General features: G+C 64.6%; 53 protein-coding genes (2 of these 53 only partly in view). 15 read left to right on the forward strand and 38 right to left on the reverse strand.

All coding sequences use genetic code 11. The features are described from left to right. The 19 genes from LRS53_RS16210 to rpsB form a co-directional block, all read right to left on the reverse strand. Positions 1-1,623, reverse strand: partial view of a CTP synthase gene (locus tag LRS53_RS16210; RefSeq protein ID WP_160923743.1) — the 5' portion only. 6 nt of this gene lie to the left of the window's left edge; the window shows 1,623 of its 1,629 coding nt (coding positions 1-1,623); its start codon is at positions 1,621-1,623; the stop codon falls past the left edge of the window. Positions 1,624-1,765: 142 nt separating this feature from the next. After that, positions 1,766-3,082: a tRNA lysidine(34) synthetase TilS gene (gene tilS / locus LRS53_RS16215; RefSeq protein ID WP_231356589.1), complete on the reverse strand. Its 1,317-nt coding sequence runs from the start codon at positions 3,080-3,082 to the stop codon at positions 1,766-1,768. Between the two features lie 10 nt (positions 3,083-3,092). Continuing rightward, entirely contained in the window at positions 3,093-4,043 is a 951-nt protein-coding gene (locus LRS53_RS16220) for an acetyl-CoA carboxylase carboxyltransferase subunit alpha (RefSeq protein ID WP_231356590.1), read from the reverse strand. 140 nt (positions 4,044-4,183) lie between these two features. Next, on the reverse strand, positions 4,184-7,705 hold the full coding sequence (gene dnaE, locus LRS53_RS16225) for a DNA polymerase III subunit alpha (RefSeq protein ID WP_017639043.1): 3,522 nt from the start codon (positions 7,703-7,705) through the stop codon (positions 4,184-4,186). A 76-nt stretch (positions 7,706-7,781) separates the two neighbouring features. Next, the gene (rnhB, locus tag LRS53_RS16230) at positions 7,782-8,417 is read right to left on the reverse strand and encodes a ribonuclease HII (protein ID WP_231356591.1); all 636 of its coding nucleotides are present in this window, start codon (positions 8,415-8,417) and stop codon (positions 7,782-7,784) included. Then, entirely contained in the window at positions 8,417-9,544 is a 1,128-nt protein-coding gene (gene lpxB, locus LRS53_RS16235; protein ID WP_231356810.1) for a lipid-A-disaccharide synthase, read from the reverse strand. Before lpxB ends, rnhB begins: the two co-directional genes overlap by 1 nt. 16 nt (positions 9,545-9,560) lie before the next feature. Continuing rightward, positions 9,561-10,337 carry an acyl-ACP--UDP-N-acetylglucosamine O-acyltransferase gene (lpxA, locus tag LRS53_RS16240; RefSeq protein WP_231356592.1) on the reverse strand — a complete coding sequence of 259 codons (777 nt, stop codon included), beginning with the start codon at positions 10,335-10,337 and terminating at the stop codon, positions 9,561-9,563. Continuing rightward, the gene (gene fabZ, locus LRS53_RS16245; RefSeq protein WP_007159483.1) at positions 10,334-10,774 is read right to left on the reverse strand and encodes a 3-hydroxyacyl-ACP dehydratase FabZ; all 441 of its coding nucleotides are present in this window, start codon (positions 10,772-10,774) and stop codon (positions 10,334-10,336) included. The genes lpxA and fabZ overlap by 4 nt, the downstream gene beginning before the upstream one ends. A gap of 45 nt (positions 10,775-10,819) precedes the next feature. Continuing rightward, on the reverse strand, positions 10,820-11,893 hold the full coding sequence (gene lpxD / locus LRS53_RS16250) for a UDP-3-O-(3-hydroxymyristoyl)glucosamine N-acyltransferase (protein ID WP_442968518.1): 1,074 nt from the start codon (positions 11,891-11,893) through the stop codon (positions 10,820-10,822). Next, positions 11,893-12,396, reverse strand: a complete 504-nt coding sequence (locus tag LRS53_RS16255) for an OmpH family outer membrane protein (protein WP_017639048.1) — start codon at positions 12,394-12,396, stop codon at positions 11,893-11,895. The genes lpxD and LRS53_RS16255 overlap by 1 nt, the downstream gene beginning before the upstream one ends. Positions 12,397-12,435: 39 nt before the next feature. Then, complete coding sequence (gene bamA, locus LRS53_RS16260) at positions 12,436-14,826, reverse strand: outer membrane protein assembly factor BamA (RefSeq protein ID WP_231356594.1); 2,391 nt, start codon at positions 14,824-14,826, stop codon at positions 12,436-12,438. Positions 14,827-14,899: 73 nt separating this feature from the next. Continuing rightward, on the reverse strand, positions 14,900-16,252 hold the full coding sequence (rseP, locus tag LRS53_RS16265; protein ID WP_231356595.1) for an RIP metalloprotease RseP: 1,353 nt from the start codon (positions 16,250-16,252) through the stop codon (positions 14,900-14,902). A gap of 66 nt (positions 16,253-16,318) precedes the next feature. Further along, positions 16,319-17,500 carry a 1-deoxy-D-xylulose-5-phosphate reductoisomerase gene (gene ispC, locus LRS53_RS16270; RefSeq protein ID WP_231356596.1) on the reverse strand — a complete coding sequence of 394 codons (1,182 nt, stop codon included), beginning with the start codon at positions 17,498-17,500 and terminating at the stop codon, positions 16,319-16,321. Continuing rightward, positions 17,497-18,312, reverse strand: a complete 816-nt coding sequence (locus LRS53_RS16275; RefSeq protein ID WP_231356597.1) for a phosphatidate cytidylyltransferase — start codon at positions 18,310-18,312, stop codon at positions 17,497-17,499. The genes ispC and LRS53_RS16275 overlap by 4 nt, the downstream gene beginning before the upstream one ends. Further along, the gene (gene uppS / locus LRS53_RS16280; protein WP_017639053.1) at positions 18,312-19,061 is read right to left on the reverse strand and encodes a polyprenyl diphosphate synthase; all 750 of its coding nucleotides are present in this window, start codon (positions 19,059-19,061) and stop codon (positions 18,312-18,314) included. Before uppS ends, LRS53_RS16275 begins: the two co-directional genes overlap by 1 nt. An 18-nt stretch (positions 19,062-19,079) precedes the next feature. Continuing rightward, positions 19,080-19,637, reverse strand: coding sequence for a ribosome recycling factor (gene frr, locus LRS53_RS16285; protein WP_007159491.1), 558 nt, complete (start codon positions 19,635-19,637; stop codon positions 19,080-19,082). After that, positions 19,634-20,377 carry a UMP kinase gene (gene pyrH / locus LRS53_RS16290; RefSeq protein WP_017639054.1) on the reverse strand — a complete coding sequence of 248 codons (744 nt, stop codon included), beginning with the start codon at positions 20,375-20,377 and terminating at the stop codon, positions 19,634-19,636. The genes frr and pyrH overlap by 4 nt, the downstream gene beginning before the upstream one ends. A gap of 192 nt (positions 20,378-20,569) precedes the next feature. After that, positions 20,570-21,439 (reverse strand): translation elongation factor Ts, encoded by an 870-nt coding sequence (tsf, locus tag LRS53_RS16295; RefSeq protein WP_017639055.1) that lies wholly within the window; start codon positions 21,437-21,439, stop codon positions 20,570-20,572. A gap of 131 nt (positions 21,440-21,570) precedes the next feature. Then, complete coding sequence (gene rpsB, locus LRS53_RS16300) at positions 21,571-22,308, reverse strand: 30S ribosomal protein S2 (protein WP_017639056.1); 738 nt, start codon at positions 22,306-22,308, stop codon at positions 21,571-21,573. Between the two features lie 286 nt (positions 22,309-22,594). Between rpsB and map the strand changes: the two genes are divergently transcribed. From map to dapC, 3 genes are read left to right on the forward strand one after another with little or no spacing between them, the layout of a single operon-like run. Continuing rightward, positions 22,595-23,377, forward strand: a complete 783-nt coding sequence (gene map, locus LRS53_RS16305) for a type I methionyl aminopeptidase (RefSeq protein ID WP_017639057.1) — start codon at positions 22,595-22,597, stop codon at positions 23,375-23,377. Positions 23,378-23,387: 10 nt separating this feature from the next. Next, entirely contained in the window at positions 23,388-26,087 is a 2,700-nt protein-coding gene (locus LRS53_RS16310) for a [protein-PII] uridylyltransferase (RefSeq protein ID WP_231356598.1), read from the forward strand. Positions 26,088-26,126: 39 nt separating this feature from the next. After that, positions 26,127-27,320: a succinyldiaminopimelate transaminase gene (gene dapC / locus LRS53_RS16315; protein WP_231356599.1), complete on the forward strand. Its 1,194-nt coding sequence runs from the start codon at positions 26,127-26,129 to the stop codon at positions 27,318-27,320. Here the strand turns inward: dapC and LRS53_RS16320 are convergent. Further along, positions 27,317-28,951 carry a Na+/H+ antiporter gene (locus LRS53_RS16320; RefSeq protein WP_231356600.1) on the reverse strand — a complete coding sequence of 545 codons (1,635 nt, stop codon included), beginning with the start codon at positions 28,949-28,951 and terminating at the stop codon, positions 27,317-27,319. The genes dapC and LRS53_RS16320 overlap by 4 nt on opposite strands. Before the next feature lie 211 nt (positions 28,952-29,162). Between LRS53_RS16320 and LRS53_RS16325 the strand changes: the two genes are divergently transcribed. Further along, positions 29,163-29,477 (forward strand): hypothetical protein, encoded by a 315-nt coding sequence (locus tag LRS53_RS16325; RefSeq protein WP_007159499.1) that lies wholly within the window; start codon positions 29,163-29,165, stop codon positions 29,475-29,477. Positions 29,478-29,528: 51 nt separating this feature from the next. On the opposite strand, the gene cysN is transcribed toward LRS53_RS16325, so the two are convergent. From cysN to LRS53_RS16340, 3 genes are all read right to left on the reverse strand, one after another. Beyond that, positions 29,529-31,427: a sulfate adenylyltransferase subunit CysN gene (cysN, locus tag LRS53_RS16330; RefSeq protein ID WP_231356601.1), complete on the reverse strand. Its 1,899-nt coding sequence runs from the start codon at positions 31,425-31,427 to the stop codon at positions 29,529-29,531. Position 31,428: 1 nt separating this feature from the next. Further along, complete coding sequence (gene cysD / locus LRS53_RS16335; protein ID WP_007159501.1) at positions 31,429-32,346, reverse strand: sulfate adenylyltransferase subunit CysD; 918 nt, start codon at positions 32,344-32,346, stop codon at positions 31,429-31,431. A gap of 165 nt (positions 32,347-32,511) precedes the next feature. Continuing rightward, positions 32,512-33,267 (reverse strand): Nif3-like dinuclear metal center hexameric protein, encoded by a 756-nt coding sequence (locus tag LRS53_RS16340; RefSeq protein ID WP_231356602.1) that lies wholly within the window; start codon positions 33,265-33,267, stop codon positions 32,512-32,514. 117 nt (positions 33,268-33,384) lie between these two features. Between LRS53_RS16340 and LRS53_RS16345 the strand changes: the two genes are divergently transcribed. Beyond that, entirely contained in the window at positions 33,385-34,503 is a 1,119-nt protein-coding gene (locus LRS53_RS16345; protein ID WP_231356603.1) for a S1C family serine protease, read from the forward strand. Between the two features lie 13 nt (positions 34,504-34,516). On the opposite strand, the gene hisC is transcribed toward LRS53_RS16345, so the two are convergent. From hisC to LRS53_RS16395, 10 genes are all read right to left on the reverse strand, one after another. Further along, complete coding sequence (hisC, locus tag LRS53_RS16350) at positions 34,517-35,572, reverse strand: histidinol-phosphate transaminase (protein WP_231356604.1); 1,056 nt, start codon at positions 35,570-35,572, stop codon at positions 34,517-34,519. Beyond that, a complete protein-coding gene (gene hisD / locus LRS53_RS16355) occupies positions 35,569-36,888 on the reverse strand; it encodes a histidinol dehydrogenase (RefSeq protein ID WP_231356605.1) in 1,320 nt (439 codons plus the stop codon). Before hisD ends, hisC begins: the two co-directional genes overlap by 4 nt. 146 nt (positions 36,889-37,034) lie before the next feature. Next, on the reverse strand, positions 37,035-37,667 hold the full coding sequence (gene hisG / locus LRS53_RS16360) for an ATP phosphoribosyltransferase (protein ID WP_231356606.1): 633 nt from the start codon (positions 37,665-37,667) through the stop codon (positions 37,035-37,037). 9 nt (positions 37,668-37,676) lie between these two features. Then, positions 37,677-38,942: a UDP-N-acetylglucosamine 1-carboxyvinyltransferase gene (murA, locus tag LRS53_RS16365; RefSeq protein WP_017640061.1), complete on the reverse strand. Its 1,266-nt coding sequence runs from the start codon at positions 38,940-38,942 to the stop codon at positions 37,677-37,679. Positions 38,943-38,964: 22 nt separating this feature from the next. After that, positions 38,965-39,204, reverse strand: a complete 240-nt coding sequence (locus LRS53_RS16370) for a BolA family protein (protein WP_007159508.1) — start codon at positions 39,202-39,204, stop codon at positions 38,965-38,967. Positions 39,205-39,277: 73 nt separating this feature from the next. Next, positions 39,278-39,592, reverse strand: a complete 315-nt coding sequence (locus LRS53_RS16375) for an STAS domain-containing protein (protein WP_231356607.1) — start codon at positions 39,590-39,592, stop codon at positions 39,278-39,280. Then, positions 39,589-40,239, reverse strand: coding sequence for an MlaC/ttg2D family ABC transporter substrate-binding protein (locus tag LRS53_RS16380; RefSeq protein WP_093250992.1), 651 nt, complete (start codon positions 40,237-40,239; stop codon positions 39,589-39,591). The genes LRS53_RS16375 and LRS53_RS16380 overlap by 4 nt, the downstream gene beginning before the upstream one ends. A gap of 14 nt (positions 40,240-40,253) precedes the next feature. Further along, positions 40,254-40,730: an outer membrane lipid asymmetry maintenance protein MlaD gene (gene mlaD / locus LRS53_RS16385; RefSeq protein WP_007159511.1), complete on the reverse strand. Its 477-nt coding sequence runs from the start codon at positions 40,728-40,730 to the stop codon at positions 40,254-40,256. Beyond that, positions 40,730-41,524: a lipid asymmetry maintenance ABC transporter permease subunit MlaE gene (mlaE, locus tag LRS53_RS16390; RefSeq protein ID WP_017640058.1), complete on the reverse strand. Its 795-nt coding sequence runs from the start codon at positions 41,522-41,524 to the stop codon at positions 40,730-40,732. The genes mlaD and mlaE overlap by 1 nt, the downstream gene beginning before the upstream one ends. Beyond that, entirely contained in the window at positions 41,524-42,333 is an 810-nt protein-coding gene (locus LRS53_RS16395; RefSeq protein ID WP_017640057.1) for an ATP-binding cassette domain-containing protein, read from the reverse strand. Before LRS53_RS16395 ends, mlaE begins: the two co-directional genes overlap by 1 nt. 204 nt (positions 42,334-42,537) lie before the next feature. Here LRS53_RS16395 and LRS53_RS16400 point away from each other — a divergent pair, with 204 nt between their 5' ends. The 9 genes from LRS53_RS16400 to LRS53_RS16440 all read left to right on the forward strand — a co-directional run bounded on the left by LRS53_RS16400 (position 42,538) and on the right by LRS53_RS16440 (position 49,064). Further along, positions 42,538-43,512 (forward strand): KpsF/GutQ family sugar-phosphate isomerase, encoded by a 975-nt coding sequence (locus tag LRS53_RS16400; RefSeq protein WP_231356608.1) that lies wholly within the window; start codon positions 42,538-42,540, stop codon positions 43,510-43,512. Positions 43,513-43,593: 81 nt separating this feature from the next. Further along, on the forward strand, positions 43,594-44,166 hold the full coding sequence (gene lptC, locus LRS53_RS16405; RefSeq protein ID WP_007159515.1) for an LPS export ABC transporter periplasmic protein LptC: 573 nt from the start codon (positions 43,594-43,596) through the stop codon (positions 44,164-44,166). Beyond that, on the forward strand, positions 44,153-44,695 hold the full coding sequence (lptA, locus tag LRS53_RS16410; RefSeq protein WP_017640055.1) for a lipopolysaccharide transport periplasmic protein LptA: 543 nt from the start codon (positions 44,153-44,155) through the stop codon (positions 44,693-44,695). Before lptC ends, lptA begins: the two co-directional genes overlap by 14 nt. Next, complete coding sequence (lptB, locus tag LRS53_RS16415) at positions 44,692-45,420, forward strand: LPS export ABC transporter ATP-binding protein (protein ID WP_017640054.1); 729 nt, start codon at positions 44,692-44,694, stop codon at positions 45,418-45,420. Before lptA ends, lptB begins: the two co-directional genes overlap by 4 nt. Positions 45,421-45,522: 102 nt before the next feature. Further along, positions 45,523-47,022 (forward strand): RNA polymerase factor sigma-54, encoded by a 1,500-nt coding sequence (locus LRS53_RS16420; protein WP_231356609.1) that lies wholly within the window; start codon positions 45,523-45,525, stop codon positions 47,020-47,022. 91 nt (positions 47,023-47,113) lie between these two features. Continuing rightward, entirely contained in the window at positions 47,114-47,422 is a 309-nt protein-coding gene (gene hpf / locus LRS53_RS16425; protein WP_017640052.1) for a ribosome hibernation-promoting factor, HPF/YfiA family, read from the forward strand. A gap of 17 nt (positions 47,423-47,439) precedes the next feature. Then, a complete protein-coding gene (gene ptsN / locus LRS53_RS16430) occupies positions 47,440-47,904 on the forward strand; it encodes a PTS IIA-like nitrogen regulatory protein PtsN (RefSeq protein ID WP_017640051.1) in 465 nt (154 codons plus the stop codon). A gap of 1 nt (position 47,905) precedes the next feature. Beyond that, entirely contained in the window at positions 47,906-48,760 is an 855-nt protein-coding gene (rapZ, locus tag LRS53_RS16435) for an RNase adapter RapZ (RefSeq protein ID WP_017640050.1), read from the forward strand. 31 nt (positions 48,761-48,791) lie between these two features. Next, entirely contained in the window at positions 48,792-49,064 is a 273-nt protein-coding gene (locus LRS53_RS16440) for an HPr family phosphocarrier protein (RefSeq protein WP_017640049.1), read from the forward strand. A 71-nt stretch (positions 49,065-49,135) separates the two neighbouring features. On the opposite strand, the gene LRS53_RS16445 is transcribed toward LRS53_RS16440, so the two are convergent. Further along, positions 49,136-49,750 (reverse strand): superoxide dismutase, encoded by a 615-nt coding sequence (locus LRS53_RS16445; RefSeq protein ID WP_017642374.1) that lies wholly within the window; start codon positions 49,748-49,750, stop codon positions 49,136-49,138. Between the two features lie 223 nt (positions 49,751-49,973). Then, the gene (gene pmbA, locus LRS53_RS16450) at positions 49,974-51,323 is read right to left on the reverse strand and encodes a metalloprotease PmbA (protein ID WP_231356610.1); all 1,350 of its coding nucleotides are present in this window, start codon (positions 51,321-51,323) and stop codon (positions 49,974-49,976) included. Between the two features lie 92 nt (positions 51,324-51,415). Between pmbA and yjgA the strand changes: the two genes are divergently transcribed. Then, positions 51,416-51,940 (forward strand): ribosome biogenesis factor YjgA, encoded by a 525-nt coding sequence (gene yjgA / locus LRS53_RS16455; RefSeq protein ID WP_017642376.1) that lies wholly within the window; start codon positions 51,416-51,418, stop codon positions 51,938-51,940. 35 nt (positions 51,941-51,975) lie between these two features. On the opposite strand, the gene tldD is transcribed toward yjgA, so the two are convergent. The 3 genes from tldD to LRS53_RS16470 all read right to left on the reverse strand — a co-directional run. Beyond that, positions 51,976-53,421, reverse strand: coding sequence for a metalloprotease TldD (gene tldD, locus LRS53_RS16460; protein ID WP_231356611.1), 1,446 nt, complete (start codon positions 53,419-53,421; stop codon positions 51,976-51,978). 111 nt (positions 53,422-53,532) lie between these two features. Next, on the reverse strand, positions 53,533-54,372 hold the full coding sequence (locus LRS53_RS16465) for a carbon-nitrogen hydrolase family protein (RefSeq protein ID WP_231356612.1): 840 nt from the start codon (positions 54,370-54,372) through the stop codon (positions 53,533-53,535). Positions 54,373-54,430: 58 nt separating this feature from the next. Continuing rightward, positions 54,431-57,671, reverse strand: the 3' portion of a protein-coding gene (locus tag LRS53_RS16470) for a YhdP family protein (protein ID WP_231356613.1). Its footprint extends 596 nt past the window's final position; 3,241 of the gene's 3,837 nt are visible here — the last part of the coding sequence; its start codon lies off the right edge, out of view; its stop codon occupies positions 54,431-54,433.

The following is a 57,671-nucleotide window of genomic DNA, read 5'->3' on the forward strand; positions in this document are numbered from 1 at the left end:
CTTCTTGGCGTAGCGCAGGGCGGCGTTGACGAAGCCGCTGAACAGCGGATGGCCGTCACGCGGGGTGGAGGTGAACTCCGGGTGGAACTGGCAGGCGACGAACCAGGGATGGTCCGGGGCCTCTACCACTTCCACCAGGGCGCCATCGCCCGAACGACCGGAGATCTTCAGGCCGGCGGCTTGGATCTGCGGCAGCAGGTTGTTGTTGACCTCGTAGCGATGACGATGGCGCTCGACGATGACGTCCTGGCCATAGCAGTCATGCACCTGGGTGCCGCTGATCAGCTGGCACTCCTGGGCGCCCAGGCGCATGGTGCCGCCCAGGTCGGAGCCTTCGGTACGGATCTCGGTGGCGCCGGTGGAATCCTGCCATTCGGTGATCAGGCCGACCACCGGGTGGCCGCTGGCCTTGTCGAATTCGGTGGAGTTGGCGTCTTTCCAGCCCAGCACGTTACGGGCGAATTCGATGACCGCCACCTGCATGCCCAGGCAGATGCCCAGGTAGGGGATCTTGTTCTCGCGGGCGTACTGCACGGTGGCGATCTTGCCTTCCACGCCACGCAGGCCGAAGCCGCCGGGCACCAGAATGGCGTCCACGCCCTTGAGCAGATGGGTGCCCTGCTGCTCGATGTGCTCGGAGTCGATGTAGCGCAGGTTGACCTTGGTGCGGCTCTGGATGCCGGCGTGGGTCATGGCCTCGATCAGCGACTTGTATGCGTCGAGCAGTTCCATGTACTTGCCGACCATGGCGATGGTGACTTCCTGCTCGGGATTGAGCTTGGCGTCCACCACGCGATCCCACTCGGACAGATCGGCCGGCTTGCACTCCAGGCCGAAGCGCTCGACGACGAACTCGTCCAGGCCCTGGGCGTGCAGCACCGAAGGAATGCGGTAGATGGTGTCGACGTCTTCCAGGGAGATGACCGCACGCTCTTCGACGTTGGTGAAGAGGGCGATCTTGCGGCGGGAGGAGCTGTCGACGGTGTGGTCGGAGCGGCAGATCAGCACATCGGGCTGCAGGCCGATGGAGCGCAGTTCCTTGACCGAGTGCTGGGTCGGCTTGGTCTTGGTCTCGCCGGCGGTGGCGATGTAGGGCACCAGGGTCAGGTGCATCAGCATGGCGCGGCGCGCCCCGATCTCCACCCGCAGCTGGCGGATGGCCTCGAGGAAGGGCTGCGACTCGATGTCGCCGACGGTACCGCCGATCTCCACCAGGGCCACGTCGGCATCGCCGGCGCCCTTGATGATGCGCCGCTTGATCTCGTCGGTGATGTGCGGAATCACCTGCACGGTGGCGCCCAGGTAGTCGCCGCGGCGCTCCTTGCGCAGCACGTCCATGTAGATGCGACCGGTGGTGAAGTTGTTGTTCTGGGTCACCGTGGTGCGGATGAATCGCTCGTAGTGACCCAGATCCAGGTCGGTCTCGGCGCCGTCATGGGTGACGAACACCTCGCCGTGCTGGAAGGGGCTCATGGTGCCTGGATCCACGTTGATGTAGGGATCCAGCTTGAGCATGGTGACCTTCAGCCCTCTCGCTTCCAGAATGGCGCCCAGGGAAGCCGAGGCGATGCCTTTCCCCAAAGAAGAAACAACACCGCCCGTGACGAAAATAAAGCGCGTCATGAAAATTCCTAGAATCTGCGTTGAGGCGGAGAGCCGCCGATGAAAGCGAGAGCGGTCGGCCTGGCGCCGGACCAATGCACACCGTCCACTCGGGGCGAGCGGAAAATGCGATATAAGACGGGAGCGTAGTCTAGCCTAAAGGTCATCCCAGCTCAAACCCGCCCATGCCGTCTGCGGGCTGCCACTCAAGCCGCCCTCCCCCCGGCAGGCCATCCAGGCCGGGCAGGTTGGCCACCGCCAGCAGTTCGTCGCCGCGCCAGAGCAGCGGCAATCGGCCGCGCAGGAACGGCGGCACCCCCTGCTCGTTGAACAGGCGCTTGAGCTCGCGCGAGCCGCGACCTGGTACGACCAACCGCTCGCCCCCCTGGCGATAGCCGATCCGCCAGCCGGATTCGGCGGCCTGTTCGAGGAAGTTCAGGCGGCCATTGCCGGCCAGCTCCAGGCTGGTTTCCTGTCCGGTGATGGCAAGGGATTGCGGCGCGACCTGCCAGGCGTCGGGCACCCACCAGATCCGTCCTGCCCCCCGGCGCACCTGGCCGCCTTCGAGACGCCAGAGGGGATCGCTGGCCGCGCCCGCCTCGCACACTGCCTGCCAACCAGCCCAGTGGGCGCTGTCGGGCTGGCGCGTCAGCGGATCCAGCCAGGCGCGCAAGGCATTGCGTTGGCGCGCCTCGCTCAAGGTTTGCAAAGGCGCCAGGGCCAGACTGGGCAAGGGAATCCAGGCGAACCCGTGATCGACACACCGGGCCCGCTGCAGATCCAGATCGGCCAGCTCGCCGAGCAATTCGTCGGCTTCGGCCAGATGCCGGGCACCGCGCGCCATGACCTGATCGACGCCCCGCCAGCGGTCGCGTAGCCGTGGCAGCACCTCGTGCCGCAGATAGTTGCGATCCAGTCGGGTATCGGCGTTGCTGGGGTCTTCGATCCAGTCCAGCCCTTCGGCTTCGGCATAGGCCAGCAGCGCACCACGCGACTCGTCCAGCAGGGGCCGCCAGAGGCGACCGGCAGCCAGCGACCGGGTTTCGGGCATGCCGGCCAGGCCCTTCACACCCGCGCCCCGTACCAGCCGCTGCAGCAGGGTCTCCAGCTGATCGTCGCGATGCTGCCCCAGCACCAGGCAGCCATCCTGGGGCAGCACCTGGGCAAAGGCCGCATAGCGCGCCTCGCGCGCAGCCCGTTCGAGACTGGCCGCGCCATCGGCATGGACGTGCAGGGTATCGAGGGGGACAACCAACTTCTGGCAGACCTGGGCGCAGTGCTCGACCCAGGCATCCGCCGCGGCTTGCAGGCCATGATGCACATGCACCGCCTGCAGATCGCCCGGCAGGCCATGTTCGCGCAGCCGCGCGAAGAGGTGCAGGAGAACGGTGGAGTCGAGTCCGCCGGAGAAGCCCACCCGCCAGTGACGGGTGAGCGGCTGCCGCACCAGGCGGGCGTGCAGCCGATCCAGCAGACTCATGAGGGCGGAATCAGGCGATGCCGTAGCTCATCAGGCGCTCGTAGCGACGCTCTAGCAGCGCCGTCATATCGTAGCCCTTGAGCTCGTCCAGCTGCTCCAGCAACGCAGTGCGCAGGCTGTTGGCCATGGCCTGGGGATCGCGGTGCGCGCCACCCAGGGGTTCATCGATCACCTGATCGACGATGTTCAGGCTCTTCAGCCGCTCGGCGGTGATGCCCATGGCCTCGGCGGCATCGGGGGCCTTCTCGGCGGTCTTCCACAGGATGGAGGCGCAACCTTCCGGCGAGATCACCGAATAGGTGGAGTGCTGCAGCATGTTGAGCTGGTCGCAGACACCGATGGCCAGGGCGCCACCGGAACCACCCTCGCCGATCACGGTGGCGATGATGGGGGTCTTCAGGCGCGCCATGACGCGCAGGTTCCAGGCGATGGCCTCGCTCTGGCCACGCTCTTCGGCGTCGATGCCCGGGTAGGCACCAGGGGTATCGATGAAGGTCAGGATCGGCATCTTGAAGCGCTCGGCCATTTCCATCAGGCGACAGGCCTTGCGATAGCCCTCCGGACGCGGCATGCCGAAGTTGCGACGGACCTTCTCGCGCACTTCACGACCCTTCTGGTGACCAATGATCATCACCGGACGACCTTCCAGGCGGGCGATGCCCCCGACGATGGCCGGATCGTCGGCGAAGTGACGATCGCCGTGCAGCTCTTCGAAATCGCTGAACAGGTAGTTGATGTAGTCGAGGGTATAGGGACGCAGCGGATGCCGGGCCAGACGGGCCACCTGCCAGCTGGACAGGTCGCTGAAGATGCTCTTGGTGAGCGCCTGACTCTTCTCCTGCAACCGGGCGATCTCGTCACTGATGTTCAGCGCATTGTCGTTACCGACCAGTCGAAGTTCTTCGATCTTGGCCTGGAGATCGGCGATGGGCTGTTCGAAATCGAGATAGTTCGGGTTCATGGGCATCCGTTATTACAATCTAGAGCCAGGGGCCGGGGCGCCTACCTTAAGGGATCGGACGAGGCAGGTCGAGACTCCTGCCACATCACCGGCACCCGCCGCTGGCGAGGGTTGGGACGGAGCGCACGAGGCGCTCGGACTTAACGATAGTTGAGAAAGACGTTCTCCCTGCCGAACTGGTCACGCAGGGTTTGAATCAGGCCATCGGCCGGATCGATCCGGTAGTTCTCGCCAAACTGCAGCAGCGCCCGCGCGGTGGGCCCCTGGTAGTCGATGGTGACCGGGCAGGCGCCGCGATGGCGGCCGCACAATTCGCCCAGCCAGCGCAGCCGATCACCGGCCAGCGCCTCGCTACGCACCGCGATCCTCAGGCTTTCCGCCAGAGCGGTCCGGGCCTCTTCCAGGCCCAGCACCCGCTTGGCACGCAGGCGCAGACCACCGGAGAAATCGTCCTGGCTGACCTCGCCCTCGACGATCACCAGGGCATCGGTCTGCAACAGCGCCTGGGCGGCGTTGAAGGCTTCGGCGAACAGCGAGGCCTCGATGCGCCCGGAGCGATCGTCCAGGGTGACGAAGCCCATCTTGTCGCCACGCTTGTTCTTCATCACCCGCAGGTTGACGATCAGCCCGGCCACGGTCTGGGTCTCGCGCGACGGCTTGAGGTCGACGATGCGCTGGCGCGCCAGCCGCCGCACCTCGCCTTCGTATTCCTCGATGGGGTGACCGGTCAGGTACAGCCCTAGGGTTTCCTTTTCCCCGCGTAGGCGCTCCTTGAGATTGAGCTCCCGGGCGCGACGATGGTTGGCATAGACGTCGGCCTCGGGCTCGGCGAAGACGCCACCGAAGAGATCGACATGGCCGCTGTTGTGGCTGCGCGCGGTCTGCTCGGCCGAGGCGATGGCCTCTTCCATGGCCGCCAGCAGCACGGCGCGATTCTGGTCGATGGTCGCCTGATAGGCTTTGAGTTCGTCGTGGTAATGCGGCCCCAGGCGATCCAGGGCACCGGAGCGGATCAGGGCTTCCAGGGTGCGTTTGTTGATGCGCTTGAGATCCACCCGCGCGCAGAAATCGAACAGGTCCTTGAAGGGGCCTTCGGCACGGGCCTCGACGATGGCCTCCACCGGTCCCTCGCCCACGCCCTTGATGGCGCCCAGGCCATAGACGATGCGCCCGCCTTCGTTCACGGTGAACTTGAACTCGGAGATGTTCACGTCCGGCGTGTCGATGCGCAGCTTCATGTGGCGGCATTCCTCGATGAGGATCACCACCTTGTCGGTGTTGTGCATGTCCGCCGACAGCACCGCGGCCATGAAGGGCGCCGGATAGTGGGTCTTCAGCCAGGCAGTCTGGTAGGAGACCAGACCGTAGGCGGCCGAGTGCGACTTGTTGAAGCCGTAACCGGCGAATTTCTCCACCAGGTCGAAGATATTGCCCGCCAGCTCGCCATCGATGCCGTTGTTGGCGCAACCCTCGATAAAGCCGCCGCGCTGCTTGGCCATCTCCTCGGGCTTCTTCTTGCCCATGGCCCGGCGCAGCATGTCCGCCTGGCCCAGGGTGTAGCCACCCATGACCTGGGCGATCTGCATCACCTGTTCCTGGTAGAGGATGATGCCGTAGGTGGGCGCCAGCACCGGCTGCAGGCCGTCGTACTGGTAGTCCGGGTGCGGATAGGCCAGCTCGGCGCGGCCGTGCTTGCGGTTGATGAAGTCGTCCACCATGCCCGACTGCAGCGGGCCGGGGCGGAACAGCGCCACCAGGGCGATGAGGTCTTCCAGGCAGTCCGGCTTGAGCTTCTTGATCAGCTCCTTCATGCCGCGGGATTCCAGCTGGAAGACGGCGGTGGTCTCGGCCTTCTGCAGCAGGGCGTAGGTCGGCTTGTCGTCCAGCGGGATGAAGTCGATGTTGAGCGGCTCGCGCCCCTCCTCCACTTCCGTGCGGTTGATGGTCTCCAGCGCCCACTTGATGATGGTCAGGGTACGCAGACCGAGGAAGTCGAACTTGACCAGGCCGGCCTGCTCGACGTCGTCCTTGTCGAACTGGGTCACCAGGCCGTTGCCGTCTTCGTCGCAGGCGATGGGCGAGAAGTCGGTCAGCTTGGTCGGCGCGATGACCACGCCCCCGGCGTGCTTGCCGGTGCCGCGGGTGATGCCTTCCAGCTTCAAGGCCATGTCCCAGATTTCCTTGGCGTCCTCGTCGGTCGCCAGGAAGTCGCGCAACACCTCTTCCTGCTCGAAGGCCTTCTGCAGGGTCATGCCCACTTCGAAAGGGATCATCTTCGACAGGCGATCGGCCAAGCCATAGGACTTGCCCTGCACCCGCGCCACGTCGCGCACCACCGCCTTGGCCGCCATGGTGCCGAAGGTGATGATCTGGCTCACCGCCTCGCGGCCGTAGAGGTCGGCCACGTACTCGATCACCCGGTCACGACCGTCCATGCAGAAGTCGACGTCGAAGTCGGGCATGGAGATCCGTTCGGGGTTGAGGAAGCGCTCGAACAGCAGGTCGTAGGCCAGCGGATCGAGGTCGGTGATCTTGAGCACATAGGCCACCAGGGAGCCGGCACCCGAGCCCCGGCCGGGACCGACCGGTACGCCGTTGTTCTTCGCCCACTTGATGAAGTCCATCACGATGAGGAAGTAACCGGGGAAGCCCATCTGGATGATGATGTCGAGCTCGAAGTTGAGCCGGTCGACATACTCCTGGCGCTTCTCTTCGTAGTTCGGCGTGGTCTCGCGCGGCCAGAGCACGGCCAGGCGCTCTTCCAGGCCCTCGAAGGACACGTGGCGCAGGTAGTCATTGATGGTCATCCCGTTTGGAATCGGGAAGTTGGGCAGGAAGTACTTGCCCAGCTGGATCTCGATGTTGCAGCGCTTGGCGATCTCGACGGTGTTTTCCAGCGCCTCGGGCAGGTCGCTGAACAGCTCGGCCATCTCGGCCGCCGACTTCAAGTACTGCTGGTCGCTGTACTTGCGTTCGCGCCGGGGATCGTCCAGCGGTCGGCCTTCACCGATGCAGACGCGGGTCTCGTGGGCCTCGAAGTCCTCGGCCTTGAGAAAGCGCACGTCGTTGGTCGCCACCAGCGCGCCACCGCAGCGATCGGCCAGGGCCACGGCGGCATGCAGATGCTCTTCGTCACCGGCTCTTTCGGTGCGCTGCACCTCCAGATAGAAGCGCTCCTGGAAGACCTGCTGCCATTCCTCGAACAACTGATCGGCCAGGGCCAGATCGCCTTCGAGCAGCGCCAGGCCGATCTCGCCCTCCTTGGAACCGGACAGGGCGATCAGACCTTCATTGGCTTCCTTCACCCAGTCGCGCTGGATGACGATCTGGCCGTCCTGCTGACCTTCCTGGAAACCCCGGGACAGCAGCTCGGTGAGGTTGCGATAGCCCTTGGCGTTCATGACCAGCAGGGTCATGCGGGTCAGGGGCGCGTCGCCTTCACGACCGGCCAGCCAGATATCGGCGCCGGCGATGGGCTTGATCCCGGCGCCCATGGCGGCCTTGTAGAACTTGACCAGCGAACAGAGGTTGCCCTGGTCGGTCACCGCCACGGCCGGCATACCGGCGGCTTCGGCAGCCTTGACCAGCCCCTTCACCCGCACGATCCCGTCGACCAGGGAATATTCCGTGTGGAGACGCAGGTGGACGAAGGATGCGGACATGGCAGAGACCCCTTGATGCATGAGGCGCGAGATTGTACTGGATTGTCGACCCGAGGTCAGAGCGCCGCGACGGCTGTCAGTAGGTCGCGACGAGCTGGGTCGAGGCCTGGGTCTCGAGGGCGTGCCAGGCGTCGCGCACCGGCGCGAAGGAGCGCCGGTGGATGGGCGTGGGGCCCAGGCGTCTGAGCGCGTCCAGGTGCTCGGCGGTGGGATAGCCCTTGTGGCCGGCCAGGCCATAGCCCGGATAGAGAGCGTCCAGTGCCTGCATTTCGCGGTCGCGGGTCACCTTGGCCAGAATGGAGGCCGCGGCGATCGCCGGGACCTGGCTGTCGCCCTTCACCACCGGTGAACTGGGCACCGCCAATTTGGGACAGCGATTGCCGTCGATCAGGGCCAGCCGCGGCTGGACCCGGAGGCCTTCCACCGCCCGCTGCATGGCCAGCATGGTGGCATGCAGGATGTTCAGGCGATCGATCTCGGCGACCTCGGCGCGGGCCACGCACCAGGCCAGGGCCTTTTCCTGGATCTCGTCGAACAGGGCTTCGCGACGTGTCAGCGACAGCTTCTTCGAATCGTTGAGGCCCAGGATGGGCTTGCCCGGATCGAGGATCACTGCGGCCGTGACCACGGCGCCACACAGCGGACCGCGGCCGACTTCGTCGACCCCGGCGACCAGCGCCTCGACCAGATTGAAATCCAGTCCCAGCTGCATCAGCTGCGCTGCCGCAGGAGATCCAGCACGGCCCCGGCTGCCTGGACCGAGGCATCGCGCCTCAGGCTGTGATGGATGGCGGCGAAGCTGTCGGTCTGCTGCTGCGGCCGCTCCAGCAGCGGCAGCAGTTCGGCGACCAGCCGCTCCGGTGTCGCCTCGTGCTGGATCAGCTCGGGTACCAGCTTGCGCCCGGCCAGCAGATTGGGCAGCGAAATGTAGGGACTCTTCACGAGCTGCTTGAGAATCAGATAGGTCAGGGGCGCCACCCGATAGGCCACCACCATGGGTCTCTTGAACAGCAGCGTCTCCAGGGTCGCGGTACCCGAGGCGATCAGCACGCCATCACAGGCGGCTAGCACCTCATGGGAACGGCCATCGGTCAGCAGCAGCGCCAAGGGCGGCCGCCCTTCCAGCAGCTGCTCCACCTGGGCCCGTCGTGCGGCGTTGGCACAGGGCAAGACGAAACGCACACCAGGACGCACGGCCAGCAACTGGGCGGCGGCGTCGAGGAACAGCGCACCGAGGCGCCCTACTTCGCCACCGCGACTGCCCGGCAACAGGGCGATGACCGTACCCTCTTCCGGCAGGCCCAAGGCCTGTCTGGCCGCCAGGCGGTCGCTGTCCAGGGGAATGGTATCGGCCAGCGGATGCCCGACGAAGCGCACGGGCACCTGCTGCTCTTCGTAGAAACGGGCTTCGAAGGGAAACAGGGTCAGCATCAGGTCGCAGCCGTCGCGGATCTTGAGCACCCGCTTCTGGCGCCAGGCCCAGACCGAGGGACTGACGTAGTGCACCGCCGGAATGCCCGCGCGATGCAGCTGGGCTTCGATTTCGAGGACGAAATCCGGAGCATCGATACCGATGAAGACATCGGGACGGGCGTCGAGCAACTGAGCGATCAGCGCCTTGCGCCGACCCAGGAGTTCACGCAGGCGGCCGAGCACCTCGACCAGCCCCATGACCGCCAGGCGTTCCATGGGAAATTCGGACACCAGCCCTTCGGCTTCCATCCGCGGACCGCCCACGCCCATGAAGGAAATATTCGGGTGCTGTTCACGCAGCGCCTGCATCAGGCCGGCGCCGAGCAGATCACCCGACGCCTCCCCTGCCACCAGCGCCACGCGCAGCGGGCGCTGGGCGAACTCAGCGGGTGATGCCACGCGTCGCACTCAGGATGGAATCGCGGAATACCGCCACCTCGGGGAACCGCTGAGCCACCGGCTCCAGTTCACGCAGGGCGTCATCGACGGTCAGCCCCTGGCGGTAGACCACCTTGTAGGCGCGGCGCAATTCCTTGATGGCTTCGGCCGAGAAGCCCCGGCGGCGCATGCCTTCGAAGTTCATGCTGCGGGCTTCGGCCGGATTGCCGAACACCGTGACATAGGCCGGCACATCCTTGCCGATGGCCGTGCCCATGCCGGAAAAGCTGTGGGCACCGATGCGGCAGAACTGATGCACCAGGGTATAGCCCGACAGGATCGCCCAGTCGTCGACATGCACGTGCCCGGCGAGGGCCGTGTTGTTGACCAGGATGCAGTGATTGCCGATCACACTGTCATGGCCGATGTGCACATAGGCCATCAGCAGGTTGTGATCGCCAATGGTGGTCTCTTCCCGATCCTGCACGGTACCGCGATGGATGGTGACCCCTTCGCGAATGGTGTTGTGATCGCCGATCCGCAGCCGGGTCGGTTCGCCCTGGTACTTGAGATCGGGCGTATCCTCGCCGATGGACGAGAACTGGAAGATACGATTGTGACGTCCGATCACGGTCGGACCCTTGAGGATGACGTGAGGCCCGATGACGGTCCCTTCGCCAATCTCGACATCCGGTCCGATGATCGACCAGGGGCCAACCTGGACATCGGCGGCGAGCCGTGCCTTGGGGTCGACGATAGCCCTGGGGTCAATCAACGTCATAGCTTGCGTTCCGCACAGATGATTTCAGCCGAGCAAACCGGCTTGTCGTCCACACTGGCGTGGCATTCGAATTTCCAGATGCCGCGCTTGGTACTGATGAAGCGGGCGTCGAGCATGAGCTGATCGCCCGGCGTCACCGGCTGGCGAAAACGCAGCTTATCCGATCCGACGAAGTAGTACAGGGTGCCATCGGCCGGCGAGGAATTCATCATCTTGAAACCGAGGACGCCGGCGGCCTGCGCCATGGCTTCGACGATCAGCACGCCCGGCATGATCGGGTGCTGGGGGAAGTGGCCGGTAAAGAACGGTTCGTTGATGCTGACGTTCTTGTAGGCACGAATGCGCTTGGCTTCGATATCCAGCTCCAGCACGCGATCCACTAACAGAAAGGGATAGCGATGCGGGAGATATTCACGGATCTCGTTGATGTCCATCATGGTCGGGGAAGGCCTGTTCAGAAAGGGGAAACATCCGATGCAGAATCAAGCATCAGAAGCAGCGTCATCCCGCGAGGTCACGGTAGCAACGATTTTTTCCAGATGTTGCAGACGGCGGGCCATGTCGTCGAGGTGACGAATCCGCGCGGCGCTCTTCTTCCATTCACCGGCCGGCTGCATCGCCGTACCGGAGGAATAGGCGCCGGGCTCGGTAATCGAGCGGGTCACCATGGTCATACCGGTGACGAACACGTGGTCGCACACCTCGATATGACCGACCATACCCACGCCACCGGCGATGGTGCAGTGTTTGCCGATCTTAGTACTGCCAGAGATGCCGACGCAGGCGGCCATGGCGGTGTGCTCACCGACCTGGACGTTGTGCGCGATCATGATCTGGTTGTCGAGCTTGACGCCATTGCTGATGACCGTGTTCGCCAGGGCGCCGCGGTCGATGGTGGTGTTGGCACCGATCTCGACGTCGTCGCCGATCAGCACCCCACCCAGCTGGGCGATCTTCTGCCACTGACCACCCTCGTTGGCGAAGCCGAAGCCCTCGGCACCGATCACGGCACCCGATTGCACCACGGCGCGCTCGCCGATGGTCACGTCGTGGTAGAGCGTGACACGGGGCGCCAGCCAGCTGTCGGCCCCAATGACGCTCCGCGCACCCACCACGCAGTGGGCGCCCAGACTGACGCCCGCGCCGATGCGCGCCTGCGCCTCGATCACCACATAGGGACCGATGGCCGCCGTCGGATCGACCTCGGCATCCGCCGCGACCAGCGCCGTGGGATGGATACCGGCCGCGCTGCGCGGCTTGCGATCGAACAGATGGGAAAGCCGCGCGTAGGCCAGATAGGGGTTCGCCAGGATCAGGGCGTCACCGGCATAGCCGTAGGCGTCCTTTTCCGTCAGCAGCACGGCCCCGGCCTGGGTATCGGCCAGGTAGCGGCGGTACTGCGGATTGGCGAGAAAACTCAACTGCTCAGGACCGGCCTCGGGCAGGGTAGCCAGACCGGTTACCAGGCGCTCGGACGAACCGCGTAACTCCACGGTCAACTGGCGGCTTTCCAGCCACTGCGCCAGTTCGCCCAGCGTAAAGGTGGTATGGCTCATCAACGACCCGCGTTCATGCGCTCGATCACCTGACGGGTGATGTCGTATTGCGGCTTCACGTCCACCACGGCACCACGCTCGAGCACCAGATCGTAATCGCCCTTCTTCAGCACCTCTTCCACGGCCTTGTCCAGGCGCGGCTTGAGCAGCTTGAGCATGTCACGATCCGACGCCGCCTTGGCATCGTTGAGTTCCTTGGACTGGAACTGGAAGTCCCGGGCCTTCTGGCGGAAGTCGTTCTCCAGGCGGGTACGCTCGGCCTGGGCCAGCTTGTCACCGCCCTTGTTGAGCTTGTCCTGGATGTCCTTGGCGGAGCTTTCCAGGCCCTTGAGCTTGTTCAGCTGGGGACCGAACTTCTTCTCGGAATCCACCGCGTACTTCTTGGCGGCATCGGATTCCAGCAGGGCCATCTGGTAGTTCAGCACGGCGATCTTGGTATCGGCGAACACCGGAGCGGCGACGAGAACGGCAGCGAACAGAGCGTAACGGGTGTACTTGTGCACAGTTGACTCCTGCGTAAAGCGCAAAGGTGTAGCCTGGGGTCAGAACGTCTGACCCAGCGAGAACTGGAAGACCTGCGGATCGGAGTTGGTCGGCTTCTTGACCGGAACGCCCAGGCTGAAGCTCAGCGGACCGAGGGCGGTAACCCAGGTCACACCGACACCAACGGAGCTGGCCATGTTGGAGAAGCTGACATCGCCGCAGTTCTTCGTCGAGCCCAGGTAGCACTTGGTGCTGAACACATTACCCACGTCCCAGAACAAGACGGTCCGCAGGGACTTCTGATCCTTCACGAAAGGCAAGGGGAACAGGTATTCCACACCACCGGTGATCAGGACGTTGCCACCAAAGGCCTCGTCGTTTTCCCGATCGCGATAGCCCTGACCTTGGGACCCGTACTTGGTACCAAGAGCAGGATCATCATTGATGTACCGCGGAGGGGTTGTACGCGGACCCAGGCTGCTATCCTCGAAACCCCGTACCGAATTGAAACCACCGGCGTAGTAGTTCTCGTAGAACGGCAGGCCATCGGTGCTGCCATAGCCGTCGCCGTAACCCAGCTCGGTATGGAAGCGCAGCGCGGTAGTGTCGGTCAGCGGGGTGAACAGCTGGCCGCGGTAGTCGAGCTTGTAGAAGCTCAGGTCGCTGCCCGGGATGGTGATCTGGCCGGTCAGGCTCTGGGAGGCACCACGGGTCGGCAGCACGCCGCGGTTCAGCGTCGAGCTGGACCAGCCGATGCTGGCCTTGAAGTTGGTGAAGTTGTCCCCTTCACGCTGGACGAAATCGTAGATCTCGTCGGCGCTGTAGGTACCGGGATTGATCTCGTCCTTCTGCACGCTCAGACCATAGGTCAGGCGCGAGGTCTCGCTGATCGGATAGCCCAGGGTGACACCGGTACCCAGGCTGTTGATCGAGTAGTAGGAGACGTCACTGTCGTACAGTTTGCTGTAGTCGGTGCTGCGATAGAAGATGTTGTAACCCAGACTCACGCCATCCGGCGTGAAGTAGGGATCGGTGAAACTGAAGTTGTAGCGACTCTGGTACTGGGAACGGGTCAGACCGATGCTGACCTGGTTGCCGGTACCGAGGAAGTTGTTCTGGCTGATGGAACCGCCCAGGATCAGACCGGCGCTCTGGGCGAAACCGATGCTGGCGGTGATGGAGCCCGACGGCTGCTCTTCGACGTTGTAGTTGACGTCGACCATGTCGTCGGTGCCAGGCACCTGGGGCGTCTCGACCTTGACTTCCTTGAAGTAGCCCAGGCGCTCGAGACGGGTCTTGGACTGGTCGATGAGGTAGGTGGACGCCCACCCGCCTTCCATCTGGCGCATCTCGCGACGCAGCACCTCGTCCTCGGTCTTGGTGTTGCCGCGGAAGTTGATGCGATTGACGTAGGCACGCTTGCCCGGATCGACCACATAGGTCAGGGACACGCTGTGGTCGTCGTCATGGGGCTCGGGCAGGCCGTTGACGTTGGCGAAGGTATAGCCTTCGTTGCCGAGTCGACGGGTGATCAGATCCGAGGTGCTGGTCATGACCTTGCGCGAGAAGACCTGGCCCGGCTGGACCAGCATCAGTTTGCGCAGCTCTTCCTCCGGCACCTTGAGGTCGCCGGACAGCTTGACTTCACGAACGGTGTACTTCTGCCCTTCGTTGACGTTGACCGTGATGTAAACGTGCTTCTTGTCGGGCGTGATGGACACCTGGGTCGAGGTGATGTCCATGTTGATGTAGCCGCGGTCCAGGTAATAGGAGCGCAGGCGCTCCAGGTCACCCGCCAACTTTTCCCGGGAGTATTTGTCATCGTTACGGAAGAACGACAACCAGTTGCTCGGCTTGAGTTCGAACAGCGAGGTGAGGTCATCCTCAGCGAAGACCGTGTTGCCCACCACATTGACGTGGGAGATGGTCGCGACCTCGCCCTCGTTGACGGTGATCTTCAGCTGCACCCGGTTACGGGGCTGCGGCACCACTTCGGCGTCGATGCTGGCGGAATAACGGCCCTGGGCGACGTACTGGCGCAGCAGTTCGTTGCGCACGCCTTCCAGCGTCGCACGCTGGAAGATCTCGCCCTCGGCGAGACCGGCCTGCTTGAGGCCCTTCATCAGGTCGTCGCTGGAGATCGCCTTGTTGCCTTCCAGGGTGATGCTGGAAATGGAGGGACGCTCGACCAGATTCACGACCAGGACGTTGCCGTCACGGCCCAGCTGGATGTCCTGGAAGAATCCGGTACGGAAGAGCGAGCGGGAGGCTTCGGCCAACTTGTTGTCGTCGACGGACTCGCCGACATTGAGCGGCAGGGCACCGAAGACGCTGCCGGACGATACTCGTTGCAGTCCGTTGACGCGGATATCGGAGATGGTGAAGGACTCGGCGTGTACCTCGCCGATCATCAGCGCGGCTATTACCGCAGGTAGCAGCAGGCGTTTCATGAGTCCCTTTTATTCCAACTGGCAAATAAAGAATCTGCCGCACTGGGCGGCAGATTCGGCAATCAGCAGAGTGTCAGAGGCGACCGAGGTCATTGACCAAGGCCAGCAGCATCACACCCACGACGAGGCTAATACCGATCTGCATGCCCCATGTCTGTACACGCTCGGACAAGGGCCGCCCGCGAATCCACTCGACGAAGTAGAACACCAGGTGACCACCGTCGAGCACAGGGATAGGCAACAGATTCAGAACCCCCAGGCTAATGCTCAGGTACGCCAGAAAATTGAGGAAGTCCCCCAGGCCTGACTGAGCGGAAGCGCCCGCCACTTTAGCAATGGTTATCGGCCCGCTCAAGTTTTTTACCGACAGCTCTCCCAAGAGCATCTTCTTCAGGGAAACCAGCGTCAGCACGCTCATCTGCCAGGTCCGACCGATCCCCTCCCCCACGGCGGCGACGGGTCCATAGCTGATTTCGCGAACCATTTCCGCCGGCCACTTGACCGGTGCCACACCGGCGCCGAGGTAGCCGGCGTCGGTGGAATCGGCCCGCCGCGCGCCTAACCGCAGGGACAGATCCCGCCGCTGACCCTCGCGCTCATAGGTGACCTTGACCTGCTGATCGGGGTGCGCCCGCACCCAGTCCACCGCCTGCTGCCAATCGCTGATCGCCGTATCGTTCAGGGCGATCAGGCGATCCCCCATCTGCAGGCCGGCCGCTTTCGCCGGACCGGCCGGATCCAGCTCGGCGAAGACCGCCGGAATCTGTGGCCGCCAGGGTTTCAGGCCCAGGGCCTGGATCGGATCGGGATCTTCCGCACCGCGCAGCCAGGCGTCGAGCTGGATGACCGTGCGCTGCTCGGCGGTGGTGCCCGGCACCCGGTAACTCAGGCGCAGCGGACCACTTTCACCCAGACGATCAACCAGGCGCAGATTGACTGCCGACCAGCTGTCCACAGCGGCGTCATCCACCGCGGTCAGCTCAGCGCCGACGGGAATGCCTGCGGTGGCAGCCAGCGTATCGGGCGTGATGCCGCCCACGACCGGCCGCGGCTGCTGGGAACCCAGCATGGCCAGCACCCAGAAGAACAGGATGGCGAGCAGGAAGTTGGCGATCGGACCGGCGGCGACGATGGCGATGCGCTGGCGTACCGTCTTTCGGTTGAAGGCGGCATGCTGATCTTCAGGGGCCACCGGCGCTTCGCGCTCGTCCAGCATCTTCACGTAGCCGCCCAGTGGGATCGCGGCCACCACGAATTCGGTGCCGTGGCGATCGTGCCAGCGCAGCAGCGGCTTGCCAAAACCGACGGAAAAGCGCAGGACCTTGACGCCGCACCGGCGTGCCGTCCAGAAATGGCCATACTCGTGAATGGTCACCAGGACGCCCAGGGCGATCAGGGTTCCCAGTATCGTATAAAGGATGGACATTGGCTGCCTCCGCTACCTCAGTGTGCCGATTCTGCGGACTCGCAGGTCAGGTGTCGAGGCGCGGGATCAGCGTCTCGCCAACCACTCCCGAGCCAGCTGCCGAGCGGTATTGTCGGCTGCGAAAACCGCGTCCAGATCGGCGGCCGGACCGGGCTCGACACCCTTGAGCACCGACTCGATCAGTTGCGGGATCTCGGTAAAACCCAGTTGACCCGCGAGAAAGGCCTCGACGGCGACTTCGTTGGCGGCATTGAGCGTCGCTGGCATGCAACCACCCGCCTGAGCGGCTTCCCGGGCCAGACGCAGGCAAGGAAAGCGCGCTTCGTCAGGGCGCTCGAACTCGAGCCGGCCGATTTCGAACAGATCCAGCGCCGTGACTCCGGAGTCGATTCGCTCGGGCCAGGCCAGGGCATGGGCAATAGGGGTGCGCATATCGGGATTGCCCAACTGGGCCAGTACCGAACCGTCCACATAGTCGACCAGCGAATGAATCACGCTCTGGGGATGGATGACCACCTCGACCTGCTCAGGTGTCGCCTCGAACAGCCAGCACGCCTCGATCAACTCCAGCCCCTTGTTCATCAGGGTCGCGGAGTCCACCGAAATCTTCCGGCCCATGGACCACTTGGGATGGGCACAGGCCTGGTCCGGCGTCACCTCGACCAGCTGCTCGGCCGGTGTCTCGCGGAACGGGCCGCCCGAGGCGGTGAGCAGGATGCGTCGTACGCCCTTGCGCGCCAGGCCGGGTGTCGCCGGTTCGGCCAGGCACTGGAAGATGGCGTTGTGCTCGCTGTCGATGGGCAGCAGGGTCGCGCCACTGGCCTGCACCGCCTCAATGAAGAGCGCGCCGCTCATGACCAGGGCTTCCTTGTTGGCCAGCAGCACGCGCTTGCCAGCCTTGACCGCCGCCAGCGTCGGCTTCAGCCCGGCCGCGCCAACGATGGCTGCCATGACGGTGTCGACCTTGGGATGAGCGGCGATGGCCTCCAGGCCACCCTCGCCCACCAGGATCTCGGGGAGCATTTCAGCCCCTCGCAGCAGGCCGGCCAAGCAGTCGGCGGACGCCTGATCCGGCACGGCCGCATAGACCGGCTGGAAACGTCGGCAGAGATCAGCCAGCTCGTTCAGGCGACGATGCCCGCTCAAGGCAAAGATCCGATAACGCTCAGGGTGCTGCGCTACTACATCCAGGGTGCTGGCACCGATGGAGCCGGTCGCACCCAGCACGCAAAGCCGTTGGAGACTCACTGGACACCCCAGCCGGCCCACCAGAGCAGCAGCGCGAACAGCGGTACGGCGGCCGTGAGGCTGTCGATGCGATCCAGTACGCCACCGTGCCCCGGCAGCAGTTGACTGCTGTCCTTGAGCCCGGCCTGACGCTTGAACATGCTTTCGGTGAGATCACCCACCACGGAAATCAGCACCACGCAGGCCGCGCCAATGAGCGCCTGCAAGAGGTCACCCAGCCCCCAGCCACGGACCAGACCGAGCACCAGGGTCGCCACCAGCGCGGCGGCCAGGCCACCATAGAGGCCTTCCCAGCTCTTGCCCGGACTCACCGCCGGCGCCAGCTTGCGCTTGCCAAAGGCCCGCCCGGAGAAATAGGCGAAGATGTCGGCCAGCCACACCAGCATCATCACTTCGAGAATCAGTAGATTGCCACCCGGTGCCGCCTTGAGCAGCATCAGCCCCTGCCAGGCCGGAACCAGCACCACCAGCCCGATCAGCAGGCGTCGCCAGGAGGCCTGCCAGGCCCGAGCGCTATCGGGATAGGTGAGCACCAGCACGGTCGCATAGAGCCACCAGGCCACGCTGATGAACAGCAGTCCGTGAGCCCCCGCCGGCAACCACCAGCAGAGCAACAGCGCCAGCGCCACGACGGCGGCATAGGCACAACGCAGCGGCTGGGTTTCCAGACCCGCCAAGCGTGCCCACTCCCAGGCACCCAGGACCACGACCGCACCGATGAACAAGGCGAAAGCCGCCCCTTCCAGCCAGAAAAATCCGGCCAGGGCGATGGGCAGGAGCACCATCGCCGTGATAACTCGCTGCTTCAGCATTAGGCGCGTAGCTCCGCTTCCACCTGTTCGCAGGTCCGGCCGAACCGCCGTTGGCGGGTGGCGAAGTCGGCCAGCGCGGCGTGCATGGCCTCGTGCTTGAAGTCCGGCCAGAACAGGTCGGAAAAATACAGCTCGGCATAGGCGATCTGCCAGAGCAGGAAGTTGCTGACCCGCCGCTCGCCACCCGTGCGGATGCACAGGTCGGGCAACGGTAGGTCAGCGGTCGCCAGGCAGCCCTGCAGCAGCTCCGGCGTGATGTCACCCGGCTGCAGCGACCCCTGCTGGACCTGCGTCGCCAACTGCTGGGCGGCCTGGGTGATATCCCATTGTCCCCCGTAGTTGGCGGCGATCTGCAGCACGAATCGGGTGTGATGGGCAGTGAGTGCCTCGACTTCCGCCATGGCCGCCTGCAGTTCCGGGTGGAACAGCGAGCGATCGCCGATGATGCGCAGCCGGATGCCATTCTGATGCAGCTTCTTGGCCTCTCGCCGCAAGGCGGACAGGAAGAGCTCCATCAGGGCGCCGACCTCGTCGGCCGGACGCCGCCAGTTCTCGCTGGAAAAGGCGAACAGCGTCAGCACCTCGACGCCCGCATCGCCGCACACCTCGATGACCGCACGCACGGCGTCCACTCCGGCCTTGTGACCGGCGACGCCCGGCAGCAACCGACGGCGCGCCCAGCGATTGTTCCCATCCATGATGATCGCCACGTGACGTGGCACCACCTTGCCTGGCTTGCTCATGCCCATGTTACGTCCCAACCGTTGTCAAACAGCCATCAAGTCGGCTTCCTTGGCCTCCAGAGCCTTGTCCACCTCGGCGACGAATTTATCAGTCAGCTTCTGGACTTCATCCTGAGCGCGACGATCCTCGTCTTCACTGATTTCCTTTTCCTTGAGCAGATCCTTGAGCTGAGCCAGGGCATCGCGGCGGATGTTGCGCACGGAAACCCGCGCCTGCTCGGCCTCGGCACGCGCCTGTTTGGTGAAGCCCTTGCGGGTCTCTTCGGTCAGGGCCGGCATCGGCACGCGAATGGTGGTGCCGGCGGTGGCCGGATTGAGGCCCAGGTCGGAGGTCATGATGGCCTTCTCGACCGCCTGGATCATGCTCTTGTCGAACACGCTCAAGGCCAGGGTCCGCGAATCTTCGACGGTGACGTTGGCCACCTGGCGCAGCGGGGTGTCGCTGCCGTAGTAGGACACCATGACGCTATCCAGGATGCTTGGATGAGCGCGTCCGGTACGGATCTTGGCAAAGGCGTGGCCCAGGGCTTCCAGGGTCTTGGTCATGCGCGTCTGCGCATCCTTCTTGATCTCGTTGATCATGCTGCTCCCTCCTCGATCAGGGTGCCCTCACCACCGCCCACCACGATGTTGAGCAGGGCGCCGGGCTTGTTCATGTTGAAAACCCGCAGGGGCATGTTGTGGTCACGGCAGAGACAGATGGCCGTGAGGTCCATGACACCCAGCTTGCGGTCGAGCACTTCGTCGTAGGTCAGGCGCTCGAATTTTTCGGCATTGGGATCCTTGAAAGGATCTGCCGTGTATACACCATCCACCTTGGTGGCCTTGAGCACCAGATCGGCTTCGACCTCGATGGCGCGCAGGCAGGCGGCGGAATCGGTGGTAAAGAACGGATTGCCGGTCCCGGCGGAGAAGATGACGACTTCGCCATCCTTCAACTGACGCAGGGCCTTGCGGCGATCGTACTGGTCGGTCACGCCGACCATGGAGATGGCGGACATCACCGTGGCGGGAATATTGGAGCGCTCCAGGGCGTCACGCATGGCCAGGGCGTTCATCACGGTAGCCAGCATGCCCATGTGGTCTCCGGTCACCCGGTCCATGCCCACGGCGGACAGCGCCGCACCGCGGAACAGGTTGCCACCGCCGATCACCAGACCGACCTGGACACCGATGCCCACCAGTTGGCCGATCTCCAGCGACATGCGATCCAGCACCTTCGGATCGATCCCGAAGTCTTCACTTCCCATCAGGGCTTCGCCACTGAGCTTCAGCAGAATACGCTTGTAACGGGGTTGGCGACCACTCATCTGCTGTGCCATTCACTCTCTCCTGTGGCGATGAACATGTGCGGGGGATTTTGATCCAGCGATAGGAAAGCGCAACTGCAGTTGCGTTCACTCCCATCGGCAAAAAACTCCTTGGAAGACGAGAAATCAGACCTGCCTTCCAATTTGGCAAAGAGGCCGCGCGCTCGAAGCGGGCGGCCTCCTGGTCAACGGCGGATGCCGGGCTTACTGCTTGCTGGCAGCCAGCTGGGCAGCGACTTCGGCAGCGAAGTCGACTTCAGCCTTCTCGATGCCTTCGCCTACTTCGTAACGTACGAAGGAAACGATTTCGGCGCCGGCTTTCTTGGCCAGTTCACCGACCTTGACTTCCGGATCCTTGATGAAGGGCTGCTCAACCAGGCTGGCTTCAGCCAGGAACTTGTTGATACGACCCTTGACCATGTTCTCCACGATGTTTTCCGGCTTGCCGGCGATCTTGTCGGCATTCAGCGCCAGGAAGATTTCCTTTTCCTTGGCGACAGCTTCTTCGGAAACCTGGGACGGATTCAGGAACTGGGGATTGCTCGCCGCGACGTGCATGGCGATTTCCTTGGCCAACTCGGCGCTGCCACCCTGCAGGGTAACGACCACACCGATGCGGTGACCGTGGAGGTAGGCGCCAACGACATCGCCTTCGACGCGGGTCAGGCGACGGATGTTGACGTTCTCGCCGCACTTGGCGACCAGGGCCTCACGGGCACTTTCCTGAGCGGCGATCAGCGGAGCGGCATCGCTCATCTTCTCGGCGAAGGCCTTGTCCAGGCTGGCGGCGACGAAGCCCTTGAAGTCGTCCTGCAGAGCCAGGAAATCGGTCTGGGAGTTGACTTCGATGATGACGGCAGCCTTGTGGTCGTCAGCGACCTTGACCGCGATGGAGCCTTCGGCAGCCACGTTACCGGCTTTCTTGGCGGCCTTGATGGCGCCAGCGGCACGCATGTCGTCGATGGCCTTCTCGATGTCGCCACCGGCAGCGGCCAGGGCCTTCTTGCAATCCATCATGCCTTGGCCGGTGCGCTCGCGCAGTTCTTTGACCAGGGCTGCAGTGATTTCTGCCATGTTTGAAATCCTCTTGAATCGGTTTCGAGGTCACTCCGCACGGAGACGGAGCCAATGAAACGCCAGTAGGCAAAAAGGGGGCTAGGCCCCCTTCTCGCACGTCGAACCGCTCGACCCTAGGGTCGACCTGCTCAGCCCTCGACGGCTTCGGCAGCGGTTTCTTCGACGAATTGCTCGTTGGCACCGCCGTTGCTGCCGCCACGGATCACGGCATCGGCAACGCTGCTCAGGTACAGAGTAACGGCGCGGAAGGCGTCATCGTTGCCGGGGATGATGTAGTCAACACCTTCCGGGCTGCTGTTGGTATCGACGACGCCGATGACCGGGATGCCCAGCTTGTTGGCTTCGGTGATGGCGATGCGCTCGTGGTCAACGTCGATCACGAACAGGGCATCCGGCAGACCGCCCATGTCCTTGATACCACCCAGGCTGCGCTCGAGCTTCTCGAGGTCGCGGGTACGCATCAGGGCTTCTTTCTTGGTCAGCTTGTCGAAAGTACCGTCCTGGGACTGGACTTCCAGATCGCGCAGACGCTTGATCGAGGCACGGATGGTCTTGTAGTTGGTCAGCATGCCGCCCAACCAGCGATGATCAACGAAGGGCTGACCGCAACGCGCGGCTTCTTCGCGAACGATCTTGCCGGCAGCGCGCTTGGTGCCGACGAACAGGATCTTGTTCTTGCCGGACGCCAGGCGCTCAACGAAGGTCAGGGCCTCGTTGAACATCGGCAGGGTCTTTTCGAGGTTGATGATGTGGATCTTGTTACGCGCGCCGAAGATGTACTTGCCCATCTTCGGGTTCCAGTAACGGGTTTGGTGGCCGAAATGCACGCCGGCTTTCAGCATGTCACGCATGGAGACTTGAGACATTTAGATGTTCCTCGTAGTCGGGTTGGGCCTCCACGCATCCCAATGACCAACTTCCCATCGGGAAGCACCCAGGTCATCGTGTCGATGCGTGTGTGGGGTTAGGAGCGCTAGAGGCATAGCCCCGAAAAAGCGCGCGACTTTATATCACGCCTTGCCGGATACCACCAGCGGCGATTGCCGCCTAGCGGAGATCCAGGGGTACCGCCGGTAGCCACAGCGCGGGCGACGGCTCTGATAGAATAGCGGATCGAAAGCTAACGCCCGGCGTGATACCTAGAGATTTCCGATGACCGTCATCCTCAAGACCCCTGAAGACATCGCCAAGATGCGCATCGCCGGCCAACTGGCCGCCGAGGTGCTCGAAATGCTGGACGAGCACGTGCGTCCCGGCATCACCACCGAAGAACTGGATCGACTGGCCCACGACTACATCGTCAACGTGCAGCAGGCCATCCCCGCCCCGCTGAACTACAAGGGCTATCCCAAATCCATCTGCACCTCGCTGAACCACGTGGTCTGCCACGGCATTCCCAATGACAAGCCGCTCAAGAGCGGCGACATCATGAACGTGGACATCACCGTGATCAAAGACGGCTACCACGGCGACACCAGCAAGATGTATCTGGTGGGCGACGTGCCCGAGTGGGCGGACCGCCTCTGCCAGATCACTCAGGAATGCCTCTACAAGGGTATCGAGCTGGTCCGCCCGGGCGCGCGCCTGGGCGATATCGGCGAAGTCATTCAGAAGCATGCGGAGAAGAACGGCTTCTCGGTGGTGCGCGAATACTGCGGCCACGGCATCGGCAAGGGCTTCCACGAGGAGCCGCAGGTGGTGCATTACGGCCGTGCCGGTACCGGCCTCGAGCTGCAGGCCGGGATGATCTTCACCATCGAGCCGATGATCAACCAGGGCCGCTACGAGACCCGCCTGCTGGGCGACGGCTGGACCGCCATCACCAAGGACCGCAAGCTGTCCGCGCAGTGGGAACACACGGTGCTGGTCACCGAACAGGGTTACGAGATCCTGACCCTGAGAAAGGACGAAACCTTTCCCCGCGTTTCTGCGTGAGTGAGCGCCCATGCCCCAGGTCGATTCGGAGTTGTTCGACGCCGGCCAGTTCCAGGCTGAGCTTTCGCTGAAAGCCAGCCCCCTCGCGGCCTTCAAGAAATTCATCCGGGCCGCGAACGCCACCCTTGATGCCCGCTTCCTGGCCGGGCGCAGCGTGCGCCGGCTGGTCGAGGATCGCGCCTGGTTCATCGACCAGATGCTGATCGCGGCCTGGAATCGCTTCAGTTGGCCGGAGGATGGCATCGCCCTGCTCGCCGTAGGCGGCTATGGTCGCGGCGAGTTGCACCCGCATTCGGACATTGACCTGCTGATCCTGCTGGCCGAAGAGGAGCAGGAGCGTTTCCGCGACTCCATCGAAGGCTTCCTGACCCTGCTGTGGGACGTGGGCCTGGCGGTGGGGCAAAGCGTCAGATCGCTGCGCGAGTGCACGACCGAGGCGCTGGCCGACCTGACGGTCATCACCAACCTGATGGAAAGCCGCACCCTCGCCGGCCCCGAGCACCTGCGCCAGGCGATGCTCGCGGCCACCAGTGTCGAGCACCTCTGGCCAGGACGCGCCTTCTACCTGGCCAAGCGCGCCGAGCAGAGTACAAGGCATGCCAAGTACAACGACACCGAATACAACCTCGAACCCAACGTCAAGGGTTCGCCCGGGGGGCTGCGCGACATCCAGACGCTGCTGTGGATCGCCCGGCGGCAATTCGGCACCCTCAACCTGCAGGCCCTGGTGGGCCAGGGCTTTCTCACTGAAAGTGAGTGCAGCCTGCTGATCTCGGCGCAGGAGTACCTGTGGAAGGTTCGCTATGCCCTGCACATGCTGGCCGGTCGCCCGGAAGATCGCCTGCTGTTCGACCACCAGCGACGCATCGCCAACCTGCTCGGCTACGAGGATAACGACGCCAAGCTGGCGGTAGAACGCTTCATGCAGAAGTACTACCGGGTGGTGATGGACGTCTCCCAGCTCAGCGACGTGGTCATGCAGCACTTCGAGGAAGTGAATCTGCGCGACGAGCAGATACCTGCCGCGGTGACGCCGATCAACAACAGATTCCAGATCCGCAACGGTTATCTGGAGGTGGTGCATCCGCAGGTGTTCCTGCGCACGCCCTTCGCCCTGATGGAACTGTTCGTTCTGCTGGCGCAGAACCCGGCGGTCAAGGGCCCCAGCGCCGGCACCATCCGCTTGCTGCGTGACAGCCGTCACCTGATCGACGACGCCTTCCGCCAGGACATCCGCAATACCAGCCTGTTCATCGAACTGCTCAAGAGCGAATCCGGGATCCATCGCAATCTGCGGCGGATGAATCGCTACGGACTGCTGGGGCTCTACCTGCCCGAATTCGGCCAGATCGTCGGCCAGATGCAGCATGACCTCTTCCACATCTATACGGTGGACGCCCACACCCTCAATCTCATCAAGCATCTGCGCAAGATGAGCTACGACGTCCTGGCGGAGAAGTATCCGCTGGCGACGCGGGTGATCCACAAGCTGCCCAAGCCGGAGCTGATCTATATCGCCGGTCTCTACCACGACATCGCCAAGGGCCGCGGCGGCGATCACTCGGAGCTGGGCGCGGAAGACGTGGAAGCCTTCGGTCGCCGCCACCAGCTGCCGGAATGGGATACCCGCCTGGTCAGCTGGCTGGTGCGCAACCACCTGGTGATGTCCACCACCGCCCAGCGCAAGGATCTTTCCGATCCCCAGGTGATCCACGACTTCGCCCTGACGGTGGGTGACCACACCCACCTGGACTATCTGTACGTCCTCACCGTGGCCGATATCACAGCGACCAATCCGTCGCTGTGGAATTCCTGGCGCGCCACCCTGCTGCGCCAGCTCTACACCGAGACCAAGCGCGCCCTGCGCCGTGGCCTGGAGAATCCGGTCAATCGCGAGGAGCAGATTCGCAGCACCCAGCAATCGGCCCTCGATACCCTGATGCGCCGCGGCATCGATGCCGATGACGCCGAGCAGCTGTGGTCGCAGCTGGGCGACACCTATTTCCTGCGGCATACGGCGCTGGACGTGGCCTGGCACACCGAGGCCATCCTCGGCCATGGCGATACCGCGGAGCCCCTGGTGCTGATCCGCGAGACCACCCAGCGGGATTCCGAAGGCGGCACCCAGATCTTCATCTATGCCGCGGACCAGCATGACTTCTTCGCTGTGACCGTGGCGGTGATGGACCAGCTCAACCTGAACATTCAGGACGCCCGCATCATCACCTCCAGCAGCCAGTTCACCCTGGACACCTATATCGTGCTGGACACCGATGGCGGCTCGATCGGCAACAATCCCGCGCGCGTCGCCCAGATCCGCGCCGGCCTGATCGAGGCGCTCAAGCACCCGGAAGAGTACCCGAGCATCATCAACCGGCGCGTGACCCGCCAGCTCAAGCATTTTGCCTTTTCGCCCCAGGTGAACATCTATACCGACACCACGCGTTCGGCGAGTCTGATCGAGTTGACGGCGCCGGACCGACCCGGGCTGCTGGCACGGGTGGGTCGCATCTTCCTCGACTTCGACCTGTCCGTGCTCAACGCCAAGATCGCCACCCTCGGCGAGCGCGTGGAAGACGTCTTCTATGTCGCCGACGCCGATGGTCGCCCCTTGGCGGATCCCGCTCTGTGCAGCGCCCTGCAGCAAGCCCTGATCAAGCAACTGCGCGAGCCGGACAGCCAGACGCCACTCAGCCGCATCAGCATCTAGCGCCTTGATCTAACGCCTCGAACGAAGGACCACCCGACGATGAATCCCACCCTCGACCTGCTGCAGCCCTATCCGTTCGAGAAGCTGCGCGCCCTGCTCGCCGGCGTGACCCCGTCGGCGGCGATCAAGCCGATCCCGCTGTCGATCGGCGAGCCCAAGCATCCGTCACCGGCCTTTGTCGCCGAGGCCCTGACCGCGAACCTGGATCAGTTGGCGGTCTACCCGACCACCCTCGGTATCGTCGAGCTGCGCGAGGCCATCGCCAACTGGGCCGGCCAGCGCTTCGGCGTCCCGGCGGGCTGGCTGGATCCGGCACGCCACGTGCTGCCGGTGACCGGCACCCGGGAAGCCCTGTTCTCCTTTACCCAGGCGGTGGTGGATCGCAGTAAGCGCGGTCTGGTGCTGAGTCCCAACCCCTTCTATCAGATCTACGAAGGCGCGGCCCTGCTGGCCGGCGCCGAGCCGCATTACCTGCCCTGTCTCGCGGACAAGGGTTTCAACCCCGATTTCGACAGCGTGCCGGCCGAGATCTGGCAACGCTGTCAGCTGCTGTTCCTGTGCTCGCCCGGCAACCCGACCGGTGCCCTGCTGCCTGTGGCAACGCTGAAAAAGCTCATCGCCCTGGCCGATCGCCACGACTTCCTGATCGCCGCCGACGAGTGCTACAGCGAACTCTATTTCGACGAAGCCAGCCCGCCACCCGGCCTGCTGACCGCCTGCGCCGAACTGGGTCGCAGCGACTTCGCCCGCTGCGTGGTCTTCCACAGTCTGTCCAAGCGTTCCAACCTGCCGGGCATGAGATCGGGCTTCGTCGCGGGCGATGCCGCCATTCTCAAGCGCTTCCTGCTCTATCGCACCTACCATGGCTGCGCCATGCCGGTGCAGGTGCAGAAGGCCAGTGCGGTAGCCTGGCGCGACGAGGCCCATGTCCGCGAGAATCGCGAACTCTATCGGCAGAAGTTCGCCGCCGTGCTGGATATCCTGCAGGGCAGCCTGGAGGTGTCACTGCCGGACGGCGGCTTCTATCTCTGGGCCAAGACCCCGGGCGATGACGAAGCCTTCGCCCGCGATCTGTTCGCCCGTGAGCACGTGACCGTGGTGCCGGGCTCCTATCTGTCGCGAGAGGTCGCGGGCGTCAACCCGGGCGCCGGACGAATCCGCATGGCGCTGGTCGCACCCCTGGCCGAATGCGTGGAAGCGGCGGAGCGCATCCGCCGCTTCTGCCAGGGCTAGCGATTGCCCTGATCGCGCATCAGCGCGGTCTCCTGGATGTCCAGTTCGCGCAGGAACTCGCTGACCACCAGGTCATCGATCACCCCGGCGATCCGCAGTCGATAGAGTTCGCGGCGCTGGGCGCGGATGGCGAGCAGGCGCAGCTCGCCGTCCAGGCTATCCCGCAGGCGCGCCAGGGAACGGGCGTCCTCGCTGTCATCGGCGGAACTCAGCTCGTCGCGGAATTCGGCGATGATGCCAGCCTTGATCTCCGCCTGCAGCGCCGCCCGCGCCGGCTCGTCGGTGTCGCTCGACTCCACGTCTTCCAGGGCCACGATGGCGGCCCGGGCGGCATTGATCCGCACCTCGCAGCGCTCCCGCTCCAGCAGGTCGTTGGATTGCTCCGGCAGCCGCGCCAGCAGTAGCGGTATGCCGATGCTTGCCACCACCAGCGACAGCAGGATCACCCCGGCGGCAATGAACACCAGGACGTCACGCAGGGGAAAGGGCGTGCCATCCGAGAGCAGTAGCGGCAGCGACAGCACACCGGCCAGGGTCACGGCACCGCGTACCCCGCTGAGGGAGGCGATGGCGGCGATCAGCCGAGGATCTCCAGCGATGGTGATAGGGCCGCTGCCGGGCTGAGTCAAGTGCCAATAGCCGAGGATGACCCCGAAGCGAATGGCCATGATCACCCCGTAGGCACCCAGCACATAGAGCGTCAGCCAGCCCGCGGCCGGCCAAAGCGCCTGGGACGCCGGCAGCGCCGCCGTCAGGATGTCGGGCAGTTGCAGGCCCAGGATCAGGAACACCAGGCCGTTGAAGGCGAACTCCACCAGCCCCCAGACGCTGTGATTGAGCAGGCGGGTGGCGGTCTGCCGGGGCAGCATGTCGACCCGGCTCTGCATCATGCCGGCGGCCACGGCGGACAGGATGCCCGAAACGCCCAGCCGCTCCGCCAGCACATAGGCGGCGAAGGGCAGCAACAGCATGAAGACGACATGGGGCGCGGCATCGCTCCAGCCACGTTTCACCACCATCCAGGCACGCGCGCGACCCACCAGCCAGCTCAGCACCCCGCCGACCAGTACGCCGCCCACCGCGACGATGACGAATTCCAGGCTGGCCTGGCTCAACGAGAAGGCACCGGTCAGGGCCGCTGCCACGGCGAACTTGAAGGTCACCAGACCCGAGGCGTCGTTGAGCAGGGCCTCACCCTGGATCACGTGCAGCAAGGCGCTGGGCAGCCGGCCGCGGACGATGCTGGACACGGCCACGGCATCGGTGGGCGACAGCACCGCCGCCAGGGCGAAGGCCACCGCCCAGGGTAGATGGAGCATCCAGTGCAGGAACCAGCCGGCGCCCAGCACCGTGAGGAATACCAGGCCGAAAGCCAGCACGAAGATCGGCCGACGCAGCCGCCAGAATTCCCGCTTGGGCATGCGCCAGCCATCGGAGAACAGCAACGCCGGGATGAACAGCAGCAGGAAGAGTTCGGGGTCCAGGGCGACATGCAGCCCCAGCGTGGGCCAGGCGAGCAAGGCACCGACCACCACCTGGATCAGGGGTAGCGGGATAGGGATGAGATGGGCGCTGAGTCGGGTGGCACCCACCATCAGCAAGAGGATCAGAGCGGTATAGAGAATCTGCACGGTGGTCTCGTGGTCAGGGCACCGGTCGCGGTACCAGATACAGGAGATGCGTCCCGCGGGAGTGGGGACACGTCGACCTCGCGTTGTTGGGACTGATGTCCCCAGATTTGGTTTTACCGAAACTTTACCCGAGTCCATCTAGGCGACTCGCCGCCGTTGCGGTCTGATAGACATACCCGGTTTCATTTCCCCGGGTCGCAGGAGAATGATCATGCTACGTCGCATCACTCAAGTCGTGGTGCTTGCCGGCTGCCTCGCCATCGCCGGTCAGGCGTCCGCCCACGGTCGTGGGCCCGGTCCGGCCTTTCTCGGTGCCGTGGTAGGCGCCGTGGTCGGCGGAGCCATCGTCTCCCATTCCTATGCCCGCGAACCGGTCTATGTCGAAGGGCCACCGCCGCCCCCGCCGCCGCGCGTGGTCTATTACGAACCGGCACCGGTCTATGAATATCGCGTGGTGGAACCGCGCCCCGTGTATTACGGCCCGCCGCCCGGCGCCTACTACTACGGTCCGCCGCCGCGCTGGTAAAGGCCCATGAAAAAACCCGCCGAGAGGCGGGTTTTTTCATGGCTGCAGGCCTTAGATCACCTGGCGTCGACGGAGCACGTCGAGGATCTGCTGGACCCCCTCCTCCACCGACAGCTGCTCTGTATCGATCACCAGATCGGCGTCTTCCGGCGCATCGTAGGCAAAGGAGATGCCTGGGATGTTGTCGCCACCGGCCGTGTAGAGTCCCTGGGGATCGCGCTCGGCACAGGCCTTGGACGATGCCTTGACATGCACGGTCAGCAGACGCTCGGCGCCAATCAGCGCCTGGGCCTGGGCGCGGCCTTCGGCATCAGGCGCGACAAAGGCCGCGAGGGCGATCAGGCCCGCCTCGTTGAACTGCCGGGCCACCTGGGCCGCCCGCAGCCAGTTCTCGCGACGACCCGCGCGATCCTGCGGCAGGCCCTTGTTCAGGTCATGGCGCAGATTCTGGCCATCCAGCACGAAGACCGCGCGACCGGCATCGAACAGCCGGCGCTCCAGGGCATAGGCCAGGGTGGTCTTGCCGGCACCGGAAAGGCCGGTGAAGAGCACCGTGGTGGGCTGCTGACCGAAACGTGCTGCCCGCTCCCCGGTGGCGACGTGCAACTGGTGCGCGCCCTGGCCATGACCGGCATTGCCCACCGGCTCGGCGATGATCATGCCGGCGCCCACGGTGCCATTGGTCAGGCGATCGATGACGATGAAGGCGCCGGTGGTGCGGTTGACGCCATAGCCGTCCAGGGCGATGGCGGAATCCAGAGCCACCTTGACCCGGGCGATCTCGTTGAGCTTGAGCTCGCTGGCGGCGCCGCGTTCCAGGGTGTTGACGTCCACCGTGTGCACGATGCTCGGCAGCGAACCCGGCACATAGCTGGTGGCGCGCTTGATGTCGTACTTCTTGCCCGGGCGCATGGGCTCTTCGGCCATCCACACCAGCATGGCCTCGAAGCTGTCGGTCACCTGGGGACGGTTGTCGGCATGCACCAGGACGTCGCCCCGGGAGATGTCGATCTCGTCTTCCATGGTCAGGGTCACCGCCTGGCCGGGACCGGCCTGCTCCAGCTCGCCTTCGTAGGTGACGATGGACTTGACCCGGCTGCCCTTGCCCGACGGCAGGACCACCACGGCATCGCCCTTGGTGACCACGCCCGAGGCAAGGGTCCCGGCGAAACCGCGGAAGTTGAGGTTGGGGCGATTGACGTACTGCACCGGGAAGCGCAGGTCATCGAGGTTGCGATCCGCAGCGATCTCAACGGTCTCGAGGATTTCCATCAGCGGCTTGCCGCTGTACCAGGGCGTCTGCTCACTGCGGTTCACCACGTTGTCGCCCTTGAGCGCCGACATGGGAACGAAGTGGATATCCTTGGCACCCAGCTCGATGCGCTGGGCAAACGCCAGGTAGTCGTCCTTGATGCGCTCGAACACCGCCTGGTCGAAGCCCAGCAGGTCCATCTTGTTGATGGCGACCACGATGTGCTTGATGCCCAGCAGCGAAGCGATGTAGCTGTGCCGACGGGTCTGGGTCTGGATGCCATAGCGGGCATCCACCAGGATGATCGCCAGGTCGCAGGTGGAGGCTCCGGTGGCCATGTTGCGGGTGTACTGCTCATGGCCGGGGGTATCGGCGATGATGAACTTGCGCTTGGCCGTGGAGAAGTAGCGATAGGCCACGTCGATGGTGATGCCCTGCTCGCGCTCGGCCTGCAGGCCGTCCACCAAGAGCGCCAGATCGACCTCTTCGCCGGTGGTGCCCACCTTCTTGGAATCGCGGGTGATGGCTTCCAGGTGATCCTCGTAGATCATCTTGGAGTCGTGCAGCAGGCGCCCGATCAGGGTGCTCTTGCCGTCGTCGACGTTGCCGCAGGTGAGGAAGCGCAGCAGCTCCTTGCGTTCGTGCTGCGCGAGGTAGGCCAGGATGTCCTGGCCGATCAGATCGGATTGGTGCGACATCTTAGAAATACCCCTGACGTTTCTTCTCTTCCATGGATCCGGCGCCATCGTGATCGATGACCCGGCCCTGGCGTTCGGAGGTGCGGGTGAGCAGCATCTCCTGGATGATGTCCGTCAGCGTCGTGGCCTGGGACTCCACCGCGCCGGTCAGGGGGTAGCAGCCAAGGGTACGGAAGCGCACCTGGCGCTTGTGGATGCGCGCCTTCTCCTCGGGCGAGAGGTGTTCGAGGATTCGGTCGTCGTCGATCATGAGCAGGGTGCCGTTCTTCTCGATCACCTCGCGCTCGGCGGCGAAGTACAGCGGCACGATCGGGATGCCTTCGAGATAGATGTACTGCCAGATGTCCAGCTCGGTCCAGTTGGACAGCGGGAAGACCCGGATCGACTCGCCCTTGTTGGTCTTGCCGTTGTAGATGTTCCACAGCTCGGGGCGCTGGTTCTTGGGATCCCAGCGGTGCTTGCTGTCGCGGAAGGAGTAGACGCGCTCCTTGGCGCGAGACTTCTCCTCGTCACGGCGAGCGCCGCCGAAGGCCGCGTCGAAGCCGTACTTGTCCAGCGCCTGTTTGAGGCCCTGGGTCTTCATGATGTCGGTGTGCTTGGCGCTGCCATGGGTGAAGGGATTGATGCCCTGAGCGACCCCTTCCGGATTCTTGTGCACCAGCAGATCGAGTCCCATGTCCGCGACCATGCGATCGCGGAATTCGTACATGGCCTGGAATTTCCAGCCGGTGTCCACGTGGAGTACCGGGAACGGCAGCTTGCCGGGAAAGAAGGCCTTACGGGCCAGGTGCAGCATCACGGCCGAATCCTTGCCGATGGAATACAGCATGACCGGATTGTCGAATTCGGCGGCCACTTCACGGATGATGTGGATGCTTTCCGCCTCAAGCTGTTTGAGGTGCGTCTGTTTGTCGAGCATGGCTACTCACGATTGCAGAAAGGTGGCCTAGAAGAGGTCCGTGGCAGCATCCAGTCGACTGGACACCCCGGACAGAGCGGGCCGTGGACGAACCTCAACCTTACCATAGGCAACGGTTATGGCCCGCCAGGCCATCTAGATCCAGAAGTTATATGCTTATGACGCTCAGGAGGGATTGTCGCAGTCGATGAAGCGATGCTCGATGCCCAGTTGCCCGGCCAGATAATCGCCCAGCGCCTGCACGCCATAGCGCTCGGTGGCATGGTGGCCGGCGGCGAAGAAACTCACACCGTTCTCGCGAGCGCTGTGTACTGTCTGCTCGGACACCTCGCCGGTCAGATAGGCATCCACCCCAGCGGCGATGGCCTGGTCGATGTAGCCCTGGGCACCGCCGGTGCACCAGGCCAGGCGCCGGATCGACCGTCCGCCGTCGACCACCAGCGGCTCGCGCTGCAGCACGTCGGCCACTTGCCGGCCGAAGTCCGCGGCGGATTGCGCCTGCGCTAACTCGCCCTGCCAGATCAGCCCCTTGGTATCCCCGGGCAGCGGCCGGATATCCTGCAGCCCCAGACGACGCCCCAACTGGACGTTGTTGCCCACCTCAGGATGGACATCCAGCGGCAGGTGGTAGGCCAGAAGGCTGATGTCGTGGCTTAGCAACGTCTTGATCCGGCGCTGCTTCATGCCGATGAGGCGGGCATCCTCGTTCTTCCAGAAGTAGCCATGGTGCACCAGGATGGCATCGGCGCCGGCGGCGACGGCGGCGTCCAGCAGCTGCTGGGAAGCGGTGACGCCACTGACCAGCAGGCGCACCTGCTCACGACCCTGGACCTGCAGGCCGTTAGGGCAATAATCCTGGATCCGGGCCGACTCCAGGTAACGGTCGGCGGTCTCCACCAGTTGATCAAGGGACAGGGTCACGGACGGTTTACCTCCTCAGCGGCAACGCCACCGCGTGTCTTCGGGTGGCGTCGCTCCTTATAATGCCCGCCAGCTTATCCGGCACGCCCCGGGCGGACAAATTCAAGGATGTGATCGATGAAGGCTCTGCGTTATCTCGGCTGGCCCGTGCTGTGCGGTCTGCTCGTTGCGGCCCTGATCATGCAACGCTATCCCCAGTGGCTCGGCCTGCCCGCCCAGCCGCCGCTGTTTGAGGCCGCCCAGGCGCCCTCCTCTTCGCGCCAGCAAGGGCCGGTTTCCTACGCCGACGCAGCGAGTCGCGCCGCACCGGCGGTGGTGTCGCTGCGCTCGACCAAGGCCGCCAAGCCCGGCAAGGCCGGCGATACGGCCAGCGACCGCAAGAGCCCGGCCAAGCCGGTGGAAGAACTCAGCCTGGGATCGGCGGTGCTGATGAGCCATGACGGCTATTTGTTGACCAACAACCACGTGACCCTCGACGCCGAATCCATCGTGGTGGCCCTCGCCGACGGGCGCCAGACCCTGGCCAAGCTGATCGGCAACGATCCGGCCACGGACCTCGCCGTACTCAAGATCGACCTGCCCAACTTGCCGGCCATCTCGGTGGGCGACTCCACGGCCATCCGCATCGGCGACGTGGTGCTGGCCATCGGCAATCCCTTCGGCGTCGGCCAGACGGTGACCATGGGCATCATCAGCGCCACCGGCCGCAACCAGCTGGGGCTCAATACCTACGAAGACTTCATCCAGACCGATGCGGCGATCAACCTGGGCAACTCCGGCGGCGCGCTGGTGGACGCCAGCGGCAATCTGATCGGCATCAACACCGCCATCCTCTCCGGCGGCTCCCAGGGCATCGGCTTCGCCATCCCGATCAAGCTGGCCATGGAGGTCATGCGCTCGATCATCCAGCATGGCCAGGTCATCCGTGGCTGGCTGGGCGTGGCGGTGGAGGTGATCACCCCAGAACTGGTCAAGACCTATGGCCTCAAGGTCGATCAGGGCATCGTGGTGACGGACATAGATCCCGATGGACCGGCGCACAAGGGCGGTCTGCGCGCCGGCGATGTGCTGGTCAAGCTGGCTGGCCAACCGATCAAGGATGGCCGGCTGGCGATGAACCAGATCGCCCGCAAGCAGCCGGGCGACAGCATCCCCATCGAGGTGCGGCGCCAGGACAAGACGGTGCAGGTCAAGGTCACCGTCGGGCTGCGCCCCCTGATGGAAAAGGCGCGCTAGCCACGGGCGTCTCTCAGAGGGTATCGAGGGCCGCGATCAACGCCTGATTCTGCGCCGGCGTGCCGATGGTGATGCGCAGGAAGTCGGCGATGCGTTCGGGGCGGCTGAAGTGACGCACGATGACGCCATGCTCGCGCAAGCCCGCGGCCAGCACCGCCCCGCCCTTCTGCACATGACGGGCGAAGATGAAGTTGGCGGCCGAGGGCAGGACCTCGAAGCCGCGCGCCAGCAATTCGCCCACCAGCGCTTCACGACTCTCGATCACCTGCCGACAGGTCTCGTCGAAATAGCCGCGATCCTCGAAGGCCGCGGTCGCGCCGGCCAGGGCCAGGCGATCCAGCGGATAGGAGTTGAAGCTGTTCTTGATCCGCTCCAGGGCCTCCATCAGCGGCGCCTGGCCCATGGCCAGGCCAACGCGCAAGCCGGCCAGGGAGCGGGACTTGGACAGCGTCTGGGTCACCACCAGGTTGGGATGGCGCTCGATCAGGGCGACTGCCGACTCCGCCCCGAAGTCGACGTAGGCCTCGTCCACCACCACCACCGAGGTCGGATTGCCCACGACGATACGCTCGATGGCGTCCAGCGCCAGGGCGCTGCCGGTTGGCGCATTGGGGTTGGGGAAGATGATGCCGCCATTGGGGCGCAGATAGTCCTCGGGGACGATCTGGAAATCCTCGTCCAGCGCTGGTGTCTCGAAGGCGATGTCGTAGAGGCCGCAATAGACCGGATAGAAGCTGTAGCTGATGTCCGGGAACAGCACGGGTCGGCCATGGCCGAACAGGCCCAGGAAGATGTGCGCCAGCACCTCGTCCGAGCCGTTGCCGACAAAGACCTGGTCGCTCTGGATGCCGTAGTAGCGAGCGACGGCATCCTTCAGCACCTGGCCGTTGGGATCGGGATAGAGACGCAGGTCATCGGTGGCAGCGGCGCGGATGGCGTCCAGCGCCCGCGGTGATGGACCGTAGGGATTCTCGTTGGTGTTGAGCTTGACCAGGTTGGTCAGCCTGGGCTGCTCACCCGGGACATAGGGCACCAGATTCTTGACGAAGGGACTCCAGAGTTCGCTCATGCCTGCTCCTCCTGAATGCGGTATTCGGCGCTGCGGGCGTGGGCGGTTAGGGACTCGCCACGCGCCAGGACCGAGGCGACCCGGCCCAGCGCGGAAGCGCCGGCGGCCGAGCAGTGGATGATCGAGGAGCGCTTCTGGAAGTCGTACACGCCCAAGGGCGAGGAGAAGCGCGCGGTGCCCGAGGTCGGCAGCACATGGTTGGGACCGGCGCAGTAGTCGCCCAGGGCCTCGGCGGTGTAGCGCCCCATGAAGATGGCGCCGGCATGGCGGATCTTGGGCAGCCACTGCTCGGGCTCGGCGACGGACAGCTCCAGGTGCTCGGGGGCGATGCGGTTGGCCACCTCAATGGCCTGGGCCATGTCGGTGACCTGGATCAGGGCACCCCGCCCTTCCAGCGAGGCACGGATGATGTCGGCGCGCTCCATCTCCGGCAGCAGGCGGGCGATGCTGGCTGCCACGGCGTCGAGGAAGGCGCCGTCCGGACTGACCAGGATGGCCTGGGCGTCTTCGTCGTGCTCGGCCTGGGAGAACAGGTCCATGGCGATCCAGTCGGGATCGGTCTGGCCGTCGCAGACCACCAGGATCTCCGACGGGCCGGCGATCATGTCGATGCCGACCTTGCCGAACACGTGGCGCTTGGCGGTGGCGACATAGATGTTGCCCGGGCCGACGATCTTGTCCACCGGCGGCACGCTTTCGGTGCCATAGGCCAGGGCGGCCACGGCCTGGGCGCCACCGATGGTGAAGACGCGGTCGACCCCAGCCAGGGCCGCGGCGGCCAGCACCAGCTCGTTGACCTCACCGCGCGGCGTGGGCACCACCATGACCACCTCGAGTACGCCGGCGACCTTGGCGGGAATGGCGTTCATCAATACCGAAGAGGGATAGGAGGCCTTGCCCCCCGGCACATAGAGACCGGCACGATCCAGCGGGGTGACCTGCTGGCCGAGCACGGTGCCATCGGCTTCCTGGTACTGCCAGGATTCCTGGCGTTGCTTTTCGTGATAACGACGGACGCGCTCGGCAGCGGCTTCCAGCGCGGTGCGCTGCTCCGGGATGATGCGGGTCAGGGCTTCTTCCAGGCGCGCGCGCGGCAGGATGAGATCGCTCATGGCGGTCGCCTCGACACCATCGAAGCGGCGGGTGTATTCCAGCAGCGCGGCGTCGCCCTGGTGACGCACGTCGGCGATGATCGCCAGGACCCGCTGATTGATGTCGGCGTCGGACACCCCTTCCCAGCTCAACAGATGATCCAGATGCTCGGCGAAATCCGGAGCGGCGGCGACGAGTCGGCGGATGGCGAGCGGAGCGGTCATGGCGGATCCTCTTCAGGAGAGCGAAAGGGGCGCCCGAGAGTAACAGCCGGCTCCGTGTGGGCGCCCGACAATTTGGCTATGGCACGGATAGGCGAAGCTGGAGGGATGGAAGCAGTCCTGGCCGGCATCAACCTGCCGGCCAGGACTTAGGCGCCGCGCGCCTCGACGGCGTGGCGCAGGGTCTCGATGAGCGCCTGGATACGGCCATGCTGCATCTTCATCGAGGCCTTGTTGACGATCAAGCGCGAGCTGATATGGGCGATCAGTTCCTGGGGTTCGAGCCCATTGGCCTTGAGGGTATTGCCGGTGTCGACCACGTCGATGATCTTGTCGGCCAGCCCTACCAGCGGTGCCAGCTCCATGGAGCCGTACAGCTTGATGATGTCGACCTGGCGGCCCTGCTCGGCATAGTAGCGCTTGGCGACATTGACGAACTTGGTCGCCACCCGCAGGCGGCCACGCGGCGCTTGAGCGCCCACGGCGCCCGCGGTCATCAGCTTGCAGCGGGCGATGCGCAGGTCCAGCGGCTCATAGAGACCATCGCCGCCGTATTCCATCAGCACGTCCTTGCCGGCCACGCCCAGGTCCGCGGCGCCATGCTCCACATAGGTGGGCACGTCGGTGGCGCGGACGATGAGCAGGCGCACATCGTCCTGGGTGGTCGGGATGATGAGCTTGCGGCTCTTGTCCGGATTCTCGGTCGGGGCGATCCCCGCCGCCGCCAGCAGCGGCAGGGTGTCGTCGAGAATACGGCCCTTGGACAGGGCGATGGTCAGCATCGGAGGTCCTTACTTGGGCGTGCGACGGATCTTGGCGCCGAGCAGCTGGAATTTCTCCTCGATGCATTCGTAGCCGCGGTCGATGTGGTAGATGCGATCGATCAGGGTATCGCCTTCGGCCACCAGGGCGGCGATGACCAGGCTCGCCGAGGCGCGCAGGTCGGTCGCCATGACCGGGGCGGCCTTGAGGCTGGGCACGCCGGTGACGATGGCGGCATTGCCTTCGATGGCGATGTTGGCGCCCATGCGTACCATCTCGTGAACGTGCATGAAGCGGTTCTCGAAGATGGTCTCGACCACGGTACCGGTGCCTTCGGCGACGGCGTTCATGGAGATGAACTGCGCCTGCATGTCGGTGGGGAACGCCGGATAGGGCGCCGTGCGGATGTTGACCGCGCGGGGGCGATTGCCCTTCATGTCCAGCTCGATCCAGTTGCTGCCGGTGGCGATGTGGGCACCGGCCTCTTCCAGCTTGGCCAGCACGGCCTCGAGGATGGTCGGATCGGTATCCTTGAGCTTGACGCGGCCGCGGGTGGCAGCGGCGGCAACCAGGTAGCTGCCAGTCTCGATGCGGTCCGGCAGCACCGAATAGGTGGCCCCACCGAGGCGCTCGACGCCTTCCACGGTGATGGTGTCGGTACCAGCGCCCTGGATGTTGGCACCCATGGCGATCAGGCAGTTGGCCAGATCGACGACTTCGGGTTCGCGGGCGGCGTTCTGGATCACGCTGCGGCCCTTGGCCAGGGTGGCGGCCATCAGCACGTTCTCGGTACCGGTCACGCTGACGGTATCGAAATAGTAGTGGGCACCGCGCAGGCCGCCGGCCGGCGCCTTGGCCTTGATGTAGCCGCCTTCGACGGTGATCTTGGCGCCCATGGCCTCCAGGCCACGCAGGTGCAGATCGACCGGACGCGAGCCGATGGCGCAACCGCCGGGCAGGGCGACTTCCGCCTCGCCGAAGCGGGCGACCATCGGGCCCAGCACCAGGATCGACGCGCGCATGGTCTTGACCAGCTCATAGGGCGCGACCAGGGTTTTGATGCTGGAGGCATCCACCTCGACGTTGAGCTTTTCACCGATCACCGGCTGGACGCCCATACGACCGAACAGCTCGATCATGGTGGTGATGTCGTGCAGGTGCGGCAAGTTGGCGATGGTCACCGGAGTGTCGGCGAGCAGGGTCGCGGCCAGGATCGGCAGGGCCGAATTCTTGGCCCCGGAAATGCGAATTTCACCGTTCAGGCAGTTGCCGCCGGTAATGATCAGTTTGTCCATAGCGAGTTCTCGGCGCTGCGAATCAGGCGCGTTCGGCCCAGGCAGCACGGGTGAAGAATTTCATGGTGACAGCATGGATGCTGCCATCGGCGATCTGCGGCTGGAGGTGGGAGTAGACCTGCTGCTGACGCTTGACCGGGCTGAGTGCCTGGAGCTCGTCGCTGATCAGGTAGAGCTGGAAGTTGCAGCCCTCGCCTTCCACTTCGACCTGGGTATCGGCCAGTTTTGCCTCCAGGAGGCTTTTGACTTCTTGGGCCTGCATGGCGGCACCTCGGCAATCTAGTACAGCCGGCGATCATACAAAAAAACCGGCTGTACGGCGACTGCGATGACCGTTAGCCGTGAGCGTCGTCCGCCAGGGGCAGCAACTCCAGGGCATCCGAGACCTCGGCGATCTGCCGCAACTCGGAGGGCAGACCGGCGATGGTCAGCGGGCGCCCCGCGGCCTGGGCATCGCGCAACCAGGCCAGCAACAGTGCCAATCCGGCGCTGTTGGAGCGTTCTATGCCAGCGCAGTCGAGCACCAGCGGACCGTTGCCCAGACCGATCAGTGCCCTACCCTGCTCACGCAGGGCCGGCACATTGGCGTGATCGAGCACGCCCGACAGCTGCAGTTGGGCGCCCTCGCCGGTGATGGCGGCGCGACTCACGAACCGACCTTGGCCTTCTGGGCCTCGGGGGAATCCTTGGCCTTGGCCACGGTGCCCGCCCAGTTGTTGATGGTCTTGTCCAAGTCGTTGCCGTTTTCCTGCATCGCCTGGGCGAACTGGTCACGGAACAACTTGCCGAGGTTCAGGCCGTTTATGATGACGTTACGGACCTTCCACTCCTCGCCCTGCTTGACCATGCTGTACTGCACGGGATACACGGCGCCATTGTTGCCCTTGACCTCCATGCCCACGCTGGTGCGGTCGGGACCGTCGGACGGACCTTCAGGCAGAACGCGGATGCCCTGGTTGTTGTACTCCAGCAGTGCATTGCCATAGAACTGCATCAGGCTGCGCTTGAAGTTTTCCTGGAAGCGCGCCATCTGCTCGGGCGAGGCGCTGCGGCTGTAGCGCACGGTCATGATGCTGCGCGAGATGCCTTCGGCATCCACCACCGGACCGAGGATATTGTTGAGCGACTCGTAGAAGGCTTCCGGGCTGCTGCGATACCGGTCGCGATTGGTCTCGAGGTCGCTGAGCAGCGTGCTGGTGGTTTGCTGGATGACGTCGTGGGCCGAGGGCGCCGCCTGGGACACCAGCGGCAGCAGGGCCAGGATCGCGATCACTCCGTGACGAAGTAGCTTGAGCATGGAGAAGCCTCTCATCATTTATTGGCGGAAGAGTCTTTATTGACCGAGTTGAGCAGGAATTTGCCAATCAGGTCTTCGAGAACCAGCGAGGATTGTGTATCTCGAATGGTCGAACCCTCCTTGAGCACCTGCTCGTCACCGCCCACGCTGATGCCGATGTACTTCTCACCAAGCAGGCCGGCGGTCAGGATCGAGGCGATGGAGTCGGTCGGCAGGTTGTCCACCTGCTTGTCGATCTGCATGGTGACCCGACCGCGGTAGCTGTTGCGGTCGAGATCGATGGCGGTGACCTTGCCGATGGTCACGCCCGACATGGTCACCCGCGATCTCACGGTGAGACCGGCGATGTTGTCGAAGTAGGCGTAGACCTTGTAGGTATCGTGGTGGTCGCTCATCGTCAGACCGCTTACCCGCAGTGCCAGCAGCAGCAGTGCGAGCACGCCGGCCAGCAGGAAGAGTCCGACACCGATTTCCTGGGTGCGGGTTTGCATCAGAGATCTCCAAACATCAGGGCGGTAAGAATGAAGTCGAGGCCGAGCACGGCAAGCGACGCATAGACGACGGTACGGGTAGTGGCGCGACCGATGCCTTCGGAGGTCGGCTCGCAGTCATACCCCTGGAAGACGGCGACCCAGGTCACCACGAAGGCGAACACCAGGCTCTTGACCACGCCATTGAGCACGTCGCTGAGCATCACGCTGTTCTGCATGGTGGCCCAGAAGGAGCCGTCGTAGACGCCGAGCCAATCGATGGCGACCATGGCCGCGCCCCAGATGCCCACCACGTTGAACATGGCGGCCAGCAGCGGCATGGAAATGAAACCGGCCCAGAAACGCGGCGCGACGATGTACTTGAGCGGATCCACGCCGATCATTTCCAGGCTGGACAGCTGCTCGGTGGATTTCATGTTGCCGATCTCGGCGGTCAAGGCGGAACCCGCCCGGCCGGCGAACAGCAGCGCGGTCACCACCGGGCCAAGTTCGCGCAGCAGGGTCAGGGCCACCATCTGCCCCACGGCCTGCTCGGAACCGTACTTGACCAGGATGTTGTAGCCCTGCAGGGCGATCACCATGCCGATGAAGAAGCCCGACACCACAATGATCGGCAGCGACATCACGCCCACCGAATAGAGTTGCTTGCCCAGCAGCTGCAGGCCGTTGCCCACGCCACCGCGACCGAACACCGCCAGCAGCAGGACGATCACCGAGCGGCCGATGGCCGCCACGACATCCAGCCCGGCTCGGCCCAGCCGACGAATCCGCTCCACGGCGGAGACCTTACGCATCAGTGTTTCCCCAGCAAGGCATCGCGCAGATCCGGCGCGGCATAGTGGAAGGGTACCGGGCCATCGGGGATGCCCTGCATGAACTGGCGAACCCGCGGATCCGGCGATTCGCGCAATTCCTTCGGCGTGCCCTGCCCCAGCACCTTGGTGTCGCCCACCACATAGAGGTAGTCGGCGATGCTGGCGGTCTCGGCCAGGTCGTGGGAGACCACGATGCTGGTCAATCCAAGGGCTTGGTTGAGCAGGCGGATCAAGCGCACCAGCACGCCCATGGCGATAGGGTCCTGGCCGACGAAGGGCTCGTCGTACATGAGGATCTGCGGATCCAGGGCAATGGCCCGCGCCAGGGCGACCCGGCGCTTCATGCCACCCGACAACTCGTCCGGCATCAGTTCGACGGCGCCACGCAACCCCACCGCCTGCAACTTGAGCAGAACGATGTCGCGGATCATTTCCTCAGGCAGCTTGGTGTGCACGCGCAGCGGAAAGGCCACGTTCTCGAACACATCGAGGTCGGTGAACAACGCGCCACTCTGGAACAGCACGCCCATCTGCCGGCGCATCTCGAACAGTTCGCCCCGGGACAGCTGGGGCAGATTAGCGCCATTGACCCAGATCTCGCCGCTGCTCGGCCGCAACTGGGCGGCGATGAGACGCAACAGAGTGGTCTTGCCACTGCCGGACGGTCCCATGATCCCGGTGACCTTGCCCCGCGGGATGCGGATATCGACGCGGTCGTAGATGAGACGCGTGCCGCGCTTGAAGGAAACGCCCTTCAACTCCACGGCGTACGGGCTATCGACGGTCATCAAGACTCCTAACGTTCAACTCTGTGCAGGGAGACGCCGCTCCGCCGCTTCAGGGCACGCGGCTCTCGCGTTCGGCGACCCCGGCAAAAGGGCGGCACTATAGCATTCGTTGCCGATGAGACTTCCAAGCTGCAGGCGGCGTTGCTGAGTGTCGCGGCTTTGCGCATATAATTTCCGATTGTCCTGTCACCAGCCTTCTGACCCATGCCCGACTCAATAGATTTCATCGCCTCCGCCAAGCGCACCATAGATGTAGAGCGAGCGGCCGTGGCCGCCCTGGGCGAGCGCATCGACGCAAGCTTTGCCGCCGCCTGTCGCCGGCTGCTCGCTTGCCGCGGGCGTATCGTGGTCCTGGGCATGGGCAAGTCCGGGCATGTCGGCAACAAGATCGCCGCGACCCTGGCCAGCACCGGCAGCCCGGCCTTCTTCGTGCATCCGGCCGAAGCCAGCCATGGCGACATGGGCATGATCACCCGCGATGACGTCATCATCGCCATCTCCCAGTCGGGCACCTCCAGTGAGATCCTGACCCTGCTGCCACTGATCAAGCGCCTGGGCGTCCCCTTGATCAGCTTTGCCGGCAATCCCGCCTCGCCGCTGGCCAAGGCTGCGGACGTCAACCTGGATACCAGCGTCGCCACCGAGGCCTGCCCGCTCAATCTGGCACCCACCTCCTCCACCACCGTCGCCCTGGTGCTGGGCGATGCCTTGGCCATCGCCCTGCTCGAGGCCCGCGGCTTCACCGCCGAGGACTTCGCCTTTTCCCACCCGGGCGGTGCCCTGGGCCGGCGCCTGCTGCTCAAGGTGGAAAACGTCATGCATTCCGGCGCCGACCTGCCGCAGGTCGGCGAAGACACCCTGGTGTCCGATGCCCTGCTGGAGATGTCGCGCAAGGGGCTGGGCATGACCAGCGTGCTCGCCGCCGATGGCCGTCTCGCCGGCATCTTCACCGACGGCGATCTGCGTCGTGCCCTGGATCGCGGCATCGATGTGCGCACCACGCCCATCGCAACCGTGATGACCCGCGGTGGTCGAACCGCCAGGGCGCCCATGCTCGCGGCCGAGGCGTTGAAGATCATGGAGGAGCACAAGATCAACGCGCTGGTGGTGATCGATGACGAACGGCGCCCGATCGGTGCCCTCAACATGGGTGACCTGCTACGCGCCGGGGTGCTGTAGGCCGGGTTATACTGCCCGACTGATACGCCGCACTCTCGTGTTTAACCCGCCGCCCTGGTGCGGCCCACCACAGGTACCCTCATGTTTCGCAGCTTGCGCCGCCCCGTGCTGTTGGTCCTGATCGCCGCCGCGCTCATCGCGATCGGCTACTGGAACATCCTGCCGCAGCGCTTCGTCGATGCTCCGGCCTCGTCGACCCCGCAAGACAGCGCCATCGACGGCTACGCCCTCAATACCCGGACGATCCAGTATCGTCTGGACGGCAAGATCCAGTACGAACTCAAGGCCGAGCGCAGCGAACACGTCAAGGCGACCGACGTCACCCTGGTGACCCGCCCCGACATGCTGGCCTTTCGCGGTACCGACTATCCCTGGCACATTCGCAGTGCCCGCGCCGAGGTCGCCCCCGGTGGCAGTCAGGCGGAGCTGATCGATGACGTGCGCGTCGAGCGTACCGATGAGAAAGGCCGCCCAGTGGTGTTGACCACCACCCGCATGACCGTCTTTCCTGACAAACAATATGCGCAAACCGAGCAAGCCGTTAGAATCGAGGCCGCCAATGGGGTGACCACGGCCAATGGCATGAAAGCGTATCTAGAAGACGGCAGAATGCTCCTGCTGTCCAACGTAAGAGGCCAGCATGAGGTTCGTTAAAACCCTCCCCTTCCTGTTCACCCTCGGCGCCACCCTTGGCAGTGCCGCGGCTTGGGCCCTGCCGACCGATCGCACTCAGCCGATCCGCGTGCAGGCCGACAGCGCCGAGCTCGACGACAAGCAGGGCGTGGCCGTGTACCGCGGAGACGTGGTCATCACCCAGGGCAGCATGAAGATCACCGGCAATACGGTGACCCTGACCCAGGACAACCAGGGCAACATCAAGGTCGCCACCGCAGTGGGCAAGCCAGCCTACTACGAGCAGAAGCCTTCGGCGGACAAGGACATCGTCAAGGCCTATGGTCTGACCATCCAGTATTTCGCCCAGGAAAATCGCATCATTCTGATCGACCAGGCCAAGGTGGTCCAACAGGGCAACACCTTCGAAGGCGAGAAGATCGTCTACGACACCCAGCGCCAGATCGTCAATGCCGGTCGCGCCAATGGCAGCAAGGTCACTACGCCGCGGCCGCGGATCGACATGGTCATCCAGCCCAAGGATCAGCAGCAGTCGGGGCAGGGACAATGACGGTTACGCTCAAAGCCCAGCACCTGGCCAAGAGCTACAAGGGTCGTCAGGTCGTTCGCGACGTCAGCGTCAGCATCGACAGCGGTCAGATCGTCGGCCTGCTCGGTCCGAACGGCGCCGGCAAGACCACCTGCTTCTACATGATCGTCGGCCTGGTCAAGGCCGATCAGGGCCGCGTGCTGATCGACGATCAAGATGTCACCGCGCTGCCCATGCACGGTCGTGCCCGCGCCGGGATCGGTTACCTGCCGCAGGAAGCCTCGATCTTTCGCAAGCTGACCGTGGCCGACAACATCCTCGGCATCCTGGAAACCCGCAAGGACCTGGACAAGGCCGGCCGTCTGCGCGAGCTGGAAAGCCTGTTGCAGGAATTCCACATCACCCATATCCGCGACAACCGCGGCATGAGCCTGTCGGGTGGCGAGCGTCGCCGTGTCGAGATCGCCCGCGCCCTGGCCACCGCGCCCAAGTTCATCCTGTTGGACGAACCCTTCGCCGGTGTGGACCCCATCTCGGTGGGTGACATCAAGCAGATCATCCGCCACCTCAAGGCCAAGGGTATCGGTGTGCTCATCACCGACCACAACGTGCGGGAAACCCTGACCATCTGCGAAACGGCCTACATCGTCAACGATGGCCAGCTCATCGCCGAGGGTACCGCCGAAGAAGTCCTCGCCAATGACTTGGTGAAGGAAGTCTATCTGGGCCACGAATTCCGCCTCTAGGCAAACCCGGGGAAACAAGGCATATAATTTGCTAACGCTCGCAGGGTTCGCGAGGTTCGGTGGCGCTGTTCGCGTCGGTAGACAAGGTGTATTTCCGCAGCCATGAAACCATCGCTAGTCCTCAAGATGGGCCAGCAGCTGACGATGACGCCGCAGCTGCAACAAGCCATACGTCTGCTCCAGCTCTCGACGCTCGACTTGCAGCAGGAGATCCAGGAAGCCCTGGAATCCAATCCGATGCTGGAACGCCAGGAAGAAGGCGAAGACTTCGACCAGAGCGAAGCCTCGGGCGAAGGCGATGAGAGCTCAGGCTCCGGCACCACGGAAACCACCTTCAAGGAAACCTCGGTCGCCACCAACGAGATGGCCGACGAATCCGAGTGGAGCGAGCGCATCCCCAGCGACAGCGAGCTGCCGGTCGATACCGCCTGGGAAGACATCTACCAGACCAGCGCCAGCAGCCTGCCCAGCAACGACGACGACGAGTGGGACTTCACCACCCGTACCTCCGCCGGCGAGAGCCTGCAGACCCACCTGCTCTGGCAGCTGAACCTGGCGCCCATGTCGGATCTCGACCGCCTGATCGCCCTGGCGATCATCGACGGCATCGACACCGACGGCTACCTGCAGGAAAGCCTGGAAGACATCCATGCCTCCCTCGACCTCGAGCTGGAAGTCGATCTCGACGAGGTCGAGGTGGTGCTCAGACGCGTCCAGCAATTCGAGCCCGCCGGCGTCGCCGCGCGCAACCTGCGCGAATGCCTGCTGATCCAGCTGGCCCAGCTGCCCGCCACTCTGCCCCTGCTCGGCGAAGCCAAGCGCCTGGTTGGCGACTACCTGGATCTGCTCGGCAGCCGTGACTATGCGCAGTTGATGCGGCGCATGAAGATCAAGGAAGACGAGCTCAAGCCGATCATCGAGCTGATCCAGACCTTGCACCCGCGTCCCGGCTCGCAGATCGAATCCGGCGAAGCCGAATACGTGGTGCCGGACGTCATCGTGCGCAAGCACAACGAGCGTTGGCTGGTGGAGCTCAATCAGGAGGCCGTACCGCGCCTGCGGGTCAATCCCCAGTACGCCGGTTTCGTCAAACGCGCCGACAGCAGCGCCGACAACACCTACATGCGCAACCAGCTCCAGGAAGCGCGCTGGTTCATCAAAAGTCTGCAGAGCCGCAACGAGACCCTGATGAAGGTGGCGACCCAGATCGTCGAGCACCAACGGGGTTTTCTCGAATATGGCGAAGAGGCTATGAAGCCGTTGGTCCTGCACGACATCGCCGAGGCGGTGGGCATGCACGAGTCGACCATCTCTCGGGTGACCACCCAGAAATTCATGCACACCCCGCGTGGCATCTACGAACTCAAGTACTTCTTCTCCAGCCACGTCAGCACTGCCGAGGGCGGCGAATGCTCCTCCACCGCGATCCGCGCGATCATCAAGAAATTGGTGGCGGCGGAAAACGCGAAAAAGCCGTTGAGTGACAGCAAGATCGCTGGTTTACTGGAATCGCAAGGTATACAAGTCGCTCGTCGCACGGTGGCTAAGTATCGGGAATCCCTGGGTATCGCTCCGTCCAGCGAACGCAAGCGTCTCCTCTGACGCGTCCTGATGTGTGACCGTGCCTCGATCGACCCGTGTCATGTCGGCGAGCAGCTTCGCCGATCGCAGCCCGGCAATAAGGAGAAGCGGTATGCAAGTCAACATCAGTGGCCATCAGCTTGAAGTGACGGAAGCCCTGCGTGACTACATCGGCGAGAAACTCGCCCGCCTCGAACGGCACTTCGATCGCATCACCAACGTCCAGGTCATCCTGGAAGTTGACAAGCTCAAGCAAAAGGCCGAAGCCACCCTGCACGTCTCCGGCGCTGCGGTGGTCGCCAACGCCGAGCACGACGACATGTATGCCGCCATCGATCTCCTGGCCGACAAGCTCGACCGCCAACTGATTAAACACAAGGAAAAATCGATCGAACGCCAGCAGGGCATTGGCGTCCGCTGAGGTTCGATCGCCGCTTTATGATCAAACTCGAAAACATCCTGACCCCCGGCCGTACCCAGACGGGTGCGCCGGGTGGCAGCAAAGCCGCCGTACTGGAACGCATCGCCGAGCTGGCCGCGCAGGAACTGCCCGGCCATGATGCGGCGCACATCCATGAATGCCTGATGGCGCGCGAACGCCTGGGCTCCACTGGTTTCGGCAATGGCATCGCCATTCCCCACTGCCGCCTGGCGGGTCTGCAGCAACCGCTGTGCGTGCTCTTCCACCTACAGCAGCCGGTGGACTTCGATTCCCTGGACGGCGCCCCGGTTGACCTGGTGTTCGTCCTGCTGGTCCCGGAAGCGGCCACCGAACAACATCTCACCCTGCTACGCCAGATCGCCGGCATCCTGGATCGCGCCGACATCCGCGACCGACTGCGCAAGGCCAAGGACAGCCAGGCGCTCTATCAGATCGTCGTCGAGGCCCAGAGCGGACACTGACATGCACCTCATCATCGTGAGCGGACGTTCCGGGTCGGGCAAGAGTACGGCGCTCAACGTGCTTGAGGACAATGGCTTCTATTGCATCGACAACCTGCCGGCCAGTCTGCTGCCCGAGCTGGCCCAGCACGCCCTGACCGACATGGAGCGGCCCCAGCCCAAGGTCGCCCTGTCCATCGATGCACGCAACCTGCCCAGCCAGTTGCAGCGCTTTCCCGAATTGCTCGAACAGGTACGCAGCCGCAACATCCGCTGTGACATCCTCTATCTGGATGCCGATGACCAGACGCTGCTCAAGCGCTTTTCCGAGACGCGCCGCCGGCATCCGCTGTCCAACCAGGAAAGATCCCTGGCCGAGGCCATTCACGACGAACAGGTGTTGCTGTCGCCCATCGCCGATCTGTCCGACCTGAAGATCGATACCACCCACCTGAATCTCTATCAGCTGCGCGACATCCTCAAGTTGCGCCTGCTGAACGCGCCGGAGCCGGGTACTGCCTACCTGGTCGAGTCCTTTGGCTTCAAGCGCGGCCTGCCGGTGGATGCCGACATGGTCTTCGATGTGCGCTTCCTGCCCAATCCCTACTGGAAGCCGGACCTGCGCGACTTTTCCGGACTGGATGCCCCGGTGCGGGAATATCTCGAGCAACAGCCCGAGGTAGAGACCCTGTACAATGACATCCGCGATTACCTGGTGAAGTGGCTGCCGCGTTTCGCCGCCAACAACAGGTCCTATGTGACCGTGGCCATTGGCTGTACCGGTGGTCATCACCGTTCGGTCTATCTGGCCGATCGCCTGGGTCGCGAACTCAAAGACCTGCTCAAGAACGTCCAGATTCGTCACCGCGATCTCTGACGCCCGTTTCGTTTCGACAAGGACAGACTCAATGCCTGCCCAACAGATCACCATTATCAACAAGCTGGGTCTGCACGCCCGTGCCGCCGCCAAGTTCGTCGGCGTGGCTGGCCGCTATCCCGCCAGCGTTCGCGTCGGCCGTAGTGGCGAGTCGCCGGTCGATGGCAAGAGCATCATGGCGGTCATGATGCTGGCCGCCGGCAAGGGCACGGTGCTGCAACTGGAAACCGAAGGTGAACAGAGCGACGAGGCCATGCGCGCCCTGATCGAGCTGATCAACAATTACTTCGACGAGGGTGAGTGATAAGCACCCTGCTCCAGCCGCATCCCATAAAAAAAGCCGCCCGAGGGCGGCTTTTTTTATGGGGCGTCAACTCAGGCGTTCAGCGCCGCTTCGTAGCGACGGGACACTTCCGGCCAGTTGATGACGTTGAAGAAGGCGCCGATGTAGTCGGGACGACGGTTCTGGTAGCGCAGGTAGTAGGCGTGCTCCCAGACGTCCAGGCCGAGGATCGGGGTATTGCCGGTCATCAGCGGGCTGTCCTGGTTGCCGGTGCTCTCGACCACCAGCTTCTTCTCGGGGGTGACGCTCAGCCAGGCCCAGCCGCTGCCGAAGCGAGTCAGGGCCGCCTTGGTGAAGGCTTCCTTGAAGGCATCGAAGCCGCCCAGCTGGGACTCGATGGCCTCGGCCAGGGCGCCTTCGGGCTTGCCGCCGGCGTTGGGGGCCATCACGGTCCAGAACAGGCTGTGGTTGGCATGGCCGCCACCGTTGTTCTGCACGGCGCCGCGCTTGTCCTGGGGCAGCTTGTCCAGTTGACGAACCACGTCTTCGGCCGACAGGTTGGCGAACTCGGTGCCTTCCAGCGCCGCGTTCAGGTTGTTGATGTAGGTCTGGTGGTGCTTGGTGTGGTGGATTTCCATGGTCTGGGCATCGACGTGCGGTTCCAGCGCGTCGTAGGCGTAGGGCAGCTGAGGCAGAGTATGCGGCATGCGGATTGTCTCCATGGTGGCTTTGGTATGGACCCAGCGCCCGAAGGCGCCGGGGAGTACGGCAGATGCGCGAGGGCGCATCCTGTGAAGTCTGGGCCGTCCGTTCAGCGGATTCGACCGCACGGCTATGTCCTAGTGCATTGCTAGGATACTAACGAGTAACGGGGTGGGCTGTCTCCCGTTCGACAGGATTTTCCTCATCGCGACAACTCCAACCGCCGTTCTAGCTGCCCGCCAGGGTCATGCCGTCGATCAGCACCGAGCCGGTGCGTAGACTGCCGCGGCGTTCCACGTCGCTGCCCACGGCCAGGATCTGGCGGAACATGTCGCCCAGCCGCCCGGCGATGGTGACCTCCTGGACCGGAAACTGGATCTCGCCATTCTCGATCCAGAAGCCACCGGCACCCCGGGAGTAGTCGCCGGTGACCAGGTTGGTGCCCTGCCCCATCATTTCCGTGACCAGGAAGCCCGTGCCCATCTGCCGGATCAGCTCGGCCTGGTCCGCCGTGCCGTGGCTGACATGGAGGTTGTGTACGCCGCCGGCATTGGCCGTGCTCTGCATGCCCAGCTTGCGCGCGGAATAGCTGCCGAGCACATAAGACACCAGCTGGCCGTTCTCGACGAAGGGCTTGGCGTAGGTGGCCAGGCCTTCGCCATCGAAGGCGGCACTGCCCAGGGCGCGCGGCAGGTGCGGCCGCTCGTCAAGGGTCAGCCAGTCGGGAAACACCTGCTGACCCAGGGCGCCTTCGAGGAAGGATGACTTGCGATAGAGGTTGCCACCAGAAATGGCGGCGAGAAAGGTGCCGAACAGGCCGGCGGCCATTTCCGGGGAAAACAGCACCGGGACCTTGGCGGTGGGCACCGGCCTGGCACCCAGGCGACTCACGGCACGCTCGGCGGCGCGGCGACCGATCTCCTCGGCGCTCATCAGCTCGCTGCCGATGCGGTTGACGTCGTAGTAGAAGTCGCGCTGCATGGCCTCGCCGCTGCCGGCGATCATCACGCAGCTCAGGCTGTGCCGGGTGCTGGCGTAGCCGCCGACGAAACCGTGGCTGTTGCCGTAGACCCGGCAGCTCTGGTGGGTATTGAGGGTGGTACCGTCGGCATTGCCGATGCGGCTGTCGGCGGCATAGGCGGCCGCTTCACAGGCCAGGGCCTGCTCGATGGCCTGCTCGGGAGTAATGTCCCAGGGATGATAGAGGTCGAGATCGGGCAGCTCGCCGCGTGCCATCAATTCGGCATCCGCCAGGCCCGCGCAGGGATCCTCCGAGGTGTGCTTGGCGATGGCCAGGGCCGCGGCCACGGTTTCGCGGATCGCCTCGGGGCCGGTGGCGGAGGTACTGGCCGAGCCCTTGCGCTGACCGGCATAGAGTGTGATGCCAAAACCCTGGTCGCGATTGAATTCGACGGTTTCCACCTCACCCTTGCGGATCGAGGTGGACAGGCCCTGGTCGACCGAGACGGCCACTTCACCGGCGCTGGCACCCTGGCGCCGGGCCTCGGCCAGGATGGCCTCGACCTGTTCGCGCAATTCGGGGAGCGCGGCGGGACCCACGGCAGCGTTGCGATTCATGACGTTCTCCTTACGGACGGCGCCGGCCAGGCCGGACAACCGTGCGGCAACTCGTTATGATGGCGCCCATTCTTAGCTGGACCCCATAGTTCATGGTTGATTCTTACGACGACGACGCGCCGCTGGGCGAAAAGAGCAAGACGCAGGTCAAGCGCGAGCTGCACGCGCTGCAGGAGCTGGGCGAGCGCCTGGCCGGGCTGCCGGCCGAGCAGCTGGACCGCCTGCCGCTGACCGATCCGCTGCGCAAGGCCCTGGCCGAGGCGCCCAAGCACAAGACCCACATTGCGCGCAAACGGCATGTCCAGTACCTGGGCAAGCTGATGCGCGACCAAGACCTGGAAGCCATCCTGGCGCTGGCCGACCAGATGGACACTTCGACGCGGCAGTACAACGAGCGCTTCCACGCCCTGGAGCGCTGGCGTGACCGCTTGATCGCCGAGGGCGACCAGGCGCTGGAGGCCTTCGTGGCGCTGTATCCGGAAACCGATCGCCAGCATCTGCGCGGCCTGGTGCGCCATGCCCAGCACGAGGCGGCGCACAACAAGCCGCCCGCGGCGGCGCGCAAGGTCTTCAAGTACATCCGCACCCTCGACGAAACCCAGCGCGGTCTGCGCTAGGTTTCTGTCCGCTACGGCCACGGCCGGTGCCCGCATCAGGCGCCGGTGCCGCCCACGGTGATGGCGTCGATCTTCAGCGTCGGCTGACCCACGCCCACCGGCAGTGACTGGCCGTCCTTGCCACAGGTCCCTACCCCCGCATCCAGCGCCAGGTCGTTGCCGACCATGGATACCCGGTTCATGACCTCGGGTCCGTTGCCGATCAGGGTGGCGCCCTTCACCGGACGACCGAGCTTGCCGTTCTCGATCAGGTAGGCCTCGTTGGTGGTGAAGACGAACTTGCCACTGGTGATGTCCACCTGACCGCCACCCAGGCTGGCGCAATAGATGCCCTTCTCCACCGAGGCGATGATCTCGGCCGGATCGCTCTGGCCGGCGAGCATGTAGGTGTTGGTCATGCGCGGCATGGGCAGGTGGGCATAGGACTCGCGGCGACCATTGCCGGTGGGCGCCACGCCCATCAGCCGGGCGTTGAGCTTGTCCTGCATGTAGCCCTTGAGGATGCCGTTCTCGATCAGCACGTTGTAGCTGCTGGGCGTGCCCTCGTCGTCGATGGACAGGGAGCCACGGCGATCCGGCAGGGTGCCGTCGTCGACGATGGTGCACAGCGAAGAGGCTACCTGGCGCCCGAGCTGGCCGCTGTAGTTGGAGCTGCCCTTGCGGTTGAAATCGCCTTCCAGGCCATGGCCGACCGCTTCATGCAGCAGCACGCCGGACCAGCCGGCGCCCAGCACCACCGGCAGGGTACCGGCCGGGGCCGCCGTGGCCTCCAGATTGACCAGCGCCTGGCGGACCGCTTCGCGGGCATAGCCCAGGGCGCGGTCGTCACGCTGGAAGTAACGATAGTCGCAGCGACCACCGCCACCGCTGTTGCCGCGCTCGCGGCGGCCGTTCTGCTCGACGATGACGCTGACGCCCAGGCGCACCAACGGGCGCACATCGGCGGCGAGGGTGCCGTCGACCGCGGCCACCAGAGTGCGCTCCCAGACCCCGGCCAGGTTGATGGTGACCTGCTGGATGCGCGGGTCCAGGGCGCGGGTGGCCTCGTCCAGCTGCTTCAGGAAGGTGACCTTGGTGGCGCGATCCAGCACATCGAGGGGATTGTCCTGGCCATAGAGGCGCTGCGCGGGTTCTACCGCACGAAATGCCTGGACCTGGCCCTCGACGCCGCTACGGGAGATGGAACGCGCGGCTTGGGCGGCCAGATCCAGGGCCTCGCCGGTAATGGCGTTGCTGTATGCGAAACCGGTCTTCTCGCCGGACAGCGCCCGTACCCCGACGCCCTGGTCGAGGTGGAAGCCGCCTTCCTTGACGATGCCATCCTCCAGCAGCCAGGACTCGGAGACGATGCTCTGGAAATACAGGTCGGCAGCGTCGATGCCGGGCCCGGCCAGCCGCTGCAGCACGGGTTGCAGATCGTCCACCGCGAGTCCGCCGGGACCCAGCAGGGCCGAGCCGACGCTATTCAGGTAATCACTCATGGAAACTCCAGACGACGCCAACAGGGGCGTCGGAATGATGAAGGGGTCGCGAGCTGGCCTCTAGCCTACTCGCGGAAGTCTCGGGTCCCTGATGCAAAAGACCAATGGCCGTCATTGCCGTTCGGCCAGGCGCGCCGGTGCGAAGCGGCGGTGCTGGGTAACGGGCATCCGCCGCCGCAACTCGGCCTGGCGCTCGGCATCGCGTTCGATGAGCAGCACCGCCTCGCCGCTGGCCTGGACGGCCAGGATCTCGCCCCAGGGATCCACCGCCATGGCGTGGCCCCAGGTCGTGCGGCCATTGGCATGGACGCCGCCCTGGGCGGCGCCCAGCAGATAGCTCTGGGTCTCCACCGCCCGGGCACGCAGCAGCAGCTCCCAATGGGCCTGGCCGGTGGGCACGGTAAAGGCCGAAGGCGCGCTGATCAGCTCCGCCCCGGCGGCACGCAGGGCGCCGTAGAGTTCGGGAAAGCGCAGGTCGTAGCAGACGCTCAGGCCCAGGCGACCGACCGGGGTGTCCACCACCGTGAGGGCTTCGCCGGCGGCATAGTGATCGGATTCGCGATAGCTGCCCTGGCTGTCGCTGACGTCGGCATCGAAGAGGTGCAACTTGTCGTAGCGGGCGATGCGTTGCCCCCGGTCGTCATACAGCAGCGAGCAGGCACAGGGCTTGCCCTCGGTGGCACCGTCGGGCAGCAGCGGCAGGGTGCCGGCGAGCAGCCAGAGGCCTCGTTCACGCGCCTGGCTGGACAGCCAGGGCAGGATCTCGCCCTCGCCGAGCGCCTCCGCTCGGGCCAGTTCGGCGGGAGCCGGATGACCGATGGCGACGAAGTTTTCCGGCAGCACCGCCAGTTGCGCACCGGCGTTGGCGGCGCGTTCGAGCAATCGCTCGGCAGCGCGCAGATTGGCCGCCACCGCGGGGCCGCTGACCATCTGCAGGATGGCTATGGACATGCAGGCACTCCAGAAGGGAGCGTCCATCCTAAGCAGCGGGGCGACCGCAGGGCAATGCTCAATCGCGCTTGCCCGTGGTCATGGTCGGATTCTGCCAGGGGCCTTCGATGTGATAGTTGATGCTGGCCATGCGGGTGATGCGGTCGCCGATCAGTCGATCGACGATGAACAGCGCGCCACCGATGGCGGGTGCCCCGGCGATCAGGGCGGCCAGCGGCAGGGAGTTGCTGACCGGCACCCCGACCTTGAGGTTGGCGTCGACCCGGTTGCTGGCCATGTCCAGCAGGCCCTGCAGACTCATCTCGGCACCCGGCCCGCTGAGGCTGATGGGCTTGCGGGTGCGGAAGGCGCCCTGCTGGGCGTCGAGCACGCCGGTGATGCTGTCGTAGCTCAGGCCCTTGCCGAACAGATCGGAGAAGTCCAGGCGCAGGCGGCGGCGGATGGACTCGAAGTTGAGCAGGCCGAAGATGCGTAGCGCCGAAGCCGTGCCTTCCACCTGGCGCAGCTGGCCATCGTTGAAGCGGGCATCGAGACTGCCATTGAGTCGGGCCAGGGCGACATGGGCCGGCGAGCCAGGCCAGTCGACCCGGGCATCCAGGCGGAAATCGCGACTGGTGACGCTGGAGGCGAAATTCCAGCCCAGCAGGATGTCGGCGATGTTGCCGCCAGACAGACGTCCCTGGTAGTAGCTGTGGGTCGCACCCGGGGCGCCTTCCCAACGCAGGGCGCCCATGACCTTGAGGCCCCGCAGGTCGAGATCCAGGGCATTGAAATTGGCGCCTGACGGCGAAGGCCTGAGCTGCAGGCGCTGGGCGCCGACCAGGCGACCACCCAGTTCCAGACGATCGATGGCCAGATTCAGCGCTGGCAGGGCGCGCGGATCGACGTCGGCCAGGGGATCGGGACGTGGCGCCTCGCTTGCCACCGAGGGATCCGCCGGCGTCTGGGGAATGCGCAGGTGTTGCAGATTGATGTCGATCGGCTGCCCGGTCTGGCGGGGAATGCGCACCTGGCCCGCGACGGTTTGGCTGGCCAGGCCGAGTTGCCAGGCAGTACCCAGGGGTTCGTAGGTGAGGCGCAGGCTGTCGATCTGCTGACCGAAGGCCAGGAAGCGCCCGAAGCTGAGATCACCCCGCCCGAGGCTGGAGATGTCCAGGGTATTGCCACCGCCCTGCCCTGCGCTACCACCGCCACCGGCACTGGCCTTGCCATAGCGCTGGTAGACGTCCTGCCAGGCGGCCAGATCGAATTCCGCCAGTTGCCCGCGCAGGCTGTAGCCGGGGGCAGTGGGCAAATTGGCGGTGCCGCCCCCCAGCACGATCTCGCCGCGGCCCTTGGCGATGGCCTGGGGATCGAGCATCAGCACGGCATCGGCGAGGCCCTTGTAGGTCGCCTCCACCCGGCGCTCGCCATCGTTGAGCGCCAGGCTGAAGAAGCCTTCGCGCGTCTCCTCGGCGCTCTTGCCGAAGGGTGCCGGCAGATCGATGGTCACCCCGCGCAGATCCGAGGTGACGGCCAATTCGCTGTGCTCGGCGAAGGTCAGGCCGAGGCGATAACCGAGCAGGCCACGCGCCGGAAGGGGTCGCCCTTCGCTACCCAGCCAACGCGCCAGCTGGTCGACGTCAACGCGGCCGTCCACCACCAGCCGGGTGCGGGGATCGTCGGGCTTGCCCTCGGCCAGCGCCTGACCGCGGATGGGCTGGTCGAAGACCCGCGCCTGGATGTCGGGGGCGCTGAGGCCGCTGCGGGTGTCGTAGCGAAAGCTGCCGCGCAGGTCGGTGAGGGTCAGTTGGGGATCGGCCAGTTCCAGGCGCGCCTTGTCCGGCGTCAGCTCGACCACCACCACCGGTGGCTGCCCCTTGGCCAGGGGGATGTCCAGATTCAGGCTGCTGTTGTTCAGCGCACCCTCGCCCTTCCAGCCGGCAAAGACCTTGGCGGTCGGCAGCGGCGTATCCTGGAGGATCTTCAGGCCATCGCGCACGCTGCTGTCGAGTCGGGCGGAGAGACGCAGGTGCAGCGCGCTGCCATCGTGCAGCAGCGGGATGCGCGCCTCGACGTCTCTGACCCGGGTGTCGAGAATGCGTCCCTCGGGGACCTGGACCTTGACCCCGTCGCTTTCGATGAAGACATCGCCACGCGCCTCGCGCAGGGCGGGCCAGCCGGGCTGATAGGCCAGCTGGGCGTCGTGCACGCGGAAGAACAGACTCATGGTGCGCGAGTGTGGAGGCGAGCCATGGCGCAAGGAGCCCTGGTACTGGTAGATGGCCTCGTCGATCCGGCCGCCGACGATGGCGGTGGTCAGCCACTGGGCCAGCTCCGGGCTGAAATCCGTGGCCGGCAGCTTGGTGGGCAGGTACTTGCGGGTGTAGCTGGCGTCGCCGTCCTTGAGGCCGACACGCAGGTCCATGTAGCTGTCCACCTCGGGGTGCAGGCCGAGCTGGATGTGCATGTCGCCACTGGCCGCGCCCTCCGGCCCGGTGACCTGCATCAGGGCACTGCCCAGGGTGAAACGCTGGTCGTCGAGACTCCAGGTCAGCCGCGCCTTGGCGGTACGATAGTGCCAGGGCTCAGGGAAGAGATCGCTCAGGTGCAGCATGAAGTCGGAGCTGTCCAGGCGCAATTCGCCACCGCCCAGGCTGCCGCTCAGGCTGCCGGTGACGCCCTCGGCGGCCGGGGCACCACGATAGGCGGCAAAGCCCACCCGCTCCAGGTTGGCCGCATAGGAGAGCCGCTCGCGCAGTGGTTTCTGCGGATAGAAGTCGGCGTTGAGATTGCGCAGCTGGCCATGAGGCGCCAACGCCTGGAGCGCCTGGACCACCGGCGCCGGCAAGGGTGCCAGGTCCCGGGCCAGCCGGGCAGCCTGCTTGAGATCCAACTGGTCGCCACGGACCTGCAGGTGCTGGGCGGTGCTGTCATAGCCCAGACCATAGCGCGCCTCCAGCGGTTTGCCGTCGAGCTGGGTCTTGAGCGCCAGAGCCCCGTTGTACCGGTTGGCGTCGCCAGCCTGCTGGTCGGCGTCCAGGGTCAGGGCCTGCAGTCGCACCGGGGTATGGTCGGCATAGGCGAGGGTCAGTTCATCCGCCTTCAGGCGCAGGTGGGAACGTTGCAACCGCCCTTCGGCCCAGGCGAACCAGAGCTCGCCTTCCGCCTGGGCACGGCGCAATTGCCATTGTCGGGTCAGGGTGCCCGGGACCCAGCGAGACCAGTCGCTGGCGGGCAAACTGATATAGCCTTCCAGCCCACTGGCGCGCCAGTTCTCAGGACGTGGCATGGCGCTGAAGTGCGCCGCGACCGTGCCG

The sequence above is a fragment of the Pseudomonas sp. PLB05 genome (genome assembly GCF_021106615.1).
Lineage (GTDB): Bacteria > Pseudomonadota > Gammaproteobacteria > Pseudomonadales > Pseudomonadaceae > Chryseomonas > Chryseomonas benzopyrenica.

Coding starts and splice junctions, on each gene's coding strand:
- tilS (WP_231356589.1), bottom strand. CDS start 3,082: ATGAGTCTGCTGGATCGGCTGCACGCCCGCCTGGTGCGGCAGCCGCTC.
- LRS53_RS16220 (WP_231356590.1), bottom strand. CDS start 4,043: ATGAACCCGAACTATCTCGATTTCGAACAGCCCATCGCCGATCTCCAG.
- dnaE (WP_017639043.1), bottom strand. CDS start 7,705: ATGTCCGCATCCTTCGTCCACCTGCGTCTCCACACGGAATATTCCCTG.
- rnhB (WP_231356591.1), bottom strand. CDS start 8,417: ATGCAGCTGGGACTGGATTTCAATCTGGTCGAGGCGCTGGTCGCCGGG.
- lpxA (WP_231356592.1), bottom strand. CDS start 10,337: ATGACGTTGATTGACCCCAGGGCTATCGTCGACCCCAAGGCACGGCTC.
- fabZ (WP_007159483.1), bottom strand. CDS start 10,774: ATGATGGACATCAACGAGATCCGTGAATATCTCCCGCATCGCTATCCC.
- lpxD (WP_442968518.1), bottom strand. CDS start 11,893: ATGAGCCATACCACCTTTACGCTGGGCGAACTGGCGCAGTGGCTGGAA.
- bamA (WP_231356594.1), bottom strand. CDS start 14,826: ATGAAACGCCTGCTGCTACCTGCGGTAATAGCCGCGCTGATGATCGGC.
- rseP (WP_231356595.1), bottom strand. CDS start 16,252: ATGTCCATCCTTTATACGATACTGGGAACCCTGATCGCCCTGGGCGTC.
- LRS53_RS16275 (WP_231356597.1), bottom strand. CDS start 18,312: ATGCTGAAGCAGCGAGTTATCACGGCGATGGTGCTCCTGCCCATCGCC.
- uppS (WP_017639053.1), bottom strand. CDS start 19,061: ATGGGCATGAGCAAGCCAGGCAAGGTGGTGCCACGTCACGTGGCGATC.
- frr (WP_007159491.1), bottom strand. CDS start 19,637: ATGATCAACGAGATCAAGAAGGATGCGCAGACGCGCATGACCAAGACC.
- pyrH (WP_017639054.1), bottom strand. CDS start 20,377: ATGGCACAGCAGATGAGTGGTCGCCAACCCCGTTACAAGCGTATTCTG.
- tsf (WP_017639055.1), bottom strand. CDS start 21,439: ATGGCAGAAATCACTGCAGCCCTGGTCAAAGAACTGCGCGAGCGCACC.
- rpsB (WP_017639056.1), bottom strand. CDS start 22,308: ATGTCTCAAGTCTCCATGCGTGACATGCTGAAAGCCGGCGTGCATTTC.
- map (WP_017639057.1), top strand. CDS start 22,595: ATGACCGTCATCCTCAAGACCCCTGAAGACATCGCCAAGATGCGCATC.
- LRS53_RS16310 (WP_231356598.1), top strand. CDS start 23,388: ATGCCCCAGGTCGATTCGGAGTTGTTCGACGCCGGCCAGTTCCAGGCT.
- dapC (WP_231356599.1), top strand. CDS start 26,127: ATGAATCCCACCCTCGACCTGCTGCAGCCCTATCCGTTCGAGAAGCTG.
- LRS53_RS16325 (WP_007159499.1), top strand. CDS start 29,163: ATGCTACGTCGCATCACTCAAGTCGTGGTGCTTGCCGGCTGCCTCGCC.
- cysN (WP_231356601.1), bottom strand. CDS start 31,427: ATGTCGCACCAATCCGATCTGATCGGCCAGGACATCCTGGCCTACCTC.
- cysD (WP_007159501.1), bottom strand. CDS start 32,346: ATGCTCGACAAACAGACGCACCTCAAACAGCTTGAGGCGGAAAGCATC.
- LRS53_RS16345 (WP_231356603.1), top strand. CDS start 33,385: ATGAAGGCTCTGCGTTATCTCGGCTGGCCCGTGCTGTGCGGTCTGCTC.
- hisC (WP_231356604.1), bottom strand. CDS start 35,572: ATGAGCGAACTCTGGAGTCCCTTCGTCAAGAATCTGGTGCCCTATGTC.
- hisD (WP_231356605.1), bottom strand. CDS start 36,888: ATGACCGCTCCGCTCGCCATCCGCCGACTCGTCGCCGCCGCTCCGGAT.
- hisG (WP_231356606.1), bottom strand. CDS start 37,667: ATGCTGACCATCGCCCTGTCCAAGGGCCGTATTCTCGACGACACCCTG.
- murA (WP_017640061.1), bottom strand. CDS start 38,942: ATGGACAAACTGATCATTACCGGCGGCAACTGCCTGAACGGTGAAATT.
- LRS53_RS16370 (WP_007159508.1), bottom strand. CDS start 39,204: ATGCAGGCCCAAGAAGTCAAAAGCCTCCTGGAGGCAAAACTGGCCGAT.
- LRS53_RS16380 (WP_093250992.1), bottom strand. CDS start 40,239: ATGCTCAAGCTACTTCGTCACGGAGTGATCGCGATCCTGGCCCTGCTG.
- mlaD (WP_007159511.1), bottom strand. CDS start 40,730: ATGCAAACCCGCACCCAGGAAATCGGTGTCGGACTCTTCCTGCTGGCC.
- mlaE (WP_017640058.1), bottom strand. CDS start 41,524: ATGCGTAAGGTCTCCGCCGTGGAGCGGATTCGTCGGCTGGGCCGAGCC.
- LRS53_RS16395 (WP_017640057.1), bottom strand. CDS start 42,333: ATGACCGTCGATAGCCCGTACGCCGTGGAGTTGAAGGGCGTTTCCTTC.
- LRS53_RS16400 (WP_231356608.1), top strand. CDS start 42,538: ATGCCCGACTCAATAGATTTCATCGCCTCCGCCAAGCGCACCATAGAT.
- lptC (WP_007159515.1), top strand. CDS start 43,594: ATGTTTCGCAGCTTGCGCCGCCCCGTGCTGTTGGTCCTGATCGCCGCC.
- lptA (WP_017640055.1), top strand. CDS start 44,153: ATGAGGTTCGTTAAAACCCTCCCCTTCCTGTTCACCCTCGGCGCCACC.
- lptB (WP_017640054.1), top strand. CDS start 44,692: ATGACGGTTACGCTCAAAGCCCAGCACCTGGCCAAGAGCTACAAGGGT.
- LRS53_RS16420 (WP_231356609.1), top strand. CDS start 45,523: ATGAAACCATCGCTAGTCCTCAAGATGGGCCAGCAGCTGACGATGACG.
- hpf (WP_017640052.1), top strand. CDS start 47,114: ATGCAAGTCAACATCAGTGGCCATCAGCTTGAAGTGACGGAAGCCCTG.
- ptsN (WP_017640051.1), top strand. CDS start 47,440: ATGATCAAACTCGAAAACATCCTGACCCCCGGCCGTACCCAGACGGGT.
- rapZ (WP_017640050.1), top strand. CDS start 47,906: ATGCACCTCATCATCGTGAGCGGACGTTCCGGGTCGGGCAAGAGTACG.
- LRS53_RS16440 (WP_017640049.1), top strand. CDS start 48,792: ATGCCTGCCCAACAGATCACCATTATCAACAAGCTGGGTCTGCACGCC.
- LRS53_RS16445 (WP_017642374.1), bottom strand. CDS start 49,750: ATGCCGCATACTCTGCCTCAGCTGCCCTACGCCTACGACGCGCTGGAA.
- pmbA (WP_231356610.1), bottom strand. CDS start 51,323: ATGAATCGCAACGCTGCCGTGGGTCCCGCCGCGCTCCCCGAATTGCGC.
- yjgA (WP_017642376.1), top strand. CDS start 51,416: ATGGTTGATTCTTACGACGACGACGCGCCGCTGGGCGAAAAGAGCAAG.
- tldD (WP_231356611.1), bottom strand. CDS start 53,421: ATGAGTGATTACCTGAATAGCGTCGGCTCGGCCCTGCTGGGTCCCGGC.
- LRS53_RS16465 (WP_231356612.1), bottom strand. CDS start 54,372: ATGTCCATAGCCATCCTGCAGATGGTCAGCGGCCCCGCGGTGGCGGCC.